We start from the raw sequence: 57,671 nt of genomic DNA, 5'->3' as shown, positions 1-57,671 counted from the left end.
ATGTGGAGAAGGCCGGAAACGGGGCAATCTGTGTGAATGAGCGGATGGAGACGAGTATCCCGGACGTTTACGCGGCAGGCGACTGCAGCATTATGAAGTCCGCAGTCACCGGCGACTATCTGTATGCGCCTTTAGGAACCAATGCCAACAAACAGGGCAGAATCATCGGCGACATTTTAGGCGGTGTGCAGCCGAAGCCATTTAAGCTGATCGGAAGCTCCGCGCTGCGGCTGTTCGGCATCGATGCGGCCAAGGTCGGTTTATCCGAGAAGGAGGCGAAGGCAAGAGGGCTTCATTACAAGGCCCATATGATTACGGGCAACAGTTACGCTTCCTATTACGGCACGGAGAAGCTGAATATCAAGCTGATCTACGACGCCGATACGAGAAAGATCCTGGGGGCGGAGACGTACGGACAGGGAATCGTGGTTCCAAGGGCCAATTATTACGCCATCGCCATCTACGCCGGACTGACCGTGGATGAGATGGGATTTATGGATTTGTGTTATTCCCCGCCGTTTTCCGGTGTGTGGGATGCCGCGCTGATCGCGTCAAATACTGCGAAATAGGCAGTAAATAATATAATGTATAAAGGAGAAAGTATGAAAAACACAACCAAGACAAAAAAACGTTCCTGGATCCTGCGCTTTCTGGATAAGATCGAAGCCGCAGGGAACAAACTCCCGACACCGCTCACCATATTCTTTTACCTGGCAGTGGCAGTAGTCATCGTCTCCGGTATCGGTTCAGCCCTTGGGTGGAGCGCCGCAGGCGATATGTACAATTCAGGCAGCGGCACGGTGGAGGAGGCCACAGTATCCATCGTCAGCCTGTTCAGCGTTAAGGGGCTTCAGTATATGCTGACCTCCGCGGTAACCAACTTTACCAGCTATGCGCCGCTGGGCTTTACCATCGTTATCATGCTGGGAATCGGTGTGGCGGAAAGCTCCGGCTATTTAAACGGCCTGATCCGCAAGGTAGTCAAGGTGACACCGGCCGCGCTGGTGACTCCGATGGTCGTCTTTATCGGCGTTATGACAAATGTGGCCGAAAATGCCGGTTACGTTGTCTTTATCCCGTTGGCAGCCATGATTTTCAAGGCATACAAAAAGCACCCTCTGGCAGGTATCGCAGCCGGATTTGCCGGTGTATCCGGCGGCTTCTCCGCAAACTTACTGATCGGTTCCGCGGATGCCACATTATCCGGTTTCTCCACTGCGGCGGCTCAGACACTGGATCCGTCCTATACGGTTACACCACTGGGCAACTGGTTCTTTATGATTGTATCGACCATCCTGATTACCATTGTGGGAACCTATATCACCGAGCGTGTGATTATCCCGCGCCTTGGGCCGTATAAGGAAAATGGAGACGGAACGCTGATCGAGGCGTCCGACAGCATATCCGCGAAGGAAGAGAAGGCGCTTAAGGTGGCCAACTGGGTATTTTTAGGAATCGCGGCATTCTACATCATCTGCTGTATTCCGAAAAATTCCTTTATGAGAAACCCGGAGACCGGCAGCTTAATCGACGGTTCCACCCTGATGAACGCGATCATTCCGCTGTTCACCCTGCTGTTTTTCATTCCTTCTTTTGTATATGGAAAACTGTGCGGTACCTTCAAATCCGATAAGGATGTGGTGTCTTCCTTTAATAAGGCCATCGCTTCCATATCCGGTTTTGTGGCCATGGCGTTTGTAGCGGCCCAGTTTACCAATTACTTCAGCTATACCAATATCGGCCGTGTTCTGTCCTTCAAGGGCGCGGAACTGTTAAAGAGCTTAAACGTCAACTCCGTAGTTCTTGTGGTCTGCTTTATCCTGGTTGCGGGCTTTGTGAACCTGTTTATGGCTTCCGCTTCCGCGAAATATGCGATCTTTGCCCCGGTATTCGTGCCGATGTTTATGAAGATGGGATTATCTCCGGAGCTGACTCAGGTGGCTTACCGGATCGGTGACAGCACAACCAATATCATCGCCCCGGTTATCGCATGGATTCCGTATATCCTGACGATTATGAAGAAATACGACAAGGATACCGGGTGGGGAACGCTGGTTTCCTCCATGCTTCCGTACTCTATGGCATTCTTATTCTTCTGGTCGCTGCTTTTAGCTGTCTGGATGATCATCGGTCTGCCGTTAGGACCAGGAGCGCCTGTATTCTACGGAGTTTAAGGGAACAAAGGAGGCAGGAATATGTTTGAAGAGAGAGTAAGCCGCGTCTTACATAATATGGAAGAGATGGGGCTGGAGCAGATGATTATCAGCGATCCGCCGTCGGTCTTTTATCTGACCGGCAGATGGATTCTGCCCAATGAACGTTTGCTGGCATTGTATTTAAATAAAAATGGAAACAATAAGCTGTTTATCAATAAACTGTTTACCGTGGACGGTGATATTGGAATCGAAAAGGTGTGGTTTTCCGATACGGACCCGGCCTGCCGGATGATAGCGGACTGTACAGACCATGAGAAGCCGCTGGGGATCGATAAGAAGATGGCGGCCAGATTCCTTCTGGAGCTGATGGAACTGGGAGCCGGTTCCTCCTATAAAAATGCCTCAGAATGTGTGGACGGAGCCCGCCGGATCAAGGACGGGGGAGAGAAAGAAAAGATGATTCTGGCCTCCCGGTTAAATGACGAGGCCATGGGCCGTTTCCGCGATCTCATAAAGGAGGGAGTGACGGAGCTGGAGGTTGCTGCCGGAATGTGCGCGATCTACAAGGAGCTGGGGACAGAAGGGCCTTCCTTCGGCCCGCTGGTAAGCTTTGGGGCCAATGCCGCCATCGGCCATCATAAGCCGGATGGAACCGTTTTAAAAGACGGCGACTGCGTGCTTTTCGATGTGGGATGCAAGAAGAACAGCTACTGCTCCGACATGACCAGAACGTTTTTCTATAAGAGCGCCAGTGAAAAGGGCAGGGAAGTGTACGAGATCGTCAAGAAGGCTAATTTAGCCGCACAGGCGGCCATGAAGCCGGGCATGAAGTTCTGTGAGATCGATAAGGTGGCAAGGGACATCATCACGGAGGCAGGGTACGGCCCGTACTTTACACACCGTCTCGGCCACTGCATCGGAATCGAGGTGCATGACGCAGGAGATGTCTCTTCCGCGAACCAGGACGTTGTGCAGGAGGGCATGATCTTTTCCTGTGAACCGGGAATCTATCTTCCGGGCGAGCTGGGGGTAAGGATCGAGGATCTGATGCTGATTACAGCGGACGGCGCCGTAAGCTTGAATCGGGATTCCAAGGAGATGGAGATCATCGGATGATTCCCCGGTTGCAGAGAATGGAAATAAGATAAAAATCACAGTACCGCAGCAGGGAAGCGACTGGCCGAAACGGTTGGAAGCGTAGAACTGCTGCGGTATTCTTTTTTGTTGCAATCATGCGTGTTCTCCGCTATGATAATCGTATGAAGAGGAAAGGGGCTTTCGCGATGAGGGAAATGACAGAGAGAGATAAGAAGCTGCGTCTGCTGTACGGAGCTGCGTTTCTGGTGCTGATGGCGGTGGAAACGCTGATTGCCCTGTATGTTCACGACAGAGTGATACGACCCTATGTGGGGGACATGCTGGTGGTTCTTGTGGTATACTGTTTCGTCAGGATCTTTGTACCGGTAAAGGTACGGCTGATGCCGTTTTACGTATTTTTATTCGCGGCATGCGTGGAGGTGCTTCAGTATTTTGACCTTGTGACGCTGTTGGGGCTGTCCGGCAGCAGATTCGCCAGAATCGTGCTCGGTTCGGTGTTTGACGTGAAGGATCTGGCCTGTTATGCAGTCGGCTGCCTGTTTTTGTGTGTCTGGGAGCGGGCGGTTCGAAGAAAAATATGCAAATAGACTGGACAGGAGCAGTAGATTTGTGGTAAATTGTCATGGCGCCGTTTTTTATATATGAAGCGAGGCGCAGGACTCTTTATTTAAAGCAGGAGGAAATTTTCATGGGAGCTTATCAGTTCAAGATTGTTATAAAAGGGAGTAAACCACCAATCTGGAGAAGGGTTCTGGTTCCTCAGGGGATATCGTTTGAGCAGCTGCACCAGATTATTCAGGCCGTGTTTTGCTGGTCGGATTACCATCTCTATGAGTTTGAGTTCCGTACAATGGGAATTCGGGTGAGAGATGACAGGATGGAGGAAGACTTTGACATGCCCGGAACCATCTCCAGCGGTACGGTTATCGATGAACTGGTGGCTGATACGAAGAAATTTACATATACATACGATCTGGGAGATAACTGGGAACATACCGTCGAGGTGGAAAAGTTTCTGGAGGAAGATACGGAGCCGTATGCACGGGTGACGAAGTATAAGGGCGACGTCATACCGGAGGACTGCGGCGGAATCTGCGGATACTATCAGCTTCTGGATACGCTGGCGGACCCGCAGAGGCTGGCCGCGTATAACGAAGAAAACGGATTTGATTATAAAGAGTGGGCCGAGAGCCAGGGAATGCGCGAGTATGATGCGGATCTGGTCAATGAAGCGCTTAAACAGCTGGCTTTCCCTGATGGCGGCATGCCAGAGCAGGAAGGTGTAACGCTGGCCGACATCTTCCGGTTTTACGACAAGGAGACCATCACAGAGCTGGCAAAGCGCCACGGCTTAAGCGGATATTCGAAGCTTAAAAAGGAAGAACTGATCCGTAAGACGGCGGAATATATGCTCTGTCCGGAGGTGATGAGCGACTACTTTGTCTGTGCGAGAGATGCAGAGATCAGGCTGTTTGAACAGGTTCTGCAGGGAGAAGGCCATATTTCCTATTTTGAACAGGAAAATATGGATTATCTCTATGCCGGGGGCTATGTGACAATGGAGATGAGCCCTGAACTCTATACGGTGGCCGACGATGTGAAGCAGGCGTATGAAGCCATCAATACGGAAGCGTTTCAGACGGTAAGGGGGCGGATCAGCCGCATCGGAGATTATCTGTGCGCCGCTAACGCGCTGTACGCGGTGACTCCGGTCTCCCTGGTTCTGGAGATATTCAATAAGTATGAAGCGAAAAAACTGACAGAAGAGGAACTGACAGACGCGTACAGGATACTGTATGCAGCCCGTCCCGAGGTGGAGCTGATCGAAGGCCGGTTCGTGGACTGTGTGCTGGCCGAGCAGAAGTCGTATGACGAACTGTACAGCAGACAGCGGAACGTCCCTTACTACATTCCGAATCTGCGGGAAATCGAGTGGATGGCGGATAACGGCGGATTCCTGATGAGCAGGGAGCTGCAGCAATTTGGAGAATTCTTAACAAAAGGATTGGGCGTGGGAGACGAGCGGATTCCGTATATTTTACGGGATGTCCAGTCTGCAATCAGTGTCGGCTCCGATTTACAGACCGTGGTAGACGAGCTTGAGACATATGGAGTCATATTCCGCGGGCAGGAGGAACTGGAGAAGTTCACCAGCCAGATCATGGACGTGTGGAACAGTACGCGTATGGTGCTGAACCGTGGGTATACGCCTCATGAGATGGTGACCAGAGGCTTCAACCAGGCCGCGGAACCGCGCAGGAACGTTCAGAAAATCTATCCTAATGATCCGTGTCCGTGCGGAAGCGGGAAGAAATATAAGAAGTGCTGTGGGAAGAAGCGGTAGGAAATAGTATTGAGATGTGATTGGAAAAACAGAAGGTAATGTGTGAAAAAGCGGAAGCGGCCGGATTGAAGAAGGCGGTTTCCGCTTTTTTAGAAAATTAGGAAAATAATCCTTGAATGGAATGAAAAGGAGAAAAGTTAGGAATTAAATCCTAACTTTTGTTGATGCTGCCTCTTTCCTTTTCTGAATTCTGTGGTGCGCTGACCGAGACCGGCCTTTCCATGCAGCAGAAGTTTGCCAGGTATCTGGAATTTAGTTCATTTCCGTATGTTACGAGGCTGGGACTGGAACAAAGGGATGCAAAAGAGTATCTGATGGATATCTATCACACAGTTCTCTTGAAAGATGTGGTCGCCAGGCTTAATATATCCGATGTTACCAGTTTGGAAAATGTAGCAAAATTTATGCTGCATAACATTGGGAATCTGGTATCTCCCACAAAGATAGCCAATACGCTGAAATCGCAGGGGACAAAAGTGGATCAGAAAACTGTGGACAAATATCTTCGCGGTCTGACCGACAGCCTGCTTTTATACGAAGCGGGGCGTTACAATATAAAGGGGAAGCAGTATTTAATACAGCAAAGCAAATACTATACGGTCGATATCGGTCTGCGAAATGTCCTTGTGCGGGGAAAGGACAGCGACGTGGGGCATATCCTGGAAAATATTGTTTATCTGGAGCTGCTGCGCCGCGGGTACCGGGTTTATGTCGGACAGCTGAGTGACGGCGAAGTGGATTTTGTGGCGATAAGTCCGGAGGAAACCATCTATTATCAGGTGGCGGCGACCACATTGGAGGAATCGACTCTGGAAAGGAAACTTGCACCCCTCAGAAAAATCCAGGACAATTATTCCAAGTATCTCTTAACGTTGGATGAATTGTTCAACAATGTGGATTATGAAGGAATTAAAAAAAGAAATGTGCTTGAATGGCTCTTGAAGAAAAGTGAATAGATATGGCTGCAAAGTACCCGATGGTTCCTGGATATGGAAAAATCGGGTATTTTTAAACGCTTGTTGGCATTTTTCCGGGGAGCAGTTATACTATAAGTATTATATTTGCAGGAAAGGGGGAACCCCCATGAGTGAAACAGAGCAGCATTTAACACAGCAGCTTCTGACACAACCGCAGTACGGCTTTTTGAAAACGGATCCCCATCTGGGAAAACATATTATCCTGCTGGGGCTGGCGGGCAGTTATGCATATGGGACGAATCAGGAAAACAGTGATATTGATGTCCGGGGAGTGACATTAAACAGGAGGTCCGATTTGATTGGAATGACCTCTTATGACCAGTATACAGATAAGAATACGGACACGGTAATCTATGCGTTTAACAAGATCATACGGCTTTTGCTGGAGTGCAATCCCAACACCTGTGAGCTGCTGGGGCTGAATGAAGAGCACTACTTATACCTGTCTCCCATCGGGAGGGAGCTTCTGGAAAACCGCCGTTTGTTCCTTTCAAGGAGGGCGATCCAGTCCTTCGGGGGATACGCGGACCAGCAGCTGAGACGGCTTCAGAACGCGCTGGCGCGGGACCGGATGGCTTCGGAGGAACGGGAAAGACACATCTACAATTCCGTGAAGAACGCCATGTATGAGTTTAAGGAACGATACCGGATTACCGATTACGGATCTCTGAACATTTATATCGATGAGGCGGAAAATCCAGAGATGGACACGGAGATATTTCTGGATGCTTTCGTTTCTCACTATCCGCTTCGGGATTACCGGAACATATGGGGTGAGATGAATAACATCGTAAAAGAGTATGATAAGATTGGAAAACGGAACCGGAAGAAGGATGACAACCATTTAAACAAGCATGCCATGCATTTGATCCGCCTGTTTATGATGGCGATTGATATTCTGGAGAAGGAAGATATTATTACGTATCGGAAGGACGAGCATGAGCTTCTGATGAAAATCCGGCGGGGAGAATTTCAGAAGGAGGACGGCACCTACCGGACGGAATTTTATGAGATCCTGGCAGACTACGAAAAGCGGCTGCATGAGGCTGCTGCCAACACATCACTTCCGGAAGAACCGGATTATGAGCGCGTGCAGGAGTTCGTCATGAGCGTCAACGAAAGGGTGGTAAGAGATGAGATATAAGGATTTTGAGGGAACGCTGGAGGAACTGGTGGAACAGAAGCTTCAGGAGATAGAGGAAAAGGAACACGTGCGGATTCTTCACGCGGTGGAATCCGGAAGCCGTTCCTGGGGATTTGCATCCCCGGACAGCGATTACGACGTTCGGTTTATCTATGTGCGCCGTCCGCAGGATTACTTAAAGCTGGAACCCGCCCGCGACGTGATCGAGTGGGAGCTGGACGAAACGCTCGATATCAATGGCTGGGATTTGCAGAAGGCACTGCGCCAGTATCATCGATCGAATTCCACACTGTTTGAATGGGCGAACTCGCCGGTTGTCTACCGCACGACAGAGGAATGGCGGCAGATACACCAGGCGGCGTCCGTGTACTTTTCCGAAAAGGCGGCCATGTACCATTATTACGGAACGGCGAAGAGCAACTTCCTGGAGTTTCTGCAGGGGGACACTGTGAAATATAAGAAATATTTCTATGTGATCCGTCCGGTCCTGGCGTGTAAGTGGATTGAGGAACACGCGTGCCCGCCGCCGGTGCTTTTTTCGGAGCTGATGGAAGCGGTCCGCGGCTGCGGTGACCTGGCAAAAGTCCTGGCAGCCATTGAGAAGCTGCTGGAGATCAAGGCGCTGACGCCGGAAAGCGGAGCAGGAGAACGGATCGAAGTTTTGAACCATTTTATTGAAGGACAGCTGGACTACTATAAAACGCTGCTGGACAAAAAGACGGACGACAGGAGAGAGAGCTGGGACGTGCTGGACCGGCTGTTCCTGGAAAGTCTGAAGGTGTGATAACCGGAAAGGAGATTCCTATGAAAATGACGATAGACAGGACTGCACTGGAGAAAAAGCCGCTTCGCTTTGTGGTGATCGGTTCCGGCTGGCGTTCTCTGTTTTATTGGAGAATTGCCTGTGCGTATCCGGAGCTGTTTACCATGGAGGCGATGCTCTGCAGGACGGAGGAGAAGGCCGGGCACATGAGAAAACAGTACGGTGTTCCAGCCGTGACATCGGAGGCCGTCTGTGAGGCCATGAAGCCGGATTTCGTGGTGGTGGCGGTGAACAAGACGTCGATCTTTCCGGTAACGAAGCAATGGGCCGGGAAGGGCTTTCCGGTGCTCTGCGAGACCCCGGCGGCGCTGGAACTGGATGAGCTTAAGGAACTCTGGCGTATGAAGATGGAGGAAGGCGCAAAAATACAGGTGGCGGAGCAGTATTTTCTCTATCCTTCCTTTGCCGCTGCTGCGGAAGTGGTCAGGCGCGGATTTTTAGGAGAGGCCTCTATGATGACGCTGTCAGCCGCTCACGACTACCATGGCGCCAGTATCATCCGACGTATGCTGGGGACGGGACTTCAGAATATGACCATTTACGGGAAGGAATACCCGTTTACGCTGATGGAAACAGACTCCAGAGATGGGGCCATCACAGACGGCCATATGTCGGAGCGGGCGAGAAGGCGGATTACATTTGAATTTGAAGACGGGAAAACGGCTTTTTACGATTTCAGCAGTGTGCAGTACCATTCTTATATCCGGAGCAGACATTTGAACGTCCAGGGTAAGACGGGGGAATTAAATGACTGGACAGTGCGGTATGTGAAGGAAGAGGTACAGCCTTCGGGAAGGCGCTTCCTGCCGATGGAACAGACGATGAGCGTGGAACGGAACGCGTCCGGCAGCGGCATCATCCGGATTTCTCTGGGAGAGGAGCAACTTTATGTAAACCCATTTGTACATATGGGGCTGAAACAGGTTCTGCCTCAGGACGAGACCGCCATCGCTGTTCTCATGATGGGAATGAGACGGTATATAGAAGAAGGGCTGGAGTGCTATCCTCTGGCGGAAGGGCTTCAGGACGCCTATGCGCTGATTCTGATCAATGAAGCGCTGAAAAGTCCGGGGCGTCCGGTCCGGTCCGAGACCCAGATATGGGCAGGAATATAGAATCAGGGCAGCAGTAGGGAAGAAAGTTTCAGACAGAGAGAAAACGGGGTAGAGATACAGTATGATACAGATTAAGGCAATCAGAGCGGAAGCCAGTCCTCAGTCATTTACGAAAGGAAATCAGTTGTACCAAAGAGGAATGGTGGAAGATCTGGATTTTCAGATAACCGATGGTAAGCTGGAGGCAAGTGCATGGGTAGAGGGATCTTATGATAACCGCTACCAGGTGGAAATGACATACAGTCTGAAGAGCCATACATTTACACAGTACTACTGTGAATGTCCGGCCTACCAGTCTTATGACGGGATGTGCAAGCACTGTGTCGCAGTCGCGCTGGAGATGATGGAACGTGATGAGGGGGGAGAGGAAGCAACCGAGGCAGCAGACAGAGCATCTGGGGCAGCAGACACAGACAGAGCACCGGCCGCCGCCAGACTGAAGCAGCCGCCGACAGATACCGCGGTTAAAAAACTGATATTTGCCAGCACTATTCGGGAAAATGCCTGCTATTTCCAGCCGGAGGTAAATGGAAATATAAGGCTGGTTCCTATTCTGCACCGGGATGCAGAGGGCTGGATGGTTGAGTTTAAAATCGGTTCCGATCATCTGTATGTATTAAAGGATATTACCGCTATGGTAAACGCTCTGAAAGAAGAAAAGTATGTACACTATGGACAGAAACTGGCATTTTACCATGTAAAAAGCGCATTTACAGAGGAGAGCCGCAGACTGGTGGACTTTCTGGAAGACTGTGTGAATCAGGAGCAGGACTTTATTACAGAATTGTATGTGATGCGGCGCAGTTACCTGCCCACAGCAGCTTCTGCACGGAATATGGTTCTGTCAGGTGATAAGATGGTGCGCTTTTTGCAGGCAGTGGGTCCGGGAGTCATTGCGCTTCAATCCAGATTCTCCAATCTGACCCGGATACAGATAGTGGAAAAGGATCCTGTACTTGGATTTTCTGTTGCGGAACGGAGCAGTGGCGGCTGTCTTCTTTCCGTTCCCAGAGGGGAAGCGTTTGTAAGTAAAAGCGGGCTGTGTGTTCTTACAGAAGATACCATATATTTATGCAGTGAGGAGTTCGGAACGCATATGGGCGGTATCTGCGGCTTGATGGAGCCGTATAAAAAACAGGAATATTATGTAAATGAAGAAGATATGCCGGTGCTCTGTACCTCGGTACTGCCTTCGCTGGAGGAGTATTCAGTCCTTAAAAAGCCGGATTCCCTGGAACGTTATATGCCTAAGCCGTGTGAAATACTCCTATATCTGGATTATGTGGAACGGACTCTGATTGCTTCTGTTTACAGCCAGTATGGAGAGGCGCGTTATAATCTGATTGAGGGACTGGAGGTCAAGGATTTATATCGTGATATGAAAAAGGAGCAGTATGCGGCAAAACTGGCAGGCAGTTATTTCCAATATGCAGACAAGGAGAAAAATCTGCTGTATATTCCGGAAGAGAACGAAGAGGCGCAGTATCGTCTGCTCAGCACTGGAATTGCACAGTTTCAGCAGATAGCTGAGGTATATATTTCTGAGTCCTTAAAAAGGCTGAGGGTCTTAAAGTCACCTAAAATAACCATGGGAATTACCAGGAACAGCGGACTGCTGGATATTACACTCCAGACTGAGCGGTTAGAGCCGGGAGAGTTGGAGGGACTGCTGTCAAGCTACCGGAGGAGGAGAAAATATTACCGCTTAAAGAATGGGGATTTTCTGGAACTGGAGGATAATGGACTGTCGGCAGTGGCAGAACTGGCCGAAGGGCTGGAACTGAGTGTGGAGGAACTGGAGGAAGGCCATATCCGGGTACCGGAATACCGATCCTTCTATTTGGACCAGGTTCTGCGGGAGAATGAAGGGATCGTAGAAGTTAAGCGCAGTTCATCCTATAAGGCCTTTCTGCGGTCCATGAAAAATGTGGAGGACAGCGACTACGAGGTCCCCGCCGGATTGAATGCGGAGCTAAGACCGTATCAGAAGTTTGGATTCCGATGGCTCATGACTCTGGGGGCGATGGGATTCGGCGGAATTCTGGCCGACGACATGGGGCTTGGGAAGACTGTACAGGCGATCGCGTATCTGGTGGCGGTGAAGGAAAATTATGAGGGGGATACTCCACGACGCAGTCTCATCATCTGCCCGGCTTCCCTTGTCTATAACTGGGAGAGTGAGATACACCGGTTCGCGCCCGGACTGACCGTGGAGACGGTTGTGGGAGGGGCCGGGAGCAGGAAGGAAAAGATACGGAAGAGCAGGGCGGATATTCTGCTTACATCTTATGATTTATTAAAACGGGATGTGGAGGCGTATCAGGAGGCTCTGTTTGATACTGTTTTCGTCGATGAGGCGCAGAATATTAAGAATCATGGAACACAGACAGCGAAAGCGGTGAAGGCCCTTGGCTGTGCCCGGAGGTTTGCGCTGACCGGGACGCCTATAGAAAATTCACTGAGTGAGCTGTGGAGTATCTTTGATTTTCTGATGCCCGGATTTTTAGGGGGCTATAAGCATTTTAAGGAGAAGTATGAGCAGCCCGTGGCAGCGAGACAGGATGAGGTGGCTGCGGAACGGCTGCGGCGGATGATAAGGCCGTTTATCCTGAGGCGTCTGAAGAAAGAGGTCTTAAAGGAACTGCCGGACAAGCTGGAAGAGGTGGTGTATTCCCGCATGGAGACGGCGCAGAGGGAGATCTATGAGGCCAGAGTGCAGAAGCTGCTGGATTCCCTTTCGAGGCAGAGCCAGGAGGAGTACCGGGTCGGAAAGCTGCAGATATTGGCGGAGCTGACTCATTTGCGCCAGCTGTGCTGTGATCCGTCGCTGGTGTATGAGAACTATAACGGCGGAGCGGCCAAGGTGGACACCTGTGTGGAGCTGGTGAATAATGCGGTGGAAGCAGGAAACAAGGTTCTTCTGTTTTCTCAGTTTACGTCCATGCTGGATATTATCCGGAGACGGCTCGATGAAGCCGGGATCGGTTATTACATCCTGACGGGATCGACCTCCAAGGAGAAGCGGAATGAACTGGTGAAGTCCTTTAACGGGGATGGACCGCCTGTCTTTTTAATCTCCTTAAAGGCTGGAGGAACGGGGCTTAACTTAACTGCCGCCAGTATTGTGATTCATTTCGATCCGTGGTGGAACCAGGCGGCCCAGAACCAGGCCACAGACCGCGCCCACAGAATCGGGCAGCAGCAGGTGGTTACGGTGTATAAGCTGATTATGAAGGACACTCTGGAGGAGAAGATCCTGGAAATGCAGGAGAGAAAGGCGGGGCTGTCTGAGGAGATTATGGCGGATGGAAGCATCAGCGAGGTGATTGGGGCGAAGGAGGAGTTTATGGAGATTCTGAGAGGGGCGGCGAAAGAATCGGCGGGCAGTCAGTAAATGGCGGCAGGACGGAATAAAACCAGCAGATGAGAGATACGGGGGATGAAGAAATACATGCTTAAAGTATTAATTGCAGACGATGAATATAAGGTAGGCTTTTTAGTTAAAAAGTTAATTGATTGGGATAAGCTGAATCTGGAGTTTGCCGGGCTTGTGCAGGATGGGATGACCGCATATGAGAAGATATGTGAGTGTGCCCCGGATATTGTGATTACGGATATCCGTATGCCGGTTTTAAGCGGCCTGGAACTGATAAAGAAGGTGATTGATGAGGGACGCAGTGTCCATTTTATTGTAATCAGCGGATATAAATACTTCGAATACGCTCAGCAGGCTATAAAATATGGTGTGGAAGACTATCTTTTGAAGCCGATTGACGAGGTGGAGCTGAACCAGATCTTGAAGAAGATTGCGGACACGGAGACAAACAGGGAGAAAGAGAGCCGCAGCGTGGATACGATGGTAAAAAAACTTCACGACAGCCGTTATATCCTTCACAGAGAGTTTTTAAATTCCATATCCGGGGACGGGGAGATGAATCTGGAGGAGGTCAATAAGAATTACGGCCTGAATTTCGGGGACGGTCTGTTTCGGGTTATCTGCTGTAAACTGGACGGCGACAACCGTGTGGAGAAGAATGAGCAGCAGATAAACCTGATCTTAAAAAAGACGGGAGTACTGGTGGAACAGGCGTTTCAGGGGTGTGTCCGCGATATTGCCATTACCTATCAGAAAAATTCTGCCGTTACGGCTGTCATCAATTATACGGCTGAATGCAGAGACGAGGTGGAACAGCGGATTGACAGACTGTTTCAGTCACAGATGGACTACTTAAGCGGATTTGAACACTACGAGCTGACGATGGGACTGAGCATGGAATGTGGGGATTTCGGCAGACTTCACGTGGCAGTGGAGACAGCCAGGGAAGCCGTGGCGTGCCGGATTCTGGGCGGAGCCGGGAGACAGATTGACGAGCGGTCCATAGAACGGGATTCCACAGTCTGTGCGGAGGAGATCTGCGGAGAGCTGGAGGAGAAGCTGGCCGGAGCCGTGGAAACCGCAAGATACGACGAGGTGAAGTATATGATCGGGCTGGCGTTCCACGAGGCCAGAAAGCGCAGGGCGTTTGCAAGTGAGTATTATCAACTGGCGGGGCTCCTGTTTCAGTGCTATCTGGAGCTTAATCCATTTAAAAGTCCGGCAGATAATGGGGAACTGAAGGAACGTTGGAAAGAGGGCGCTGAAAACTGTGATTCTGTACCGGCCTTAACGGAATATGTGGCAGAACAGATAACCGCCGATCTTATGGCGTGCGTGGAGGCAAGCCGTGAGAAAGAGCGGAGACCAGTCTTAACCGCGGCAGAGTATATCAAAAAGAATTACAGCCAGAAGCTTTCTCTGGAAGAAATTGCAGAGCAGGGTGGGTTCAATATGAATTACTTCTCCGAACTGTTTAAGAAAGAGACGGGAAAGACATTTACCGCCTATGTGACGGATGTCCGGATGGAGGAGGCTAAAAAGCTTCTTAGGGATACGAATATGCCTGTTTACGAGGTGGCGGAGGCCGTGGGTTATAAGGATTCAAAATTTTTCAGCCAGCAGTTTGTGAAGACAGTCGGAATCAAGCCTATGGAATACCGTAAGCTTTATTATTAAGAGATGGAGAAGCAGGATGAAGATTGCCGTGACGACGGCAGTGCTGGCGTCAGCAGCCTGTATGCTGCTGGGGCTGTACTGCCTTTATTTAAAAAACAGGATAAAAAAGGTGGAAGCTGAACGGGAACGCCAGTTGTCTGAGCTGGAGGAAAAACTTCAGGATGAATATTCGGTCCGCATGGTGGACAAGCAGGCTAAGCTTTCCGCGCTCCAGAGTCAGATCAACCCCCATTTTTTGTATAATACGCTGGAGTGCATCCGGAGTGAGGCACTTCTCTATGACTGTGACAGTATTGCCAGAATGGCCAAGGCACTGGCATCCTTTTTCCGCTATAGTATCAGCAAGAAGGAGAATATTGTGACACTCCGGGAGGAATTCAATAATATCGAAAACTATTTTTTGATTCAGAGCTATCGGTTTGATGATAAATTCTCTTTTGAGATTTTGGCCGCGCCGGAGGACAGAGAGGCATATTCCTGCCTGATTCCCAAACTGTCCCTGCAGCCGATTGTGGAGAATGCTATTTTCCATGGGCTGGAGACGAAACCGGATAAGGGAAAGGTTACGATCCGGGTAGAGATGACGGAAAAGAATGTGATTATTATTGTATCGGATGATGGAGTGGGAATCGGGAGAGAGGAACTGGAGCGGATGCGGGATTCACTTAAAAACTCCAGGAAAGAAACGGATCAGGAGGGTAAATCTCCGGGAGAACGGGGCAATGGAATCGCGCTTACCAATGTCAGCCAGAGAATTAAGCTGATTTTCGGGGAGGATTATGGGCTGAATCTATACAGTACGAAAGGAATAGGCACGGATGTGGAAATCATTCTGCCGATTATGACGGATAAGTCTTTGATATGAAGAGAGAACTGTTGTTATTAAAAAAAGTGACTGTCGAGGGGGCAGACAGCAGTAACAGGCTGTATGATGTGGATTTGATCCTGCGGGAATCAGAGTGCTTCTGCCTTGTCAGTGCGGTGCATCAGAAGGAAGTCCTTGTGGAGTTTTTGCAGGGATTGGGAAAACAGATTTCCGGAAGCATTAGGATTAAGGGAACGGAACTGAACCAGGCAGACCGGAAAACACTGGAGAAAAATAAGGTATTTGTGATCAGCAGGATTACACCGTATATGAATACTTTAAATATTGGTGAAAATATCTTTCTCCTCAGAAGGAACAGCTTAAAAAAGGTTGTAATCAATGAGTGTGCGATCCGAAGCCAGACGGAATACTATTTTGAAAAATATAATATAGAGCTTGATCCGGACGCGGCTCCGGAGACCTTAAGCAATGCAGATAAGATTATCATCGGAATAATCAGAAGCGTGTCTCAGGGGGGGAGGCTGCTTGTGCTTTCCGATACGTCGGGGGCATTTTCCCAAAAAGAGATGGTGCGTCTCACTTCTCTGATTGAAAGACTTAAGAAGGAAGGCATCGGAATTCTGATTTCAGATAATAATCCCGAGGCGTTTTACTGTGTGGCAGACCGCCTTGTTATTTTCAAACACAGGAAGATCACAAAGAAGATTTACGATCCAGAGCAGTTTCCGCAGGCATCGGATATCATTCTCCGCGGAACAAATGCCGGGGAGGGAAGCCAGAAGGAGAAGACGAAAGGTGTAGCTTCCATACGTATTAACGGATTGAAGGCAGGAGAACGCACGGTTTCCATAGAGGCCTGTAAGGGAGAGATTGTATTGGTTTCCCGTGAGGCCGCGCCTATAGACAACCTTTGGGATCAGTGCCAGCGGTCTTCAGACAGCGGTTTGGAGTTCATTATTGACGGAAAAAAGGTTTCGTCCCGTACAATGGCTGATCTGGTCAAAAACAGAGTGGGAATGATAAGCTGTGAGATATCCCGCATGGGAGTAATGAGAAATCTGACCAAAGAGGACAACATCCTGATGCCTTCTTACCGGAAGATCAGCGGCAGGCTGGGATTTTACCGCAAAGCTTCCTCGTATATCTTAAGAGATAACTTTCTGTTTGAGGATGGAGAAGCCTTAGATGATATTGATCTTGAAAAAAATGGGTGGAAGCTGGTTTTTTACCGGTGGAAGCTTTTTAATCCGCGTGTTTTGATCGTTCATAACTGTATTACGGCAGCGGATCTATGGGAGCGGGACTGGATTAAAAAGCGGCTGATCGAGGTGGCGGAGAGGGGGACTGCCGTGATACTGCTGGAAAATGAGGCGGCATTCTGTTCCGGATTTTCCGACAGAGTATGGACGGTGGATAAGGTATGAAGATACGAAAGGTTATACGGGTGAATGTTCTGAATATCGTGGTATGGGCCGTGTTTTTTATTATGTGGGCGGCCGGTATGTCCAGTAATGTGTACTGGTCCGTCACACGGCAGCTTTTGACCATGATTTTCATGACATTTGGCCTTATGATTCAGATGATAAGCGGCGTGCTGGATTTGTCATTTGCCGCTGAAATATCGGCATCGACCTGTATCGGTGCCTGTTTGCTGCGCACAGGGATGCCTCTCGCGCCGGCGATGGCTGCGGTGCTCGTGTTCCATCTGGGACTGGGAGCTTTAAAAGGATTTCTGGTAGCCGGTCTGCGCGTCAATCCGGTCATCATCACCCTGGCACTTCAGATCATAGTGAGTAATTTATCAGGTCTGTTTACCGGTGACCACATGGTTATTTTCAACCGAAAGGATGTGTATGCGAGCCATGCCTTCTGGCTGTCTCTCTCTGTTCTGTCCGCGGTTTCCAGTCTTTTTTTGTGTTTTTTTCTCAAACGGACCTATTATGGAAAATATCTTCGGATGCTGGGAGAAAATCCGGCAGCTGTCAGGGAGAGCGGACTGAATCATACGGCTATCCGGATGATAATCAGTATGGCGGCCTCGGTTTTTTATGGAATTGCGGCTATGATTCTGCTGTTTATCACTTCATCGGGCAGCTCATCTAACGGCAGTCATTATCTCTATCCGGTCATCGCGGCAGCCTGTATGGGAGGAATCAGCTTTTTAAATGGCAGAGGAAAGGTATTTGGTGCGTGGTTGGGAACTCTGAGCGCCGTCATGTTCATGCATATTATCGTGATTCTGGGAATCCAGAGCAGCTTTGAGACGATTCTGGAGGGCCTGATTATCATCATTTCTATTCTATTGGTAGTAAAAACTGCAAACAACTGAAAATAGTCCCCTTAAATCTGAAAATCCCCTCATTGAGAGTTTGGGTACGGCAGGGTATCATTAAGACATCAAAAATCTCAGGGAGGAAGCAAAAATGAAAAAACAGTTAGCAGCATTACTTTGTGGTACCATGCTTTTAACGGCAGCGCTCAGCGGCTGTACCATGAATTCACCGGTTGAGGGAAAAGCGGAGACAACCACCGCGGCAAAGACGACCGATGCGGGAACGAGCGGAGCGAATGGCATGGAAAGTGAAGGCTCAAAGGCCGTGTCAGAGAAGGCTAAAATTGGTCTTCTGGCGCCAACTCTTCAGACCGAATTTTTTATTAACATAGACGACGGTTTAAAGAAGGAATGCGAGGCCAGAGGCTGGGACTATGTAGCGGTCAGCTTTGACAATGATTCTGCGACAGCAGTTACTTCTATTGAAAATATGGTCACCGGAAAGTGTGATGTGATTGTCGCCATGGTATCCGATGAATCGTGTGACGATGCTTTAAGAAAGGCACAGGAGGCCGGAGTAAAAATCATTGAATGCGGTGTGCAGACGGAAGTATTTGACGTTTGTTTGAATACGGACCAATATACGATCGGCAAAGAGATCGGAACTATGGCTGGGGAATGGATCAACAGCACACTGGATGGAAAAGGAAAAGTAGTCGTTTATACCACCTTCCAGAACACGGATATGCAGAATCGCGGAAACGGGATTCAGGACGGGCTAAAGGCCGCCGCCCCCGATGCAGAGATTCTGGAGGTTGTTGACATCGGAAAAGACGTGGTTGGCTCCGGCACCACGACGACGGAGACCATGCTTCAGAAATATCCGGAACTCAACTGTATCGCTGCCTATGGCGACGCGGCGGCGGTGGAGTCCTCGGAGGCTGCTAAAGCAGCTGGTAAGAGCGGGGACAACTTCGGTATTTTCTCCTGTGATGGAACAAATCAGGCGTTAAAGGGAATTGCAGAAAACGATCCGATGCATGGAACCATTAAATTCGAGGAAATGGGGCCGATCATGGCTGAATACAGCGAGAAGCTGCTGGCAGGCGAGACATTCCCTGATCCTATTGATTTCCCAACACAGCAGATCACTTCTTCCAACGTTTCAGAATTTTACACAGCGGAGTAGGAGACGTAAGGAGTTCTGGAAACGGAACTCCTTTGTAATTACTGAAAGAGCGATTGTGGCAGAGGAAGAGAGGAGTGGTCAAATGCCGGAGAATACTATATTAAGCGTCAGAAACATCGTAAAGACTTATCCTGGTGTGATTGCGATTAACCATTTTTCCATGGATGTAAGAGAGGGCGAGGTTCATGCTCTGATCGGAGAAAATGGAGCAGGAAAATCCACGCTGATCAAGACCCTGTCGGGGGCCATCACCCCGGATGAGGGAAGTGTCTGTGTATGCGGAAAAGAGTTTGCTTCCATGACTCCAAAGCTTGCAAAGGAGCAGGGAATCGAGGTTATCTACCAGGAATTCACACTGGTTCCAGGAATCAGCGCGGCGGAGAACGTATTTCTCGGTGAGAAGACAAAGCCGGGATTATTCGTAGATATTAAAGATAGGGAGAAGAGGGCCAGGGAACTGTTTGACCGGTTAAATGTGGACATTGATGTCTCAAAACCGGTGAAAAATCTGTCCCCGGCCCACCAGCAGCTGGTGGAGATCGCGAAGGCCGTCAGCAAACAGGTAAAGATTCTGATTATGGACGAACCCACAGCGCCTCTTACAGTCAGCGAGGTGGAGACGCTGTTCCGCATCATTAAGGACTTAAAGAGCCAGGGAGTTACCGTTATTTACATCTCTCACCGGCTGGAAGAACTCTTTGAGATCGCGGATCGTGTCACGGTCATGAGGGATGGCTGTTTTGTGGATACAAAGGACATCGCGGGGATCGACAGGAAGCAGCTGATTTCCATGATGGCAGGCAGGGAGCTGAACGAGAGTTATCCTGATAAGAAATGTGAAATTGGGGAAGAAGTACTGCGGGTGGAGCATTTGACCGGAAACGGGGACACAGATATATCCTTTAGCCTTAGGAGAGGGGAAATTCTGGGGTTTGCCGGTCTGGTAGGTGCAGGGCGGACGGAGCTTATGAGAGTCATCTACGGGGCAAATCCGAAAGAGGAGGGCCGTATCATTGTCAATGGAAAGGAAGAAAAGATAAAATCCTGCCAGGATGCGATACGGTGTGGAATCGGTTATATCCCAGAGGACCGGAAGAATCACGGCGTATTTTTAAGAATGTCAATCAAATGGAATACGGTGGCCAACAATTTAAAGGGGTATTCCAATGGCCTTTTTATAGATAAGAAGCGTGAGGCTAAGGCAGCGGAGGAATATCAGGATAAATTCAAGATCAAGACTCCAAATCTGGATCAGCTGGTCGGCAACTTATCGGGAGGAAACCAGCAGAAGGTGGTTATTGCGAAGACACTGGCAGGGGGCAGTAAGATTATTATTTTCGATGAACCGACGAGGGGAATCGACGTGGGAGCCAAGCATGAGATTTACAAGCTGATGAACGAGCTGGCGGAAGCCGGACACTCTATCATTATGGTATCTTCCGATATGCCGGAGCTTCTCGGTATGTCCGACCGGATCGTGGTCATCTACGAGGGCCGTAAGACGGGTGAATTGCCGAAAGAGAAATTTGACCAGAATTATATATTGGATTTAGCTTCAGGAGGAGAAGAAAATGGAAAAAACTAAGACAAGCTGGATAGATTTATATAAGAAATACGGCATCTATATCTTTTTGGTGGTGGTATGCGCCTTCTTTTCTGTGGCAGCTCCCAATTTTCTGTCAGCGTCCAATTTAATTAATATTCTGCGTCAGGTATCCATGTTTGGAATCGTGGTAATTGGCGTCACCATGGTTATGATCGGCGGTGGAATGGATTTATCGGTTGGCGGACAGATGGCAGTCGTGGGGATGGTAGTAGGGTTTCTGTTGGTTAAATTAAAACTGCCGATTCCGGTGACAGCGCTGATCGGGATACTGACTGGAATTGCGTTTGGTACGGTTAATGGAATTGTAGCCATTAAGTTAAAAATTATGCCAATTATTGTTACGCTTTCCACGATGCTGATTCTGCAGGGGGTTGCCTATCTGATCACGGGCGGCTATCCGATTACCGGTATGCCGAAGCCGTTTTTGATGCTGGGCCAGGGATATATAGGGCCGATTCCAATTCCTGTTATCATATTTGTGCTGTTTATTCTTTTTGGCTGGATTGTGATGAATAAGACGTATCTGGGCCGTATGATCTACGCACTGGGAGGGAATAAAGAGGCGGCCAGACTGGCGGGGATTAATGTGGATAAGCTGACTATTATGGTATATGCGTTTGCAGGATTTGCGGCAAGTATTGCGGCACTTATTATGGTAGCCAGAACCAATGCTTCACAGCCCGGAGCCGGAAGCTCCTATCCATTTGACTGTATGACCGCAGCCTGTCTGGGCGGAATCAGTATTGCAGGCGGCGAGGGTAAAATATCAGGAGCGGTCATTGGTGTTATTATTATCGGTGTGCTGGATAACGGGCTGGTACTGATGGGTGTTAATTCTAATTTCCAGAGTGTGGTAAAGGGAATTATACTTCTGCTGGCAGTGGCGATTGACTGTTATGAGGCAAAGAGTAAGAAAAAGGCGTGAGAGAAGGGTGTGAAGGAAAGGGGTGGTTTTATATGTTAAGCAGAAAGCTTCCATTTTATGAGATAGAGGATGGGATTTACGAGATCGACGAGTTTGACTGTGTGAGTGTATTTGTTATTGTGGGGGAAAAGAGGGCTCTCGTTGTGGATACAGGGACTGGAATTGGGGACCTGAAGTGGATAATTGAAGAGAAAATCACGGATAAACCGTATGATGTGGTACTGACTCACAATCATGGGGATCATACAGGCGGAGCCGGATTCTTTGATGAGGTGTGGATTCATGTAGCCGATATGGACTGGAGCGGCCAGGCGGCGCCGAGTGTGGAGTTTCGAAAGGATTATGCGGGAACGATCAGGCGGAGAGAGAATAAGAATTACGATTATGATGTGGAGACGGATATCCGGCCGTGGGAGAAGATGCCAAAGCTAAATGAAATGACTGATGGCCAGGTGTTTGATCTCGGCGGACGCAGGGTGACTGCTTATCACTGCCCAGGCCATACGGCAGGAGAGATGGTTTTTATTGATGACCTGACGAAGACGCTGTTGCTGGGGGATGCGTGCAACTGTAATCTTCTTATGGGCCGTGGATTTGGACAAGATCCACGAGATGAGATCCGAACAGCCAAGGCAGGACTTGAGCGCCTGATCTCCATGAAGGGGAAGTATGAGCATTTCTACAATGCCCACCATGATTTCAGAGGCTTTGGACAGACTTTGTACGCGGATGCGCTGGAGGACGCTGTAAATTGTTTTGAGGGTATACTGGATGGAACCGCGAAATTTGTGGAAGTGCCGGACAGTCTGTTTCTGGATAATCCGCCAAAGGTGGCGGCGGAGTATGGGAAGGTACAGGTTTCTTATATGGATGGGAGGATTGATGAGGTTTAGGTTCGAACAAATCTGCTAATTTGTTTGTGTTTAATTGAAGGAAGGCATACAAGACATTCTGATTCTTTCGGTGTATGAAAGATAGGGGTGTCTTTTTTCTGTCTGAATGGATTTGGTAACTTGGATGCAGCGGTATGAAGCGGGCAATATAGGAGCGAGAACTGTGAAATTGACCGTTGGAGGCAAGTGTGATACGATTGGATTAATAAAAATTTATTTACGGCTGAGGAGTTTGGAAAAGTGGTTTTGACATAGGATTGATGCAGATTGGAAGGAATCACATAAGGATGACTGGTGAGTACAAATGGGAAGAATATAAAGCAGAGATGGGAGGGAAAAACGGGGATGATATATGTAACTGGAGACTGTCATGGTGATTACCGCCGTTTTCGTGCGGATATCTTTCCTGAGCAGAAGGCAATGACGAAAGATGATTTTGTGATTATCTGCGTTGATTTTGGATTCTGGGATGAATCGGGGGAACAGAAATACTGGAGAAAGTGGCTGTCTCACAAATCGTTTACAACCCTGTGGGTGGATGGGAACCATGAAAATTATGATCTTTTAGAGACTTATCCGGTGGAACAGTGGAAGGGTGGAAACGTGCAGTTTATTGCACCTGATATCATACATCTGATGCGGGGGCAAATATTTGAAATTGAAGGGCTGCGTTTCTTTACATTCGGAGGCGCCAGGAGCCATGATATCTCTGGCGGCATTTTAGAACTCAATGATCCGGAGTTTAAACGGAAGAAAAAGGAACTGGATCACGGCTGGGAACCGTATCGCATTAACCACCTGTCCTGGTGGAAGGAGGAGATGCCGGATAAAAATGAATTCGAGGAAGGAGTTCAAAGTATGAATCGGTGCGGCTGGAACGTGGATATTATTGTAAGTCATTGCTGTGCATCCTCGATTCAACGGGAGGTCTGTGGTGACAGATGTGAGAAGGATGAACTGACAGAGTATTTTGAGATGATAATGGGGCGGTGTAAGTTTGGAAAATGGTTTTTTGGACATTATCATGAGAATCGGAATGTGGGGAAGAGGTTTGCAGTGTTGTATGAGCAGATTGTGAGGGTTGTGTGAGGTGATAAGTGGATTATACAGATAAAGCGATTTGTTTAATCATGGTAGAACAGGAGGAAAAATTTCAGAAGAGGAAATAGAAAATCTGTAAAAGTGGCTCCTGAGGTGCTTTTATTGGAGGAATGAAGATAAGCTGATACTGAAGACCAAGAAGTTAGAGCGTGCTTGATGTTTAGAGATCATGTAGTAGATAGAGGCATTGATGAAGAGCATGCAGGAATGAAAATAGATAAGTTGTAAAAATAAAGATTAATAAATTATAATAAAAAATGTAAAGGGGTATAGAATATGCAGACATTATGGGATGAGTGTAAGAACTGTTTTAATGAAGGGTCGGATTTATGGAATTACTATAACATTAGTTTTGGAAATCCATTTGGTAATAATCAGGCATCTATTAATTTTATTAAGGATTTTTTTAAGGCAGGAGGTAAAGAAATAGCAATTGAAATGGATTGGATGGATACAGAGGTTAAAAGACGAAGCACTCATTCAATCTATGTGTATTTTTTAGGATTATTATTATATAGAGCAATTGGAGAGAAGCTTGAAATAAAGTCTGAGTATGGAGCAAATTACGATTTTTCTTATTTGTGGTATATTGTTTGTTTAGCCCATGACTATGGTTATGAATATGAAGTTAAACAAATTAGTGAGATAGAACTTGATAGCTGGTGCAGGTATTACTTAAACTACTTGGAAAATAATATTAAGTCTGCTAATTGCGAACTTAAAAGATTTGGATTGTTTAGACCTAACAGAGATCTTTTTTATAAATTTATGGGGTTTGATATTACAGGATATGATACATGTGAGACAACTCGAATGTTAATGATGAATGGTGGAAATCAGTATACAAGAAAACAATTAGGGCTTAGTGAATATATAGAATATACAAATGGGTTAAAGGTTAGATCTAGTATCTATACAAAAGAAATAAAAAATCAATATTTTCAATACAGATTATATCGTTTTAACTGTATTGATCATGGCATAATCGGAGCAGATAAACTGTATAATGGATTGGTTAAAAATTACTGCAGTAAGTTTAAACAATGTCAGGAACCTGTTGATTTTAATAATTTTGTATTTAATAATTTGCATTTTTGCGTAGAACAGTTTAAAATTTTTCGTTATATAAGTGACTGTATTGCTTCTCATAATATATGGTATGCTTCGGATATATCAAGTAAAAGGTTTTATATTAATTTTGGATTAAATTCTCTTTTATATAAAAAAAATAGAAAAATATCATATGAAAAAAATCCTCTGTTTTTTTTATTATGCCTGGCAGACTCGTTAGAGCCTGTAAAGCGTGGAAATGAATCAGATGCTCAACAGATTCTTGAACAAATTAAAATAGATTACTGCCAAATTAGTAAGATTGTAAAAATAATAATAAGAAGTAATTGGTCCAATAGTGAATGCGGAAAGCAATATATCAGAAATGTAAAAGGTCTGACAACTTGGCTGGATATTAAAATAGAGTGTATAAATTGGGAGACAGGAGCTGTGATTTAAAAAAATGAAAAATATAATTAAATTATAAGATTTATAAGGTGAGTTTTTATAACAATACATACTATATAATTAATATTTGGTATTTAAAATTAATGCAAGAAAGTGGTATAATAAAAATAGTAATGATCTCAGTATATTTTAGTTATCAATTAAACCAGAAATGCGCATGAATACAGGATTTTCTGGAATATAGACATACGAACAAGATAGTAAAATGGTGCCCAATTGGTGCCCAAATAAAATAACAGCTTGCGAGAAGTTTTGAAACGATATCTCTACATTTGACAGAATCGTATTGAAATCGTAGAATGAAACAAGTGGTAAGGCGTTCATGCGCCTTTGGCAAATAAGGCGTAATAAATAGCATGGATTATAAGGAGGTGCTAGATGATGCGGGAATATTTCCTTAGAACACAACGGGTTGGTTTTTCAGTGTGGAATAAAAACGATATAGAATTGGCAAATCAGTTATGGGGTGAAGCGGACGTTACACGTTTTATCTGCGCCACAGGGAAGTTTACTAAACAGGACGTAATAAAGCGTTTGGAGATAGAAATTCAGAATGAAAAACTATATCATATACAATACTGGCCTATATTTGAACTCGCTACAAATGAGTTAATTGGCTGTTGCGGTATGCGGCCTTTTAAAACCGAAATACATACTTATGAAATTGGATTTCATCTGTGCAAACAATTTTGGGGAAAGGGGTATGCGTCCGAAGCCGCCAACACGGTAATCAATGATAGCTTTGAGATTCTAAATGCGACCAAGCTATTTGCAGGACATCACCCACAAAATACAGCGTCAAAAAAACTTTTAGAGAAGCTGGGATTTCGATTTATTGGTGCGAATTTTTATGAACCAACAGGGCTATACCATCCGTCTTACGAGTTAAATTCAGGAGAATATAAGCGTTTCACTTAGAATGCCTTATTGGTATAATACGCACGTTGCATTTTGCCGTTTTCAATAGTGGCAAGCAGGGTATGAGTGTACACACTCATACGATTTTCCCAATTTGTGTACCACTCAAATTGAGAAAATCTGCTTGTTGGTGGTCGGGCCCCCAATCCCCTGTGAACGCCCTTGACAGGGCGGCTACGCTCCTTACGGAGCTATGAATATAGGGCGACCCTATTGTGAACCTTGATGCCGATATTTAGACTGCCCAAAATGGAATGTGTATCCCTGTTCCAGCGGTCAGAAGATGACCGATAAGGCAACTGTATCTGTACCCTTAAAAAAGAATTTCTATTGTTCCGCATATGTGCCCTTTTACCAACTGGAAAGAAAGGCTTGTGGTGCCCAAATGGTGCTCAACTGTACAAAACCACCTGTTGAAAAGTAGTGCTATGAAAAACCGACATATGAGGAAATCCCCATTTTATACGGCTTTCGAGGTTATGCTTTGAGAAGTTATGCCAACTTATGCGGCATTATTTTGGTTTTGGGTAATAAAAAAACTATAATTTCATTTCTGTCAATTAGTAAAAGTTTGGTGAGGTTGAAGATGAAAATTTTGTATAGTAATATACTGCCTTTGGGATTAAAAAGAGGCCAAGAAACAATTGAAGAATGCATAAAGAGACAAATAGAAAATGCAGATAAAATAGAAATAGCAGTTGGTTATGTATCAAAGGCCTCTTTAGAGGAATTAGATAGTTTAGTTGATATGCATCAAATATCAAATATCTGTTTAAATATTGGCATGTATTATGTTGAGGGTATGCCGGAGGGTACATATCATACTGCAATAAAATGTGATAATAGATGGAAAGAAAAGAATATTGGCGAAGTACGCATGATCAATACGTTTAAGTATCATGGGAAAATCTTCTGCTTTTTCAAGAATAACGAAGTATTTTCTGCTGTTATAGGTTCTGCCAATTTAGGTGTTTTAAAATTGGAGGCCAATAATAGAAGGCAGTATGAATCATCTATTATAACTGAAGATGCAGAAGAGTGCAGAGAGCTTGCATTATTACTTGAAAGGTTAAAATCTCCTGTTTGTTCTGCAAACATTCAAGAAATAGATGTCCCAATAATTAGAGAAGAAAATACCTCTTTGAATAGCATTGAATCTGTAGAGCAAATACCACAAAAGGAAATAGATTTGTATAAAATACATAAAACTAATATTTCGTTTACGCTGCCTCTTAAAGTTCCAGCCAGTGCAGAGCGGCATATGGATGATGGTAAACATTACACTAAGTCGAATCTTAATGTTTGCTATGCGGCTCCAAGAAATTTGCGTAAATCGAGAGATTGGTTTGAAACACAATTAACTGTGAGCAAAGAGATTACAAGAATGGAAGGATATCCAGAAAAGAATACTCCTTTTTTTGTGATAACTGATGATGGTTATTGGTTTAAAGTTCATACCACAAGTGATGGTAATAAACAGTTCAGTGCAGTAGGAAATGAGCTTATAATGGGGAGATGGATTAAAGGGCGTCTTGCAGCTGCGGGATTGGTTACTCCAGTAAATAATACAGGAATAGATACAGAAAGAACAGGTATGATAACAAAGGAAATGTTAGCGGCGTATGGCTGCGATAAATTAGTCTTAACTAAGACTACGCAGAAAGCAGCTGACGAGTATGGAAATGAATTAGATGTATGGTTTTTTTCATTTGAAGCATCTGAATAAAGGAGCTGAATATGAATTATCTTAAAAAATATTTAAAAACCATTTCCGATAGAGGGAATATTAAACTTTCAGAATCTATTTTAAAAACTTCAGACGATATAGGAGAAAAATATATTCGTAGTTTTCCATATACCGGTCATGAAATAGGGCTGTTATTTGGAAATGTACAGTCAGGAAAGACTGGACAAATGTTTGGAATTATATGTAAAGCAGCGGATCTTGGTTTTCCTGTTTTTGTACTTCTAACAACTGATAATATTGTTCTGCAGCAGCAGACATTAGAGCGGGTAAAGGAAGATTTAGATGGATTTTGTATTTGCGGAGAAAATGACGGCGGATTATTTCTTGCTAACAATTTACTGCAGCCAGTAATCATTGTACTGAAAAAAAACGTTCGTATTCTAAAACTTTGGTCTAATATTTTAAATTCCACTGGTTTTATGAGGGGGAATCCTTTATTTATTATTGATGATGAAGCAGATGCAGCATCTCTTAATAATTTAATTAATCGAGACAAGAAATCTTCTGTTAATCGTTATCTAGAATCAATAAAAGATGGAGCTTCCAGCAGTCTGTATCTGCAGGTTACTGGTACTCCACAGGCAATATTACTTCAAACATTAGCCTCTGGCTGGCGTCCATTTTTTACTTATTATTTTGAACCAGGAAATGAATATTTAGGCGGAAACTATTTCTTTCCTCCTAATCGTAAGTCTGATGCAGTTATATACTTAGAAGATATAAATAATCCAACTAGAGCTGTAATAATTCGTCATCTTGTAGTATCAGGTCAAATTATTAAGACGGGAGGAAAAGTATCAAATTGTCTTTTCCATCCGAGTGTCAGACAGAATATTCATAATCGATATGCTGAAGAAGTTAATAAAGAACTTAAATGGTGTTTAAAGTTTATAGATACTGATTTTAAAGAAGAATTTAAAAAAGAATATGGATTTATAACTCCTCAAAAGACAAAAAAAGTGCCTTTTGAGGAGTTATATGAAACGGTTGTCAATTTGCTTCAAAAGGATCAGGTCAAAGTTTTAATTATGAACGGGAAAAGTGAAGTTTCCAGTTCTGACTATGCAGAAGGAGTTAACATAATTATTGGAGGAAACACTCTTGGAAGAGGTGTCACTTTTCCAAGCCTGCATACAATTTATTATACTAGAACAAGTAAGAAGCCTCAGGCGGATACTATGTGGCAGCATAGCCGTATGTTTGGATATGACAGAGATCCCGGTATGATGAAGATTTTTATTGATGAATGTCTTTATAAATTATTTTCAGATATTAATGCTACTAATAATTCTATTATATCGCAGATAGAAAATGGAAGCGAACGAATTAATATCTATTATCCTAAAGGGATAAGCCCAACTAGGATATCTGTATTAGATAAAGATAAAGTAAATCTTATAACAGGAGGCAGAAATTACTATCCATTTAATCCAGATAATAACACAATTGAAAAATTAGATCAATTATTGGAACCTTTCGATCATAATGAATCATTTTATCAAGTAAATATACGATTAATGCTTGAAATTTTTAAACATATAAAATCGGATAAAGATTTTAAAATTTCAGCTTTTAATGGTGCTTTATTAGCAATACTGGCAAATAACCCTACTGCGCAGGGCATATTAATTGTTCGAAGAAATAGAGATATTGCAAAAGGTACCGGAGCAATGCTGTCACCAAATGACTGGTCTTTAGGTGCTTCACAATCAGATAAGACTGTGTTGACAATGTATAAAGTAACAGGAAATAAAGGGTGGTTCGGAAAAAAGCTTTGGATTCCTAATATAAAACTACCGGAATCGATGGTTTATTATGATGTTGAGGAAGAGTTAGTATAGTATTTTATCATTTGCTGCGTCAGGCATTTGGAGGATAAATATGTCAGATAATCATACAAAAGAAATACGAAGTAAGAATATGTCTCATATTAGAAGTACAAATTCAAAACCAGAAGAAATTGTTAGAAAATACCTGTTTTCTAAAGGACTGCGTTATCGTAAAAATGTTAGAAATTTACCGGGGTGTCCAGATATTGTACTTTCTAAATACAGAGTGATAATTTTTGTTAACGGTTGTTTTTGGCATCATCACAATTGTCCGCGATTTGTATGGCCCTCTTCAAATGTAGAATATTGGAAAAATAAAATAGATCATAACGTTGAACGAGATAAAAAAAATAAAGAACTTTTACTGGCACAGGGATGGAGGGTTATTACAATTTGGGAATGTGAATTAAAGAAAAAAGTAAGAGAGCAGTGCCTGGAGAAACTTTATCAAGAAATTGTTGAACTAAATTGATAGAAAAAGCAAAGCACATATAACTTGTACTTTGCTTATGAATTATTCGTTTATATTGGCATCAATAGATTCGTAGGGGATACCAGCAAAGCTGTTTAATACTGCTTCAAATATAATTTTTGCGCCTTGACAGGGAACCGCCATACCTATTTGTTTGCGGACGCTTTCTTTATTACCAATAAATTTATAAGTGTCAGGAAAAGTCTGCAGTCGTGCGCGTTCACGATTTGTTAATGCTCTGGGTTCTGACCAGTGATATATGTGAGTGCCGCCGCCGCCGCTTCCGGTAACAGTATAGGCAGGTTTTTTTGGATCCAGTCGTTTATAAATTTGACTAATTTTAGCTCCTGATACATGTAATTGAAGTTCCTCAGGTATATTGGCAGTAAATGCATTTTCACCAGGTTTTATGCATTTAAGACGTTCGATAACAGTTTTAGACTGTTTGGTTGGCTCATTATTCATAGCGTCAACAGGAATGGGGATTTTTTCAAGTGCAGTTTTACAAGTATTGTCTACATCTTCATATGGCTTGGGAGATGGTACACGGAATGTAATGTTGAGATCATTTCGAATTCCAATAATAATAATACGATGGCGCGCTTGAGGAATGCCGTATTGCTCAAACTTATATAAGTGAGGTGTTAAGGTGTAACCAGCATCACCCATCTCTTTAAGAATTTTTGTAAACGCTTTGCCAGAATTGGCATTACGCAGACCACCTACATTTTCTGCTAAAAACCACATGGGAGTGTACTGCTTAAGAACTTTAATACCATATGAATAAAGCGGGCCATATGTTCCGTTCATGCCTTTTTGCTCACCTACTACGCTATAATCGTTGCAGGGAAAACCAAATGCCAGCGCATCGATAGGAGCAAGTCCAGTTAGATTAAACGTTCGAATATCTGCATGATATACAGTAGATGGCTGATTTGGACATATATTATATCGATATGTTTCACACGTGTTTTCATCATAATCATTAGACCATTGATGAACGATTTTAAAATTGGGATCTGCAATCCCTGCATTAATAGCGCCCCAGGCAAGTCCACCAGGTCCACAAAATAATTCGCCTAGTCTAAAAATCATATTATGTTTCACCTCGTTTTTTTATAAACAGATTAATGGTATTCTGAATACAATCCTTTTCTTCAGGATTTAATTTGTCTGCGTTTTTAAATATATATTGATGATTAGAAAGATCTTTGTCATCTAAAAAGTTGCACATCTTATATAGTGAGATCAAATCTACATTGTATAAGATAGAAAGCTGCTTTAATATTTCGGGGCTTGGTGTTTGCCCATGTTCTATTCTGCTCAATATTGAGTTAGTTATATTTGTAGCTTTTTGAACGTCAGACTGGCTTAAGTTAGAGCATTTACGTAAATTTTTTAAATATATTCCTATATTATTCATATCATCACCTTGATAAAGGATATCATATTTGCTGCGATAATGCAATAGAAATATAAAAAATACTTTATTAACGCAGCAAATATCAAAATCAAATAGAATAATAGAACGTATGTTTGCTGTATTATAACAAACATTTCTGTTTTAGTCAATATAAAATAAATTTTTATTAAAGAATAAAGAGGCAGAGTCATTCTATAGAGAGTAACTCGCTTCTATTATAGGGAGGTACATAACATTGATAATAGGGGTCTATTATATTCAGTTAAAAGATGCGCACATTAATTGGGGTAAACATAGGAAAACCAATACAAGAAAATTACGTGATGAAGAAGCTTATATTGCGATACCAGCAGAATATGCTTACGCATATAATTTAAAAAAGGGGGATATTTATTTATGCGTACTTGAAAATGGAAAATCTATTGAATTAAAAGCATCTGGTTCACAAAGTAGGAAGGAATACGCTAAACAATTTGAAGGTAATGGAAATCTAAAAATTATATATGATTGGTATAAATCTAAAAATGCAGTTGAAGGGGATTATGTGGTAGTAACCATATATGATAATAAAACTATTGATTTAGAATTTATTTCTGCTACCGATCATATGCAGCTATTAAACTTAAATATATTTGGAAAAAAGGGAAAAATATCTAAGCTAGATGAACGCGTAGATGTAGGATTTCGTTTAATAAGCCTTAAGTTAAAAAATAGAGAATCAGAATATTATAATATTAGATTTTTTCCAGATGATTTAAAGAGCAAAAGTGAAAGGCCTATTACCACATTAATTATTGGTGCCAATGGAGCTGGAAAAAGTTTTATTTTAATGATACTTTCAGATATCTTTAATGCAGTTCAAAATGCTAATTCAGTATCACAGCTGAAATACACTTATTATGGGTTAAAATATATATTAAATGGTGATTTAATTGAAATAGAAATAATTAATCGAGCTGTAATTATACATAAAAATGATGTATTGTTGGATAAGGGAAATTATGCTTTACCTAAGAAAGTACTTGCGGTTGCGTTTATGCTTAATGATAAGTTCCATTTTAAACAAAATACTGCTTTAAATGAAAATAACATTTATGAATATTTAGGAGTAAGAGTAACGTCAAATGCTTCATGGACAAGCAGCATAGGTAATAAAATTGCTGAATGTTTAGTTAATCTTGCATCAAATGAAAGACTGCAGGACTTTATAGAACGCTTATCGAAATATCTTGAATTAGATTCTAAAATATCAATAGGATGTGAAATTTCTGAGGGAGATTTTAGGTGTGATGATTTAAAAACATTTTTAATAAAATGCGGACAAAAAATAACAGATCAAGAGGAATTTAGACGTGATGCTGTAAAAAGGATTTCAGAAGAAGATTACGAAATATTAGCAGAATATGTATCAGAGATTAGAAAGAATAATCTGTATATACAAGAAGGAAACAAAATTCAATTTGGTATAGTTTTTAGTACAGATAATACCCGAGATGAGATACTAAAAGTTAAAAATGACTATAAATTAATTAGAGATTTGTGCAATCTTAAGATAATTAAAAATTTGAGTTTGTATTTATATAAAAAGGGTGAAAAATATTCTTTTGATGATGCGAGTTCTGGAGAAAAGCATATTTTGTATTCGTTTGCAAATATTTTTAATACTATAGAAAAAAATTCACTGGTTCTTATCGACGAACCTGAGATTAGTCTGCATCCAAATTGGCAGATTAAATATATTAGCTTTTTGAAAGATGTGTTTAAGGACTATAGTTCATGCCATTTTGTAATTGCCACTCATTCTCATTACTTAGTGTCTGATTTGGATCCAGAAAGTTCATCTTTGATTACTATGGAGAATGGTCAGAATAATGAGAAAATAGTGAACACAATTAATTATAGTACTTATGCCTGGTCGGCTGAAAACATATTATATAATCTCTTTGGTGTTAGAATGACAAGAAACTATTATTTTGATAGTGATGTAAGACAGTTGCTCTATTTGATTAGTCATCAAAAAAAGGAAGAGCTGTTTAACATTAAAAAATTGTACTGTAAACTTAGAAAATATGTTTTGGATGAAAACGATCCTTTAAAATACGTTTTAGATGAAGCAAAGGAGTATATTAATAATGTTGAATGTAGCGAATCCAGTTAAATATTCCAAAGGCCAAAAACAATATATTAAAAAATTAGGTACCCCTCGATATGAGGATTGGTCAGTAAATAATAAAATTAATAACAAAATAAAAAAAGCAATTAGGTATCAATTGTTGATACAACAAAATAATCGCTGTGCTTATTGTGGGTTGAAATTATTTGAAACATCCAGACCTGAGATAGAGCATATTGCGCCAAGAAGAATTCATCCGGAATTCGAATACATAAATAAAAATTTGGTCATAGCCTGTCAGTATTGCAATAGTTCTTCAAAAAAAGGATGTAATGATACAATTGCAGTTAAGACGGATTATTATAATACCTGTCAGTTTAACATAGTACACCCATATTATGATGATACGGCTGAGTACTTTGATGAAGAAACATTTATAATTAAAATAAAATCTGGTCTTCCTGAAAATATGAGAAAAAAGGCGGAAAAGACTTTCGAAATTTTTAAAATAAATAATCCTCTGCAAGTAGAAGCAAGAGCAAAGCAGGTGATTTATGACTATTGCAAACAGAATTATTCACTTAGTGAATTATCTGAAAAATTATTGAATAAAATCAGTACTTATAAATAGATATTTTATAGCCGATCAGTGTTTGTGATATTATAAGGGATTCTAATAGTAACTGTTCATTTATATGTATCTTGTATAATATGTAGTCACGAGGCCGTTAATGATTTTATATATTTACGGCCTCCGTTTTACTGCTGAAATTGTAATAGCTCCTTTATAGTTTACAAATGCAATCATATCTAAATTTCTAAAAAAATTTTATAAGCTCTTATTTTTGTTATAGCTAATCAATCCTACACCAAATACAACTCAATCCCCACCCCCCGAATATACTCCTGCCATTCCTCCCCCAGATAATGATCCGTCACAATAATATCAATACATTCCAGCGAGGCAAAATACGCTGGCCGGATCTGGTCAAATTTGCTGGAATCGGCCAGCAGGATCTTGGTGACAGAGGATTTAATAACTGCCTGCATTGTAGATATCTCATAGTTATGCATACATGTAATACCGAGTTCCCGGTGAATGCCTGCGGCGGAGAGGAATACCTTATTGGCGCGGATCTGATTGATCAGCTCGATTCCCTGCTGGGATTCGAACATCTGGGCGTTGGGGTGGTAGAAGCCGCCGGGAAAGATCAGGCTGATGTCTTCTTTGGTGATCAGCTCGTTTAAGATATTCATGCTGTAGCACAGGGCTGTCATGGGCATGCCGCCCGGAATGTAATGGGCCAGATGCTCGGTGGTGGAGCCGCTGTCTATGATGACAGTGTCATTGGGTTCTACCAGAGTCGCCGCAAATTTGCCAATCAGCTCTTTTTGCAGGTTGCGTTTTTCTTTTTCTGATTCCAGAGAATAGGAAGGGGAAGCCTCCGACAGACTGCTCTGGGGATTAAACATGATTTTTCCGTTCTCAAAATTAATTGTATGGTCTGCTGTCAGTTCTTTGATATCCCGGCGAACAGTCATTTCGGATACATTTAGATGATTCGCCATCTCCTTTACGGTGATGCTGTTTCTTATCTTTAAAAAGTGTATGAAATTATTTAAACGGGTCTCTTTTTTATTCATGATTGACCTCCCTTATTTTGCCGATTCTAATTTTTACCAATTCTAATCTTTACAAATTCTAATCTTTACCAATTCAAACCTTGCCAATTCCAACTTCAACGACTCTAACTTCGCCAAATTTAATATTTTTAACTCTAACATTTCTTAACTCGATATTAACATTTTTGTATCGAAATGTAAACGAATTCCCTACAAAACCCTATTTATCCTACCAAAAACGTCAAAATTAACAATTATACAGTAACAAAATGTGAGTATTCACAAACATTTTTTCGAATATTGACTTTAAATGTAAAAAAAGTTATCATAAAACTAACCAAAAGGCAGAAAATGTTAAAAAATAATAACATTATTAGGGAGGACGACGTGGAGGAGCTTTTAAAATTACAAAATATAACCAAAAAGTTCGGAAATGTAGTCGCAAATGATCATATCAACTTAAGCGTGGGCAAGGGTGAGATCCGGGCTCTGCTGGGGGAGAACGGAGCCGGCAAATCGACTCTGATGAATATCATTTACGGCCTGTATCAGCCCACTTCAGGGGAAATCTTCTTCGACGGCAGGCAGGTGGAAATCCATTCTCCGAAGGAAGCGATTCATCTCGGCATCGGCATGGTTCACCAGCATTTTATGCTGATACCGGAGCTGAGCGTTGTGGAGAATCTGGTTCTGGGGAGACGTTCACGGCGAGAGCCGTTTCTCGATCTGGAAGAAGCGTCGGAGGAAATCCGCAGATTATCCGAAACGTACGGACTGAATGTGGATCCAAAGGCAAAGGTGTGCGACCTTCCGGTTGGAAGCCAGCAGAGGGTGGAGATCATCAAGGCACTGTACCGCGGGGCCAATGTCCTGATTCTGGATGAACCGACCGCCGTACTTGCCCCGCAGGAAGCAGAGCATCTGGGGACTGTCATCAGGACACTGGCGGAACAGGGAAAAACGGTTATTTTTATCACGCATAAGCTGATGGAGGCCAGGGATCTGGCCCACAATATCACGATTTTAAGAAACGGAAAGACAATTGTGACTGTACCGGCCAGGGATAAGAGCAATGAGGAGCTGGCACAGCTCATGGTGGGGCATCCGATTGCCGTCGACCTCCCGAGAAAGAAATACGCACCCGGAAGAGAAGCATTGAAGATCAGCGGCCTTTCCATGACGGCAAAGGATGGAAAACGTCTTTTGGACAAGATTAACCTGACTGTACACGAAGGAGAAATCGTTGCAGTTGCCGGGGTGGATGGGAACGGTCAGTCTGAGGTAGTCGAAGCGGTGACCGGACTTCGTAAAATTACGGAGGGGAAGGTGGAGTTCTTTAACCGGGATATGAGCCGGACTTCCGTCCGGGATCGAATCCGTGAGGGCATGGGCCATATTCCCCAGGACCGCCACAAGGAGGGAATGGCGCTGGATATGAGCCTTTCTGACAACATGATTCTGGAGACCCATGGAGATAAGAAGTTCAGCAGGTGCGGATGGATCGATTACGATAAGGTCAATCAATATACCGGGGAAATGATTGAAAAATACAATGTGAAGGCCACCGGCTATGCCGCGCCGGCGGGGAGTCTCTCCGGCGGCAACCAGCAGAAGGTGGTGCTGGCCAGAGAGGTATCGAGAGAGCCGAAGATCCTGATTGCCGCACAGCCTACCAGAGGCCTTGACATTTCGGCAGTCGAATTTGTTCACAGGAAGCTGCTGGAATCGAGGGATTCCGGTGTTGCCATCCTGATGATTTCCACGGAACTGGAGGAATGTCTTTCACTCAGCGACAGGCTGGCAGTCATGCATCAGGGCAGAATCATGGGAGTGATGAATCGTGAGGAATACGATGTGGAGAAAATTGGCCTGATGATTGCCGGTGTACATGATGGAGAACGGAAAAATGAAGATAAAACAGAACGATAAGAGAAAAATTTTGGCGCAGTTACTGAAACCGGTGGCAGCGATTGCGGCGGCACTGCTGGTTGGTGCAGTTTTGATTCTGTATGCAGGGGCAAATCCTGTCATGGCATATAAATCGCTTCTGACCGGGGCATTTGGAAGCTTTTATAATTTTACGGAGGTGCTGGTGAAAGCGTCTCCATTGTGGCTGGCAGGTCTTGGTGTGGCGCTGTCGTTTAAAGCGGGGATTTTTAATGTGGGTGCGGAAGGACAGATCATGATGGGGGCACTGGCCACCGCGTGGATCGGCGTCGTGCTGGGGAATCTTCCTATGATCATTCTGCTTCCTGTTACCATGCTTGCCTCGGTTTTAGCAGGCGGTATCTGGGCCAGCATCCCGGGCATGATGAAGGCGAAGCTGGGAGTCGACGAAATCATTACCACAATTATGTTTAATTACATAGCAACCTGGGTGGTCAGCTATTTTGTGACAGGGCCGTTAAAGGATCCGGCGGGGGTCAATCCGCAGACGGCGGAGCTGGGAGCAGGAGCGCAGCTTCCGATTCTGGTGAAGGCGACCAGGCTGCATGCGGGCCTGATCCTTACGCTCATACTGATTGTCATCATGTATTTTGTTATTCAAAAGAGTACATTTGGTTATAAGGTGAGACTGCTGGGGAGCAGCTTAACCGTGGCAAGGGCATCGGGGGTCAATGTTCCCCTGACACTGATCACTACGATGATCATCAGCGGTGGTCTGTCCGGTTTGGCCGGGATGATGGAGATATCTGGGCTGCACCACAGGCTTTTAAATTCATTTTCTCCGGGCTATGGTTTTACGGCGGTTGTTGTGGCTCTGCTCGGCAATCTGAATCCGCTGGCTGTATTCGTGTCGGGATTCTTCTTTGCAGCAATGACGGTGGGGGCTAATGAGATGCAGAGAAGCGCTGCCATTCCAACCTCTTTAATCAGTGTGATTCAGGGATTGATCGTGTTCTTCGTTCTGATCAGCGAAGTGAAACACGTTCCGATACCCCGTATTTTCACATCGAAAAAGGAAGACAGGGGGGTGACAGAATGAATATCTTAAGCATGACATTTATTGTGGGGCTCCTGACTGCCACGGTCCGCATGATGGTCCCGATTCTTCTGTCGGCGCTGGGGGAGACGTATTCGGAACGTGCGGGCATCTTAAACATCGGGCTGGAGGGGATTATGCTGATCAGCGCATTCTGTGCTTTTCTGGGCTCCTACTATTTTAACAGCGCGGCTTTGGGCGTCCTGTTTGGAGCGGCTTCCGGCCTGCTTGTCGGCCTGGTCGCGGCATTCTTGAGCGTTACCCTGCAGATTAACCAGATGATCAGCGGAATCGCCTTAAATATGGCAGCCGCGGGGCTTACCAGCTTCTTTTACCGGGTTATGTTCGGTGTGCTTCCGATTCCGCCCCAGGCAAAGAGCCTGCCGGTGCTGGAGATTCCGGTGCTGAAAAATATTCCATTTCTGGGGGAGATCCTGTTTCGGCACAATATTCTGGTATATGCGGCATTTATTCTTGTACCGGTGTCTTCTATTATACTGTATAAGACCAGCTTTGGCCTGAAGATCCGGGCGGTGGGGGAGAACCCGAAGGCAGTGGATACCGTGGGCGTCAGCGTGAACGGCGTGCGGTATTCTGCGGTGTGCATCTGTGGGCTGCTGACCGGACTGGCCGGGACGTGTCTGACCATCGGACAGCTCAATATGTTTATGGACAATATTTCCGCAGGTAGAGGTTTTATCGCTTTGGCGGCCGTTATCTTCGGTAAATGGAATCCGAAGGGAGTCCTGTTTGCTTCCGTTATCTTTGCATTTGCGGATGCTCTTCAGCTGAGGCTCCAGTCACTTGGCTTCCAGATTCCGTATCAGTTCCTGGTCATGCTTCCCTATGTGCTGACCGTGGTGGCACTGGCCGGAGTCGTGGGTAGGAGCAAAGGACCAGCCGCATTGGGAAAAGCATACAGCAAGGAAGGATGACGGAACAAGTCAATTAACAAAACCTATTAACAAAACTTATCAGAAAAAACTATCAGCGAATCGCTGAAAGTATAAATGTCTTTCTAACTACAAGGAGGAGAAGAAATGAAAAGGAAACTGAGTTTGGTAATGGCAGCGGCACTGACAGCAGCGCTCCTGGGGGGATGCGCAGGCGGAAATGCAAAACAGCCGGCAGGCGATACAACGGCGGCACAGACGGCGGCACAGACGACGGCACAGGCGGAAGCTGGCGAGAAGGAAGCGGAAAAGAAGGAAGCGGATAAGACAGAGACAGAGAACGGAGACTCCACGAAGACGGACGACGCAAAAGCTGGGGACAGCGCCAAAACCGGGGACGGACAATTCAAAGCGGCTCTCATTGTAACCGGATCGGTCAATGACGCCGGATGGAACGCGGCTGCCTATAATGGCATGAAAACAATTGAAAGTGAAATGGGAGCGGAGATTAATTTCTCAGAAAATGTGTCTCTTCCCGATGCGGAACCGGCATTGCGGGATTTTTCCAACAAGGGGTACAACCTAATCTTTGCACACAGCATGGAGTACGGTGAGTCTGTGACAAAGATTGCGGGGGATTATCCGGATACAAAATACGCGGTCTATACAGGAACTGTGGAAGCGGACAACGTGGCGTCCATCTCCTTGAATGAGCACGAGACGGGATATCTGGCCGGTATGCTGGCAGCGTCCATGTCAAAGACGGGCAAGATCGGAGTCATCATCGGTTCTGACTTACCTCCGATGATCCGAATCGCGGAGGCGTACAAACTGGGCGCGAAGGAGGTAAATCCGGATATTCAGGTGTTTGACGTATTTGCAGGCAGCTGGGATGATATAGCAAAAGGAAAAGAAGCGGCTCTGGGACAGATTGAAAACGGCGCCGACGTCATCTTCCATGTTGCGGATAAGACCGGGCTTGGAGCGATTCAGGCGGCACAGGAAAAGGGCGTGTATGCAATCGGTTCTTCCGTGGATCAGAGTGCAGTGGCACCCGGAACCGTTTTGTCCAGTGCCTTAGACCATGCGGACAAGGCCTATTTAGCGGCGGCGAAGAGCGTTTCAGATGGCACCTTTAAGGGCGGAATCATGAGAATGGGACTGAAGGAAGAGGCGATTGGCATGGCACCATACGATGCGGCCGTTCCGGAAGATGTAATTAAGAAAATTGAAGATAAGACCGCGCAGATCGTGAACGGGGAATTCGAAGTTCCGGAGATTCTGGAGAGAACGACGAAGTAAACTTTGAGTAAAGGAAACGAAGATGAACGATTATTTATTTTACGGAGCGATGACGGAACCCATCGCTCCGATGGACAAAGAGGGAAATATTGACTATAAGCTTTTGAAAGCTCAGGTGCAGTTTCAGCTGGATCATAAGATTCATGCGATTTTTGTGAGCGGGCTGACGGAATGCATGGTGACCAGTGTGGATGAGCAGATTGAAATGCTCCGTGAAACTGTGAAAACCGTGAACGGTCAGGTCCCGGTTATGGGAAATATCTGTCTGAACCGGCCGGAGGACGCTCTGACAGCCATAAAAGCATTTGAGGAGGCGGGAGCGGACGCGGTCAGCATAGCGCAGCCTCATACCTTCACGTATGAGGAAGATGCCATTTACGAGTATTATACGAATCTGATCCGCAGGACAAAACTGCCGGTTTACGTATACAACGCGCCTCAGACCAACAACATTCTTTCACCCAGGCTTGTAAAAAGGCTGGTGGAGGAAAATGAAAATGTGAGAGGCTATAAAAACAGTGTTCAGGACATTCTTCATCTGCAGAGTGTCATGGAGCTGATTCCGAAAGAACGCCATTTTGAATGCATCGCGGGCAGTGATTCGACAATTTTTGCAACACTGGCTCTGGGCGGATGCGGGATTATATCCTGGGTGTCCATCATGTTCCCGGAACTGATCGAGGAGCTGTGCGACGCGTATTTTAAAGGTGATATCGAGGGGGCAAGGGCGCTTCAGTTCCGGGTACAGAAAGTACGGACGATCTTAAAGCACGCTCCGATGGATTCCGGATACCGGTATGCCGGCGAACTGATTGGACTGCCGATGGGATATCCGAGGCAGCCGATGTCGCAGGCCACGGAGGAGCAGAAGAACTATATCAGGGAAGAACTGACAAAAATGGGCATGATTTGACAAAGGAGCGGAAATGAAGCCAAAGAAATTAATAACGCTGGGAAGCTATCATACGGATTATTTTTTGATTGGGGACAGAATTCCGGACAAGGGTGAGACGGTAACGGGAAATTACTATTTTACAGAGGGCGGCGGCAAAGGCTCCAATCACGCCTGCGCCTGCTCGATCCTTGGCGGAAATGTGGTTTTGATTCAGAAGCTGGGCAGGGATGAGGGCGGGGAAACGGCCTGCAGGGAATTCGCAGGGTACGGACTCTCCCTGGATTATGTCCGGATGGTGGACGGAGAGAAGACGGGACTGGCTCCCATCATGATCGATAAGGATGGCAATAACGCCATCATGGTCTTTCCGGGAGCTCACGGCCACTATACGAAGGAAGATATCGATATGGCCGATCAGGAGTTTGACGATGCGTTTATGGCCAGTTTTGTGTTTGAAACGAATCTGGATATGGTGGAGTATGCCATTAAAAAAGCGTATGAAAAGAATACAGCCGTATTTTTAGACCCATCGCCCGTGACGAAGTTTAATCCGGAGCTGTATCCGTATCTGACCTGGATTAAACCCAACGAGCATGAGGCTACCCTTTATACGGGAATCGAAGTGACGGATTATGAGTCCGCCATAGAAGCCGGTAAATGGTTTCTGGCACAGGGCGTCAAAAATGCCCTGATTACTTTGGGGGAGATGGGTTCGGTTCTGGTGACGCCTGACCGGATACAGACATTTCCGGCGCCGAAGGTGACGGTTGTGGACACAACAACGGCGGGGGATGTGTTCGCCGGCGCATTTATCTATGCCCTGTCGGTGGAAATGCCTCTGGACGAGGCCGTGCTGTTTGCCTCCTGCGCGGGCGCTCTGACGGCCACGAAGGCAGGGGCGGTGAAGTCGGCCCCGCATATGGATGAGGTGCAGACGCTTCTGGCGGAATTTAAAAAGACGATTTAGAACCGGGGGACAGAGATGAATCATACGATATTTGCTTTAAAAGGAACGATTGCCTATACGCCGGTACCGGACAAATTCGTATTCGCAGAGAAGAGCTTTCTGGTATGCGAAAATGAAAGGGTGAAAGGGATATGGAAGGAACTGCCGGATGAGCTGAAGGGAATAAGAGTCTGTGATTATACGGGCAAAATCATTTTCCCGGGAATGTGCGATCTGCACATGCATGCGCCTCAGTACGCGTTTCGGGGAATCGGGATGAATCTGGAAAATCCGGACTGGGATATGTGGTTCGAGAAGTACGCCTTTCCGGATGAGAAACGGTATGAGGACTGCGAATATGCAAAGAAAGCGTATGAGCGTCTGACCGATGACCTTTTAAAAACCACGACGACCCGGTGCGTTATGTTCGGGACTCTTCACCGGCAGAGCACGGAGATCCTGATGGATCTGCTGGAGGAAAAGGGAATCGCCGCTTATGTGGGCAAGGTAAATATGGACCGGAATTCGATTCCCGGCCTGCTGGAGACCACGGGGGAGAGCCTGGAAGAGACGAAACGGTGGCTGAGTGACTGTGCGGAAAAGAAGCAGTATAAGAAATGCCGTCCCATGATTACACCCCGCTATATTCCGACGTGTACGGATGAACTACTGAGCGGACTGGGAGAACTGGCTGTGGAGAAGGGGATTCCGGTTCAGTCTCACCTGTCCGAGGGGCTGGACGAGATGGAATGGGTACGTAAGCTGAAACCGGAGATATCATTTTATGGGGAGGGCTACGACACGTATCATATGTTTGGAGACGCAGTTCCGACGGTAATGGCTCACTGTGTCTATTCTTCAGAGGAGGAGATTGCTCTGATGAAGAAGCGGGAAAAGCTGATTGTCGCTCACTGCCCCCAGTCCAATATCAGCAGCTCCGGAGGGATTGCCCCTGTAAAACGCTATCTGGCGGAGGGCATCCGGGTGGGGCTTGGAAGCGATATGGCGGGCAGTAATACACTTTCTCTGCTGCGTGCGATTACCGATGCCATTCACGTGTCGAAGGCACGGTGGGCATTTACGGAGCGGGGAAACGATCCTCATGCAAAGAAGAATGTCCTGTCACTGGCTGAAGCATTTTTCCTGGCCACCCATGGGGGAGAGGGCCTGTGGGACAGAGTAGGAAGCTTCGAAGAAGGATACTGCTTTGATGCTGTGGTCATGGATGATTCCAGGATCCGTGACTACTGTGAGAGAAGCAGCTATGAGAGGACCGAGCGGTTGATCCTGATGTCGGATGACAGGGATATAGAGGCGAAGTTTATCGACGGACGAATGGTATATCAGCGGGCTGAAAAGGAGAGGACTGAAACGTGAAAACGGTGGTAATTGAGGATATCAGGGCGGATAATGATTATGGTCTGATTGTGCAGATGCCGGAAGAGGGAAGCGTATATCAGGAAGACTATTTTTACTGGAAGGGAAGTTCGATTCCGGCCTGCTTTCAGACGAACCGGATTACGACCGGGACAATGAAGACGTGGCACCGGGATCCGGTGTTTCAGAAGCTGGAATACCATGATGACTATGAAAAATTCGTATTTCTCTCCGGGAACGCCCTGTTTCCTGTGGCAGATACGAGGGATGGCGCTGTCTGTGCCGGGAGTTTCCGGGTACTTAGGGTAACTCCCGGTACAGAGGTGCTTGTGCCGCCTGGAAAAGCACATTTTATGCCGGTCGCTGAGGGGGATGAGCCGGTCTGTATTACAGTAGTATGCCCGGAAATGCCGTTTTACCATGTGTATCTGGACGAAGAGACGCGGGCTGTGACAAAGGAGTGAGAGGCATTGGAGAATGTATGCTTAAGGCGGTGTTCCTGCCGGTGCTTTTTGAAGAAAGAAGTGCCGGAGGAGGCGCTGCTTGTGCTTTTTCAGGCGGCCATGCAGGCGCCGTCGGCGCGGAATGAACAGCCCTGGGAATTTATTCTGATCCGGGACCCTTTGGTGAAGGAGCAGATCGCACGGATCAATCCCTATTACCGGCCGGCAGACGGTGCGGACTGCCTGCTGCTGCTCCTTGCGGATTTAACACGAGTGGGGAGCGACAGTCCCTGGTGGATACAGGATATGAGCGCCTGTGCAGAAAATATCCTGCTGCAGGCCGTGGAATCAGGACTCGGCGCCGTATGGCTGGGCGTCTATCCGAGGGATGAGCGGATGCGCGCATTAAGAGAAATTGCATGTATTCCGGAGAGCGTGGTTCCGTTTGCGGTGATTGCTGTCGGATATCCGGCCAATGCGCTGCAGGCAGTGCCCCGGTTTGAGAGAAAACGGATTTTTAAGGATAAGTATGGAATAGAGGCAGGAGATCAGTATGAACAACAGTGAAATATACTCTCACGTAGATCATACGCTGTTAAAAGCGTACGCATCCTGGGAGGAGATCAAGAAATTATGCGATGAGGCCGTACAGTACCGGACGGCTTCCGTGTGTATTCCGCCGTCCTATATAAGGCGGGTCAGGGAAAGCTATGGAAAAGACTTCAGAATTTGTACGGTAATTGGGTTTCCACTGGGGTACAGCACGAAGGAAGTGAAGGTGAGCGAGACGCTTCTGGCTGTTAAGGATGGCGCGGACGAGATTGATACGGTAATCAATCTGGGAGACGTAAAAAACAAAGAGTATGGCCAGATACTCGCTGAACTGAAAGCCATACGGACAGCGTCGGAGGGCCGGATTCTGAAGGTCATTATTGAGACCTGTTATTTGACGGAAGAGGAGAAGCGGGAACTGTGCCGCGTGGTCACCGAGTCGGGAGCCGATTACATTAAGACTTCTACTGGATTTGGAACGGAAGGGGCGGTGCTGGCGGATATTTTCCTGTTTAAGGAGGAAATCGGACCGGACGTAAAGATCAAGGCAGCGGGGGGAATGCACAGCCGCCAGGATTTCATTGATTTTTTAAACGCCGGGTGCGACAGACTGGGAACGAGCTCCGCGGTGAAAGTGCTGGAGCCGCCGGTATAAGAAAGAGAAAGCCTCAGGCAGAATTAAGGATAGCGTTATATAAAGAAAGAGTACGTGTAAATAGTTTTTTAAATTTACGCATACTCTTTTTGCCTTATTAGGCAAGAAAATGTATAATTTAAGAACAGACAGGTTTTGTAAACAGCCAGCATGACGAACTGCCGGAATATTTAAAGTAAAAGTACAAAGAAGATTTTATGAGAAAAGAAGCCAGCCTTGACCAGTGGAAAGAGTTATACGATGTAACCTTGAATTTAAAAGAGTTAGAGCCATGGAAGTATTTGGACAGCGCTGATCTGATTGCCATAAAGCTGCAGGGAATAGAAAAACCTGTGTTTATGAGCGTTATGGGCAGATTGGGGAGTTGTTACGGTGTGAGTATGTACGAGGGGATGGACGGACTGGCTGATTTTGACATGGTGGCAAAAGCGGACGGAAAAGATGGCCCTTCGATTTATGATACCATGATGGATCAGTCCTGTATTACGTGGTATGCCGGTGATCGGGATGAGGTGCCGGAAGCGCAGAAAAAGGTAATAAAGGAGTTGGAACTTAAATTCAGGGGAAAAGGACAGCCTCCGTGTGAACGGGAATATCCGGAGATAGAACTGGAAGATCAGGAGTTAAGGCAGAAATTGAAAGAACAACGTCAGACAAACCAGGAACTGGCAATTGAACTGGCCTATCTTCAGACGGAGGTAAGGGATCAGGAGTATGACCGCCCTCTCTGCCCGCGCGTTCTGATTGTCATGGATTGGAAACGGGATATGATACTTAACATGGACCTGTTGAGACCAGAAGATTATGAGATTGATGTTATTCTGAATTTTTTTATTCCGTATGTGCTGTCAAATGGTCGTATGAAGAAAATTAGAGCCAGAAATCCATGGGTATTTGCAGCTTTAATTGATATTTGTGAATACTGTGGAATTGAACTGAAGAAGACCGGCCTTTGAAAAGTGGACAACATGCTGATGGATATGATGGGCAGGATGGGATAATGGAAATAAACTCTGTTTCAGGAAATTGCTGCAGTTAGCATACATGAATTGATTTCTTCCGAAAAGTCCTGTAAAATGGTGTTCAGGCGGAAGCACTGGGGCCAGATGCCCGTCGTACAGCGCCAATTGTACAGCGCCAATCGTACAGTGCAAATCATGCCGTGACAATATCATAAAACAACAGAGAGGACTATATATATGAATTTTATACAAAAAGTAACTGCGCCAATTCTGCCAATCGGCGACGTCTCCTCCTTCTCCCTGATCGGTGATCCGGGCTGCGAGGGGCTGGGAACCACGATGATGCGTGTCTATGTCAACGCGCTGGAACTGGCTTCCCGGGATGATTTTATTCTGATTGCCGGCGATATGGTACCGACTGGGAAAAGGCGGTTTTATGAGACGATTTCTGAAATCACCAATTCTGTGGCGGGAAAGGACACGTATATTTTAAGAGGGAACCACGACACCGGAGTGTATACCGAATATTTTGGACTGCAGAATTATGCGTTGATTGGCGATTCTTTTACCGTGGTGGTGCTGGACAATGCCATGCGCACCTTCGAGGCTGAGGGGCTGGAACTGCTTGGACGGGTGCTGGCTATGGAAGAGTGCAGGAACGTGGTGATCGCATTTCATATACCGCTGCCCAACCATTTTATCCGAAATTCTGTCTCCGAGGCGGAGTTTGAACGGCTGAGAGCCGTGTATGCACCTTACAGGGAAAAGGTGAAGTACTTTGCCTGCGGCCATGTGCATTCCAGATTCGAGGATGTGGTGGACGGGATTCCATTGATCTGCAGCGGTGGCGGCGGAGCGATGATCGAGGATGTCTCAGAGGAAATCAAGGCTTCGGATGTGGATTACCACATCGTGAGGTTTTTCATGGAGGAAGGCCGTCTCTGCCATAGAATTGTGGATTTGACGGAGATGTATTATAAAAGAGAGCAGCAGGAGCCGGTTCTGAAAGAAAAGCTGGAGGAGGCGGTGAAGGGGGAGCTGTATGCTCATCTGCGGTATTTGACATTTGCGGACCGCGCGCAGAAACGCGGGTACGAAAAGGTGGCGAATCTGATGAGGGCTCTGGCTGATTCGGAGTATCGCCATGCACGCAGCTTTTTTGCCATTCTCGAGCAGCCGGTGCCGTTTATGGAGGCGCTGAACGGATTTAGAAAGAGCGAGAATTTTGAGTTTGAGAGATTGTATCCTATGGTATCGGATTACGCGGCGGGAATCGGCGGAATGCTGGCCAGGCAGGCGTTTGCTGACGCTGCAAAGATGGAACGCTCCCATGCGGAACTGATTGCAAAGGCGGAGAAGCTGGAGGAGTTTTCCATGGATACGCTGTATGTATGCCCGGTATGCGGGTGTGTAATGACAGCGGTTGACGAGATAGACCGGTGTCCGGTGTGCGGAGCGCCGAAAAGGCAGTTCCGGGAATTTACGGTAAAAGAATAGGATTAAAAATAGGAATAAAATAAAAACAAGAAAAGAATAAAGAAAAGCACCAGATGGATTCGCCTGGAACAGGGCGGTCTGTCTGGTGCTTTTTAGTTTTGTAGAAAATTATTTTTATTATTATATTATGATTCCGTATTTGTCACTCGATAATGTCCGGGCGATACCTGGGCGTATTTTTTAAAGGTACGGATAAAGTTGGAGTAGTCATGAAAACCGGATAATTCACAGGTGTCAGTGACACTTTTTCCCTGCTTTAGAAGCGTTTTGGCGAGGGAAATCCGTTTTAGAATCAGGTATTCCTGTATGGAACAGCCCGCCTGTTCCCGGAATTTGCGGCTCATATGGGAGCGGTTCATGTAAAGGTGGTCCGCCAGAGCCTGGATGGATAAGTCTTCTGTCAGATGCTCGTCGATGTATCTCATGATCTGGCTGGAAAGCTGGGGCATGATGTTTTCGGGAATCAATGTGGACTCGTAAAAGCAGGTGTTGGCCAGGACCAGGAGCTGCAGGAGATAGGTGGAGGCCAGGACATCATGGCCGAAGCTTGCAGAGGCCACGGCGGTGTGCAGGTGATCCGTCAGATAGAGATAGCGTTCGAGGGACTGGGGCGGCAGGGAGAGTAAATTTCTGTCCGCATTTTTCCGCTTCTCAAAACAGGAGAGCAGATCGGTCTGCTTCGTGCAGTAATTCCGAACCAGCTCAGGAGAAAAATGGGTAGCAATCCGCTCATAGGGGGTGCCCTCATAGGAGACAGCGCGGTGAATCTCCTGGCTGTTGATGATCAGCAAATCCCCACGCTGTAACCGATACCGGTGGTGCTCGATGTAGCAGTCCGTACAGCCGCCTAAAAACAGCAGCAATTCGTAGGAATCGTGCATGTGGTAGACGTCATTGATTGGCTTCGCGGAGATCATATGGTGGCTCCGGATAATCTCTGGAAAATGAATCCGGCGGCAGCCATCGTTTTTCAATGTACCACATTCTGGTGATAATGGTATGGATTTATTTCGATTCGTGTCCTGTTCTGTAAAAAATGTCATAGCTTTCCAGCCTCCAATCCTGCGCCTGCGGCGCGCCAAGTGCTCGCAGCGATAAAAAATCACATAGCGCAATAAAAAGACAAAAATGAGCAAAGAACCTGCATGATATTTATTATATGATAAGGAATAAAAAAAGCAAGCAGTACTAGTACAGGAGGTAACATTTATGAAATTTGAAGTAAAAAATCCTGATTACGGGAAAAGCCCGTATACAGGCATGACGAAGGAACACTGGCTGGAAGCGTGCGAGTTTCTTCTGGAAGGGATTTTTTCCGGAATTGAAAGTATGGAGGGACAGCCGGTAAGCCGAAGAGTGGAATTTGAGGTGAGTTATCCGAATAAGAACAGTTCGCCGACAAAGGCCAGTGCGGAACGGTTTGAGGGGCTTGCCAGGAGCTTTCTGATCGCGGCGCCGCTGCTGCATAACCGGCCGGAGGCTGTAATTTGCGGCGTATCGGTGAGAGAGTATTATAAAACGCGGATACTGGAGGCGGTGACGCCTGGGAATCCCAATTATCTGTACGGTTTACAGGAACTTCTCTCCATGGCAAGGGAGGGGGAGGACACCTTTCAGCATACCTGCGAATGTGCCTCACTCGTAATCGGGCTGGATCAGTGCAAGGGGGTCATCTGGGATACATATACGGCGGAGGAGAAAGACAGAATTGCGTCCTATATTCGGGAATTTGCATATGGGAAGACGGGGGCGCATAACTGGCGGCTTTTCAACATGCTCATTCTGGGATTTCTGCATCAGGAGGGATATGAGATCGACCGAGGCGTGATGAGAGACCATGCGCAGACGATTCTGTCGTACTATGCCGGAGACGGCTGGTATCGCGACGGCCATCGCTTTGATTACTATACTCCCTGGGCATTCCAGGTGTATGGGCCGATCTGGAACCGTTGGTATGGATATGCAGAAGAGCCGTGGATCGCAGGGAAAATAGAGCAGTATGCCAATGCGCTTACGGATTCATTTCTGTCCATGTTCGATAAAGAAGGTCATGTGACGCTTTGGGCGAGAAGCGGCCTTTACCGCAATGCGGCTTCTTCCCCTTTTGCCTCCGCGTATCTTCTCAATCATACCAACGTCAATCCGGGACTGGCAAGAAGAATCAATTCCGGCGCGCTGCTTCAGTTTATTACAAGGGAGGATGTATTTGTAAATGGAGTGCCGTCGCTGGGATTTTACGGACAGTTTCTCCCTATGGTACAGGATTACAGCTGCGCGGAAAGTCCGTTTTGGATTGCAAATCCATTTGTGGCGCTGACGTATCCGGAGGAGCATCCGTTCTGGTCCGCAGTCGAGGAAAATGGGGATTGGGAGCAGCTGGGAGATGCAACCGGTTATGCAGAAACGGTCATGAATGGCCCGGGAATTGTCTCTGCGCATCTGGGCGGGAACGGGGCCTGTGAGTTTCGGACAGCGAAGGGGCTTTTTAAACCTGGAGATGAGTACATCAGATATTACATACGCCTCGCATTTCACAGCCATTATCCGTGGGAGGCTTTTGACGGCCAGGGGGCGGAGGCCATGCAGTACAGCCTCTTTTATGATGGGGCAAAGGAGGCGCTGGTGCCGAATATCATCATGTACGGCGGTGTAAATGACGGGGTTCTCTACCGGAAACAGTACTTTGATTTTTACCATAACTTTCAGGGCGGCACCTCCATCGATCTGGCGGATTTTCCGGTGGCATACGGCCACATCCGTGTGGACAAAATGCGCATCCCCAACAAACCATTTACACTGACCATGGGGGCCTACGGTTTCCCGGAATACCAGGATGGAGAGAAAACACAGGTGATCAGGCGCTCCTGCGATGGCGCGGAGGCGGTGATTCTAAAACAGGATGGCCGGCAGCTTGCGCTGGTTGCCTACACGGCATGGGAATCGGTTGAGATAAAGGAGAGAAGAGGCGTTAATCCGGCCGCGGAGAACAGCATTTTGGCTTATGGAAAGCTGCGCAGAGAAAAAATGTATGGGTACGAGCCTTATGTGATGATCAGCGCCGTGCTAAGCAGGACTGATGACAGAGAATGGGCGGAGGATGAACTGTTTCCGATCAGAACAATCACCTTTACCGATGAGGAACAGTGCGGAGGCTACGGCCCGGTTACACTCCTGATGAAGGACGGGCGCACGGTTGCCGTGGATTATGAGGGGCTGGAAGGCCATCTGATGATTTAATGATAAAAACCTTAAGATAGTGCAAAAATATGAAAATAATACAAATATCCCTGGTTACGATCTGAAGATTTTGTAAAAAGGCAGTATGAAACTTTATTTGCTTTTCAGATTCCCGATGTTATATTGAAACCATCATAATAACAAGGAAATATGCGGGAAGACCAGGGATATTGCTGAGCGGATAAATGCGCCTGCCGCCGGTTTTCCAGCAGAAAATGGAGGAGACATTATGAAAAAAAACTGGAAAAGGGGACTGGCGCTTTATCTGTCATTTGTTATGGCAGCAGGCAATTTTGGAAGCGGTATTTCTTACAGCTTCGCTGCCGTAAATGGCGGCGGAGGAACCGGGACAGGAAAGGCCACATCTTCCAATGCGGCCGGATCGGGAAGCGGCCATATGCATACATCTAAGGCTACTTCATCCAATGCGGATTCCGGGAGTTCAGACCGGGAACCAGATAAAAAGGCGACGGAGTCAAATGCAACAATGTCAAATGCCCTGAAGCTTCTGCTTGAGAAAACGGAATTTTCGCTGTCAGATGATTTCAGCAATACGCAGGGACCGGTCTGGTACTACAAGTATGGAGACAAGGACAGCGGGGAAATATCAGAACTTCAGAAGTATGACGCAGCTACACCGCGGTGGATGGATAATAAGGAGAAGTGGCTGAGAATATTTAATGATGGTATGATGCCGGGAAATAAGGGGGACGACGCGATTCTGGAATGGAAAGCGCCTGCGGACGGCCTCGTTCAAATCTCTGAGGATGACGGCTCTATATCCATGGAAACAGACCGGAATGACAGAGATGGAGTTCTGTTGTCCATACAGCAGAACGGAAAATTAATCTGGCCGGATACAGGGACGATATCGACGGAGTACAATAAGAAGGATGTCAATTTCCAGCCGTTTTATTTACAGGTCAGGGAAGGCGATGCCATCCATTTCCGGGCTAATGGAAATAAAGAGTTCAACAATGACCGTGTAAAATGGTGTCCGGTTATCAAGTATCTGGAAGAAGAGGATGTCGCAATGATATCCGACATTACCATGACAGGAAGAGATTCCCTCGAATTTACAGCGGCGTCGAAAGAACTGTCCGGTGATATCCGGGATCGGATTTCTTTAAGTGCAGTTGTAAACGGAAAGAAGGAAGAGACGGTAACCGTCCGTTCCGCTGAGGCAAAAGACGGCAAAGCTGTGGTTGCCTTTGAAGAGGTTGAGGCGGCTGATAAAGATCAGATACAGTTACTGGTCGGCCTTGATGAGGACCATCGGTTTGTTACATACAGCCCTCAGGATTTTGCAGTAATTTCCGGGCTGACCTATTATGTAGATGCTGTAAATGGAAATGACAGTAATAACGGACTTACAGAGGAGAGCGCATGGAAGAGTCTCGATCAGGTCAACAATACCACATTTCTCCCTGGAGACTCCGTTCTGTTAAAGGCTGGATGTATCTGGAACGGCTATCTGTATCCGAAGGGAGAGGGAAGCGAGAACGCTCCAGTGACACTGGGTAAGTATGGCGGCGACGGATATCCGATTATTAACGGCGACGGATCGGTTCCTTATGATTCACAGTATAAAGTCAGAAAAGACTTTGTGTATAGTCCAACCGTCCTGTTGAGTGATCAAAGCAACTGGGTGATTGATGGAATAGAAGTGACAAACAGCGCTGACGATAGTTACAATCATGTTGGAATCCTGGTGTTTACCACAGGGCAGACCGGCGTGGTGTCGAATGTGACGGTTCAGAACTGCTACGTTCACGATGTGACAGCAGAAGTAGCCAACTCCAAAATGACCGGCGGAATTCTCGTAATCGGCGCCGACGTCTGGATTGATGGTCAGAAGCCGGAAGGTGAGATGGCTTCCGATATCGGATTTGACGAGGTTTTGATTGAAAATAACTATGTAAAAAATGTAGCCAAGGAAGGAATTCGTTCCAGCGGCCAGAATACAGGCGCGGAGGGCGTAGGATTCCGCAATACAAAGACATTCCGCAATATTACCTTCCGTGGTAACTACATCGAAGAGATTTTCGGTGACGGCATCGTACTCGCAGAGGTTGGCGAAAACGGTATGGTAGAGAACAACGTGGTGAAAAACCATTGCAACTACGATACCGCTAACTATGCAGGCGCGTGGCTGTGGCAGTGTGACGATTCCATTTTCCGCTATAATGAAGTATTCGGCGGAGAGTACGGCTATAACGATGGTGAGGCGTTTGACTATGATATCGGATGTAAGGATATTATCTACGAATATAATTACAGTCACCATAACAAGGGCGGCCTGCTTCTGACCATGTATGACAATGCTTCCTATCATTTCCGATATAATATCAGCGCCAACGATGGAAAGCCCAGCCAGGAACTGTTCCACTGTCAGACCGGTAAGACGAAGGTCTATAACAATACCATGTACATTGGAAAAGGGACCACAACCTCCATTTTCCAGACCGGATCAGTGGGTTACTTTAAAAATAATATTATTATGGCTCACGGCAGCGTTCCGAAGTTCGGTACCAGCTCCATAAGTGTGTCAAAGGGCGCTATGACCAATAATATTATCTATCCAGCTTCTATTACAAGCGTAAATGGTCCTTCTGACGCAGTTCTGGAAGATAACCTGTTTGTGAACCCGAGACTTTCTTCTCCTCAGCTGAGTACGAAATACAGCAGTGAAGAGTATGGGCTCACTTATGAGAATATGGGGCAGGGCGATGATTTTATTGCCGGGCTCAGGGAACGTATGGCGATCTTTAAACTGCAGGAAAATTCACCGGCAGTAGATGCAGGCGTGGTAATACCGGAATCAGATGCGACAGAGGATATTTTCGGTAATAAAATCATGGATTTACCGGATATTGGCGCTCACGAATTTAATAATGATCCGGGGCCTGTGGATGAGGATGGAAATAAAGCAGAAAAAGTAATTCTGGATAAGACAGAGCTTTATATGGTTACAGAAGACATCGCTCAGTTAAATGCATCCGTATTGCCGGAAGATGTTCTTGACGACAGCATTGGCTGGTCCGTGGCCGACCCTGAGGTAGTAAGCGTGTCAGCGGCGGGTAAGGTAACAGCCCTGGCAATGGGAGATACAGTTGTTACCGCAGTCAGCTTAAATAATCCGGAGGCGAAGGCAGAGTGTACCATTCATGTATATGAAAAGAATGCTAAGTCCGTTATCGCGGATAAAGATGCCAGAGTGCGGGATGATGGTACTCACAGCGGAACGGAAGAATCCATGACTGTGAAGCTGGACAGCAGCGGGTACAGCAGAAATGTATTGATGTCCTTTGATTTGACTTCTGTACCGGAGAATTACAAGAAGATTCTCTTAAAATTCCATATTGATAGTACAGAGGCGAACAACGTGCCCTTTACCGTATCCCGGATAGGTGATGATTGGGAAGAGGAGGAAGTAACGTGGAATACCATGCCTGATAAAGGCGAAAAGATTCTGGATTTCACTTCCAGTATCGCGGATGGAGGAAGCTGGAAGGAACTGGACATCACGGATTATATGGAAACATTACTGGAATCCGGAACTCAGAGACTTTCGATCATCTTTGAAGGCGTAGAAATAGGATCAAAGAATTATACAAACATTCACTCCAGAGAAACGGATTATAAACCACAGCTTGTATTCGACAATGAATCTGTAAAATCGGTGGAAAGTGTCTTTGTCAAAGTTCCAGTGGGAACAGCACCTGTTTTACCAGAAACTGTGAACGTGACCTACAGTGATGATACGACTGCCAAAGCGGCGGTGGCATGGGATGAGATTCCGGCCGGGAATTATCAGAAAGATGGCCAGTTTACCGTGTGCGGTTATATCGAGGGAAGAAACCTGCCGGTTATCGCATATGTGACCGTATCGGATACAATTATTACAGCGGCATTCGCAGAGGATGTCACGACCCAGGCAGGGGTAGCACCGGTTCTGCCGGAAACTGTAAAGGTGACTTATATTAACAGTTCTGAGGCACAGGTTCCCGTTTCATGGGAGTCCGTGAATGAAAGTCAGTATGCGAAACCGGGAACCTTTACCGTGAAAGGAAAAGTAAGTGGATTTGAGGCAGGATGCAGTATCAGGGTTATCGTAACCGGCGCCGGAGTGGTTGATGCCGAGGCGGCCCGCATAACCGGATATGTGGGATTTATGCCGGTACTTCCTGAGAGCATTACGGTCAGCTATACAGACGGCAGCAAGGGAACGGCCAGAGTCGAATGGGAAGAGACAGAGGAAGAAAAGTACCAGAAAGCTGGATCGTTCACTGTTTATGGAACCTGCGAGGGGCTGGAGCAGAAAGCCGCCGCAAATGTGACAATTATCGAAGCCGCTGCAAAGCCGGCTGAAATGAAGAGTCCGGCGGGCAAATATCCGGCGCTTCCATATACTATAAAGCTGGAGGGAAGCAGAAGCTACAGCCGAGCAGCAAATGCAGCGGAGGCGCCTGTGGTATGGGAGACTGTCAGCAGGGAACTGTATCAGGGCAGCGATCCATATGTGGTAAAGGGTTATATTGCAGGAACGACGATCCCGGCTTCCATAACGATTACGCCGGCAGATCCACTGGAATATATGGACGGCGTGATTGATACAAACGGCGATACTTATATTCAGGTAAGCCCGTCAGACAGCAAATTCGGTGATAATGAAGTGATTCGTATTAAGAACTATACAGGGTCTTTTAAACGCATCGGAGTGGTACAGTTTGATTTTGGATCCATAGAGACTTCAGACTTAACGGAGATGACGCTGAAATTGTATTTTAATAAGATGGATGATAAAGCAGAGGTTACAGAAACCTATTTAAACATCTATACCAACGCTCCAGGCTGGGTTGAAGATACGGCAACGTATGATTCCATCACACAGGCCAGCGGATATAAGGCGGAACTGGTAAAAGAACATGTCATAATAAAACGTGACCAGGTAGGAAGCTACATTACGATTGACGTATCCGATGCGATTGATTTTATGGAAGGCGGAAAGATTTCCTTTATTCTTGATATTGAAGAGAATCCGGAGGCTGATGCCAATGGCTCTAACTCCGGTCTGGAATTTGCCAGTAAAGAGGCCGGAAAAGAAAAGGCACCGAAGCTTTACGTATCAAACCAGTATGTGACAGAGCTGGAAACGGTAAATTTAGATGCCGCTGTAGGAGAAACACTGGATCTTCCGGATACGATTACGATTCACTATGCGGATGGGACGGAGGCGCAGGCACCGGTTGTTTGGGAAGCTGTCAGCCCGACGCTGCTGGGCAGAAAAGGGAGGTTCCTGGTAAGGGGACATGTGGAAGGGCTGTACTGCAGCGTTTCAGCAGGCGTTACCATGAAAGCAGATGACCCGGATAACCCGGATAACCCGGACAATCCGGACAACCCAGACAACCCGGATAATCCGGACAACCCAGACAACCCGGTTAATCCGGATAATCCAGACAACCCGGATAACCCGGACAACCCAGACAACCCGGATAATCCGGATACCCCGGATACCCCAGATACCCCAGATACCCCCGATAAGCCACACAAAAATTCTTCGTCTGCTTCCGGCCAGGCAGTTACAGTAAACAGCTGGGTTCAGGGAATTGGCTATAGAAAATGCATTCTGGGCAACGGAGATTATGCAAAAAATGGATGGTATTATCTCGAATGTAATGGTAGTATGAACTGGTATCGTTTTGATGAGAACGGAAATCTGATCACTGGATTTTTCTCAGATCAGGATGGAAAACTCTATTATCTTGACAAAGATGGAATTATGGTGACCGGCTGGCAGCTGATTGACAGTAAATGGTATTTCTTTAATCCTGTTTCCGATGGGACCAAAGGCTCGTTATATCAAAATACTACAACTCCTGATGGTTATCGTGTAGGACCGGATGGGGTATGGGAAAGTTAATATGAGGTGAACCGTGAAAAAGAAAGCAGCATTGTTGTTTTTCATATGGTTCCTGATTTTGGAATGTCTTGCCGGCTGCGCCCGGCAAGGCTATTCCTGCTTTATGGAAGCAGGGGACTATGAGATATCGAAGGAAGAGTACGCTCTGCTGGCTTACGACAATATTGCCAGAACAGCCAGAGAATATGGGGTGAAAGAAGGTATCGATGTAAATGCTCCCGGCTTTTGGGAGAAGAAGACGGACGGCGTCTCCCCGATGGACCGGGTACGGGAGCTTACAGACGGGGAAGCCGTTCATCATAAGGGAATTCAGATTCTGGCAAAGGAAAACGGCATAATCGATGAGATCGTATACGAAGCATTTTTGAAACAGTATCAGGAGGAAAATGAACAGCGAAAGCAGATAAAGGAAGAGGGAAAGGTTCTGTATGGGCCGCTGGAGTTGACCATCAGCCAGTACTATTCCTATCGCCAGAGCCAGCTGGAGCAGGCCCTGGAGGAATTCGTAGAGCAGAAGATCGTTATAATCGGGGAAGAAGAACTAAAAGAATATTATCCTGTTGTGAAACAAATGGAAGAAAAAAAGAATTTTAGAGCTCAACTCAGCCTGGTGATCTTTGAAGACACCGGTGAGGAGCAGAAATCGGCAGTGGAGCAGTGGATTGCGGTTCATGGGATTACAGACGGTCTGCCGGTACTTCTGGCTGAGGATACCGGAGTTTCTGCAAATATGGAGAAGCTGGCTGTGGATACCCTCGAACTGGGCAAAGAAAATCTGCTTCTGGACCGGGTGGTGCAGGCTGTGAAAGAAGTGGAAGCGGGAGAGGTTACACCGCCC

45 protein-coding genes (2 of these 45 only partly in view) are annotated in these 57,671 nt (G+C 46.0%); 41 read left to right on the top strand and 4 right to left on the bottom strand.

Annotated features, from left to right (window positions below; translation table 11 throughout):
- The 24 genes from H8S75_RS17040 to H8S75_RS16925 form a co-directional block, all read left to right on the top strand.
- Positions 1–569, top strand: the 3' portion of a protein-coding gene (locus H8S75_RS17040) for a CoA-disulfide reductase (protein WP_187022671.1). It extends 772 nt beyond the left edge of the window; 569 of the gene's 1,341 nt are visible here — the last part of the coding sequence; its start codon lies beyond the left edge, outside the window; its stop codon occupies positions 567–569.
- A 33-nt stretch (positions 570–602) separates the two neighbouring features.
- The gene (locus H8S75_RS17035) at positions 603–2,174 is read left to right on the top strand and encodes an AbgT family transporter (protein ID WP_187022670.1); all 1,572 of its coding nucleotides are present in this window, start codon (positions 603–605) and stop codon (positions 2,172–2,174) included.
- A gap of 21 nt (positions 2,175–2,195) precedes the next feature.
- Entirely contained in the window at positions 2,196–3,272 is a 1,077-nt protein-coding gene (locus tag H8S75_RS17030; RefSeq protein ID WP_187022669.1) for a M24 family metallopeptidase, read from the top strand.
- Between the two features lie 167 nt (positions 3,273–3,439).
- Positions 3,440–3,841: a ribosomal maturation YjgA family protein gene (locus tag H8S75_RS17025; RefSeq protein WP_187022668.1), complete on the top strand. Its 402-nt coding sequence runs from the start codon at positions 3,440–3,442 to the stop codon at positions 3,839–3,841.
- Positions 3,842–3,942: 101 nt separating this feature from the next.
- Positions 3,943–5,598 carry an IS1096 element passenger TnpR family protein gene (locus tag H8S75_RS17020; RefSeq protein ID WP_187022667.1) on the top strand — a complete coding sequence of 552 codons (1,656 nt, stop codon included), beginning with the start codon at positions 3,943–3,945 and terminating at the stop codon, positions 5,596–5,598.
- Between the two features lie 164 nt (positions 5,599–5,762).
- Positions 5,763–6,554, top strand: coding sequence for an ATP-binding protein (locus H8S75_RS17015; RefSeq protein ID WP_243270306.1), 792 nt, complete (start codon positions 5,763–5,765; stop codon positions 6,552–6,554).
- Between the two features lie 127 nt (positions 6,555–6,681).
- A complete protein-coding gene (locus tag H8S75_RS17010; protein ID WP_187022666.1) occupies positions 6,682–7,719 on the top strand; it encodes a nucleotidyltransferase domain-containing protein in 1,038 nt (345 codons plus the stop codon).
- Positions 7,709–8,503, top strand: coding sequence for a nucleotidyltransferase domain-containing protein (locus H8S75_RS17005; RefSeq protein ID WP_187022665.1), 795 nt, complete (start codon positions 7,709–7,711; stop codon positions 8,501–8,503). Before H8S75_RS17010 ends, H8S75_RS17005 begins: the two co-directional genes overlap by 11 nt.
- A 20-nt stretch (positions 8,504–8,523) precedes the next feature.
- A complete protein-coding gene (locus H8S75_RS17000; protein ID WP_187022664.1) occupies positions 8,524–9,657 on the top strand; it encodes a Gfo/Idh/MocA family protein in 1,134 nt (377 codons plus the stop codon).
- A 61-nt stretch (positions 9,658–9,718) separates the two neighbouring features.
- Positions 9,719–13,051, top strand: a complete 3,333-nt coding sequence (locus H8S75_RS16995; RefSeq protein WP_187022663.1) for a DEAD/DEAH box helicase — start codon at positions 9,719–9,721, stop codon at positions 13,049–13,051.
- A gap of 57 nt (positions 13,052–13,108) precedes the next feature.
- Positions 13,109–14,710, top strand: a complete 1,602-nt coding sequence (locus H8S75_RS16990; RefSeq protein ID WP_243270301.1) for a response regulator transcription factor — start codon at positions 13,109–13,111, stop codon at positions 14,708–14,710.
- Between the two features lie 16 nt (positions 14,711–14,726).
- Complete coding sequence (locus H8S75_RS16985) at positions 14,727–15,575, top strand: sensor histidine kinase (RefSeq protein ID WP_187022661.1); 849 nt, start codon at positions 14,727–14,729, stop codon at positions 15,573–15,575.
- Positions 15,576–15,586: 11 nt separating this feature from the next.
- Positions 15,587–16,960, top strand: coding sequence for a sugar ABC transporter ATP-binding protein (locus H8S75_RS16980; RefSeq protein WP_243270300.1), 1,374 nt, complete (start codon positions 15,587–15,589; stop codon positions 16,958–16,960).
- Positions 16,957–17,865, top strand: coding sequence for an ABC transporter permease subunit (locus H8S75_RS16975; protein WP_187022659.1), 909 nt, complete (start codon positions 16,957–16,959; stop codon positions 17,863–17,865). The genes H8S75_RS16980 and H8S75_RS16975 overlap by 4 nt, the downstream gene beginning before the upstream one ends.
- A 94-nt stretch (positions 17,866–17,959) precedes the next feature.
- Complete coding sequence (locus H8S75_RS16970) at positions 17,960–18,997, top strand: sugar ABC transporter substrate-binding protein (protein ID WP_187022658.1); 1,038 nt, start codon at positions 17,960–17,962, stop codon at positions 18,995–18,997.
- Positions 18,998–19,079: 82 nt separating this feature from the next.
- The gene (locus H8S75_RS16965) at positions 19,080–20,582 is read left to right on the top strand and encodes a sugar ABC transporter ATP-binding protein (RefSeq protein WP_187022657.1); all 1,503 of its coding nucleotides are present in this window, start codon (positions 19,080–19,082) and stop codon (positions 20,580–20,582) included.
- Complete coding sequence (locus tag H8S75_RS16960; protein WP_187022656.1) at positions 20,569–21,528, top strand: ABC transporter permease; 960 nt, start codon at positions 20,569–20,571, stop codon at positions 21,526–21,528. The genes H8S75_RS16965 and H8S75_RS16960 overlap by 14 nt, the downstream gene beginning before the upstream one ends.
- Positions 21,529–21,560: 32 nt before the next feature.
- Positions 21,561–22,421, top strand: a complete 861-nt coding sequence (locus H8S75_RS16955) for an MBL fold metallo-hydrolase (protein WP_187022655.1) — start codon at positions 21,561–21,563, stop codon at positions 22,419–22,421.
- Between the two features lie 345 nt (positions 22,422–22,766).
- Entirely contained in the window at positions 22,767–23,510 is a 744-nt protein-coding gene (locus H8S75_RS16950; RefSeq protein ID WP_187022654.1) for a metallophosphoesterase family protein, read from the top strand.
- A 288-nt stretch (positions 23,511–23,798) separates the two neighbouring features.
- Entirely contained in the window at positions 23,799–25,031 is a 1,233-nt protein-coding gene (locus H8S75_RS16945) for a hypothetical protein (RefSeq protein WP_187022653.1), read from the top strand.
- Between the two features lie 387 nt (positions 25,032–25,418).
- Positions 25,419–25,958, top strand: a complete 540-nt coding sequence (locus tag H8S75_RS16940; RefSeq protein WP_349768937.1) for a GNAT family N-acetyltransferase — start codon at positions 25,419–25,421, stop codon at positions 25,956–25,958.
- 586 nt (positions 25,959–26,544) lie between these two features.
- Positions 26,545–27,684 carry a restriction endonuclease PLD domain-containing protein gene (locus H8S75_RS16935; protein ID WP_187022652.1) on the top strand — a complete coding sequence of 380 codons (1,140 nt, stop codon included), beginning with the start codon at positions 26,545–26,547 and terminating at the stop codon, positions 27,682–27,684.
- An 11-nt stretch (positions 27,685–27,695) separates the two neighbouring features.
- Entirely contained in the window at positions 27,696–29,546 is a 1,851-nt protein-coding gene (locus H8S75_RS16930; protein WP_187022651.1) for a Z1 domain-containing protein, read from the top strand.
- 40 nt (positions 29,547–29,586) lie between these two features.
- Entirely contained in the window at positions 29,587–30,006 is a 420-nt protein-coding gene (locus tag H8S75_RS16925; protein ID WP_187022650.1) for a very short patch repair endonuclease, read from the top strand.
- Positions 30,007–30,048: 42 nt separating this feature from the next.
- Here H8S75_RS16925 and H8S75_RS16920 read toward each other — a convergent pair whose 3' ends face one another.
- Complete coding sequence (locus H8S75_RS16920; RefSeq protein WP_187022649.1) at positions 30,049–31,101, bottom strand: DNA cytosine methyltransferase; 1,053 nt, start codon at positions 31,099–31,101, stop codon at positions 30,049–30,051.
- 1 nt (position 31,102) lies between these two features.
- Complete coding sequence (locus H8S75_RS16915; protein WP_187022648.1) at positions 31,103–31,429, bottom strand: helix-turn-helix domain-containing protein; 327 nt, start codon at positions 31,427–31,429, stop codon at positions 31,103–31,105.
- Between the two features lie 235 nt (positions 31,430–31,664).
- On the opposite strand from H8S75_RS16915, the gene H8S75_RS16910 reads away from it, so the two are divergent.
- Together H8S75_RS16910 and H8S75_RS16905 are read left to right on the top strand one after the other, a co-directional pair.
- Positions 31,665–33,587 (top strand): AAA family ATPase, encoded by a 1,923-nt coding sequence (locus H8S75_RS16910; RefSeq protein ID WP_187022647.1) that lies wholly within the window; start codon positions 31,665–31,667, stop codon positions 33,585–33,587.
- Positions 33,562–34,173 (top strand): retron system putative HNH endonuclease, encoded by a 612-nt coding sequence (locus H8S75_RS16905; protein WP_187022646.1) that lies wholly within the window; start codon positions 33,562–33,564, stop codon positions 34,171–34,173. The genes H8S75_RS16910 and H8S75_RS16905 overlap by 26 nt, the downstream gene beginning before the upstream one ends.
- A 233-nt stretch (positions 34,174–34,406) precedes the next feature.
- On the opposite strand, the gene H8S75_RS16900 is transcribed toward H8S75_RS16905, so the two are convergent.
- The gene (locus tag H8S75_RS16900; protein WP_187022645.1) at positions 34,407–35,186 is read right to left on the bottom strand and encodes a DeoR/GlpR family DNA-binding transcription regulator; all 780 of its coding nucleotides are present in this window, start codon (positions 35,184–35,186) and stop codon (positions 34,407–34,409) included.
- A gap of 330 nt (positions 35,187–35,516) precedes the next feature.
- On the opposite strand from H8S75_RS16900, the gene H8S75_RS16895 reads away from it, so the two are divergent.
- From H8S75_RS16895 to H8S75_RS16840, 12 genes are all read left to right on the top strand, one after another.
- A complete protein-coding gene (locus tag H8S75_RS16895; protein ID WP_187022644.1) occupies positions 35,517–37,094 on the top strand; it encodes an ABC transporter ATP-binding protein in 1,578 nt (525 codons plus the stop codon).
- On the top strand, positions 37,072–38,151 hold the full coding sequence (locus H8S75_RS16890) for an ABC transporter permease (protein ID WP_243270299.1): 1,080 nt from the start codon (positions 37,072–37,074) through the stop codon (positions 38,149–38,151). The genes H8S75_RS16895 and H8S75_RS16890 overlap by 23 nt, the downstream gene beginning before the upstream one ends.
- Entirely contained in the window at positions 38,148–39,083 is a 936-nt protein-coding gene (locus H8S75_RS16885; protein ID WP_187022642.1) for an ABC transporter permease, read from the top strand. Before H8S75_RS16890 ends, H8S75_RS16885 begins: the two co-directional genes overlap by 4 nt.
- A 105-nt stretch (positions 39,084–39,188) precedes the next feature.
- Positions 39,189–40,343 (top strand): BMP family protein, encoded by a 1,155-nt coding sequence (locus H8S75_RS16880; protein WP_187022641.1) that lies wholly within the window; start codon positions 39,189–39,191, stop codon positions 40,341–40,343.
- A 22-nt stretch (positions 40,344–40,365) separates the two neighbouring features.
- A complete protein-coding gene (locus H8S75_RS16875; protein WP_187022640.1) occupies positions 40,366–41,256 on the top strand; it encodes a dihydrodipicolinate synthase family protein in 891 nt (296 codons plus the stop codon).
- A gap of 13 nt (positions 41,257–41,269) precedes the next feature.
- Positions 41,270–42,205 (top strand): ribokinase, encoded by a 936-nt coding sequence (locus tag H8S75_RS16870; protein WP_187022639.1) that lies wholly within the window; start codon positions 41,270–41,272, stop codon positions 42,203–42,205.
- A 15-nt stretch (positions 42,206–42,220) separates the two neighbouring features.
- Positions 42,221–43,561, top strand: a complete 1,341-nt coding sequence (locus tag H8S75_RS16865; RefSeq protein ID WP_187022638.1) for an amidohydrolase family protein — start codon at positions 42,221–42,223, stop codon at positions 43,559–43,561.
- Positions 43,558–44,025 (top strand): hypothetical protein, encoded by a 468-nt coding sequence (locus H8S75_RS16860; protein WP_187022637.1) that lies wholly within the window; start codon positions 43,558–43,560, stop codon positions 44,023–44,025. Before H8S75_RS16865 ends, H8S75_RS16860 begins: the two co-directional genes overlap by 4 nt.
- 6 nt (positions 44,026–44,031) lie before the next feature.
- On the top strand, positions 44,032–44,571 hold the full coding sequence (locus H8S75_RS16855; protein WP_187022636.1) for a nitroreductase family protein: 540 nt from the start codon (positions 44,032–44,034) through the stop codon (positions 44,569–44,571).
- Positions 44,558–45,211, top strand: a complete 654-nt coding sequence (deoC, locus tag H8S75_RS16850) for a deoxyribose-phosphate aldolase (protein ID WP_187022635.1) — start codon at positions 44,558–44,560, stop codon at positions 45,209–45,211. Before H8S75_RS16855 ends, deoC begins: the two co-directional genes overlap by 14 nt.
- A gap of 197 nt (positions 45,212–45,408) precedes the next feature.
- Complete coding sequence (locus H8S75_RS16845) at positions 45,409–46,167, top strand: DUF7309 domain-containing protein (RefSeq protein WP_187022634.1); 759 nt, start codon at positions 45,409–45,411, stop codon at positions 46,165–46,167.
- 243 nt (positions 46,168–46,410) lie between these two features.
- A complete protein-coding gene (locus H8S75_RS16840; protein ID WP_187022633.1) occupies positions 46,411–47,670 on the top strand; it encodes a ferritin family protein in 1,260 nt (419 codons plus the stop codon).
- 125 nt (positions 47,671–47,795) lie between these two features.
- Here H8S75_RS16840 and H8S75_RS16835 read toward each other — a convergent pair whose 3' ends face one another.
- Entirely contained in the window at positions 47,796–48,713 is a 918-nt protein-coding gene (locus H8S75_RS16835; protein ID WP_187022632.1) for a helix-turn-helix transcriptional regulator, read from the bottom strand.
- 166 nt (positions 48,714–48,879) lie between these two features.
- Between H8S75_RS16835 and H8S75_RS16830 the strand changes: the two genes are divergently transcribed.
- The 3 genes from H8S75_RS16830 to H8S75_RS16820 form a co-directional block, all read left to right on the top strand.
- Positions 48,880–50,907: a DUF2264 domain-containing protein gene (locus H8S75_RS16830; protein WP_187022631.1), complete on the top strand. Its 2,028-nt coding sequence runs from the start codon at positions 48,880–48,882 to the stop codon at positions 50,905–50,907.
- A gap of 229 nt (positions 50,908–51,136) precedes the next feature.
- On the top strand, positions 51,137–56,833 hold the full coding sequence (locus tag H8S75_RS16825; RefSeq protein ID WP_187022630.1) for an Ig-like domain-containing protein: 5,697 nt from the start codon (positions 51,137–51,139) through the stop codon (positions 56,831–56,833).
- Between the two features lie 13 nt (positions 56,834–56,846).
- Positions 56,847–57,671, top strand: the 5' portion of a protein-coding gene (locus H8S75_RS16820; protein ID WP_187022629.1) for a hypothetical protein. 210 nt of this gene lie beyond the right edge of the window; the window shows 825 of its 1,035 coding nt (coding positions 1–825); it begins with the start codon at positions 56,847–56,849; its stop codon lies beyond the right edge, outside the window.

Origin of the sequence: Hungatella hominis (assembly GCF_014288005.1) — a bacterium.
Classification (GTDB): domain Bacteria; phylum Bacillota; class Clostridia; order Lachnospirales; family Lachnospiraceae; genus Hungatella; species Hungatella effluvii.
The sequence above is the reverse complement of the archived record's forward strand: the minus strand, read 5'-3'. Positions and strand labels throughout refer to the sequence as shown.

Bases quoted from the DNA above. Each gene is read 5' to 3' on its own strand.
- H8S75_RS16900 (WP_187022645.1), bottom strand. From the start codon at position 35,186: ATGAATAAAAAAGAGACCCGTTTAAATAATTTCATACACTTTTTAAAG.
- H8S75_RS16975 (WP_187022659.1), top strand. From the start codon at position 16,957: ATGAAGATACGAAAGGTTATACGGGTGAATGTTCTGAATATCGTGGTA.
- H8S75_RS16940 (WP_349768937.1), top strand. From the start codon at position 25,419: ATGATGCGGGAATATTTCCTTAGAACACAACGGGTTGGTTTTTCAGTG.
- H8S75_RS16945 (WP_187022653.1), top strand. From the start codon at position 23,799: ATGCAGACATTATGGGATGAGTGTAAGAACTGTTTTAATGAAGGGTCG.
- H8S75_RS16925 (WP_187022650.1), top strand. From the start codon at position 29,587: ATGTCAGATAATCATACAAAAGAAATACGAAGTAAGAATATGTCTCAT.
- H8S75_RS16950 (WP_187022654.1), top strand. From the start codon at position 22,767: ATGATATATGTAACTGGAGACTGTCATGGTGATTACCGCCGTTTTCGT.
- H8S75_RS16970 (WP_187022658.1), top strand. From the start codon at position 17,960: ATGAAAAAACAGTTAGCAGCATTACTTTGTGGTACCATGCTTTTAACG.
- H8S75_RS16920 (WP_187022649.1), bottom strand. From the start codon at position 31,101: ATGATTTTTAGACTAGGCGAATTATTTTGTGGACCTGGTGGACTTGCC.
- H8S75_RS16885 (WP_187022642.1), top strand. From the start codon at position 38,148: ATGAATATCTTAAGCATGACATTTATTGTGGGGCTCCTGACTGCCACG.
- H8S75_RS16935 (WP_187022652.1), top strand. From the start codon at position 26,545: ATGAAAATTTTGTATAGTAATATACTGCCTTTGGGATTAAAAAGAGGC.
- H8S75_RS16845 (WP_187022634.1), top strand. From the start codon at position 45,409: ATGAGAAAAGAAGCCAGCCTTGACCAGTGGAAAGAGTTATACGATGTA.
- H8S75_RS16905 (WP_187022646.1), top strand. From the start codon at position 33,562: ATGTTGAATGTAGCGAATCCAGTTAAATATTCCAAAGGCCAAAAACAA.
- H8S75_RS16995 (WP_187022663.1), top strand. From the start codon at position 9,719: ATGATACAGATTAAGGCAATCAGAGCGGAAGCCAGTCCTCAGTCATTT.
- H8S75_RS16955 (WP_187022655.1), top strand. From the start codon at position 21,561: ATGTTAAGCAGAAAGCTTCCATTTTATGAGATAGAGGATGGGATTTAC.
- H8S75_RS17020 (WP_187022667.1), top strand. From the start codon at position 3,943: ATGGGAGCTTATCAGTTCAAGATTGTTATAAAAGGGAGTAAACCACCA.
- H8S75_RS16930 (WP_187022651.1), top strand. From the start codon at position 27,696: ATGAATTATCTTAAAAAATATTTAAAAACCATTTCCGATAGAGGGAAT.
- H8S75_RS16915 (WP_187022648.1), bottom strand. From the start codon at position 31,429: ATGAATAATATAGGAATATATTTAAAAAATTTACGTAAATGCTCTAAC.
- H8S75_RS16990 (WP_243270301.1), top strand. From the start codon at position 13,109: ATGCTTAAAGTATTAATTGCAGACGATGAATATAAGGTAGGCTTTTTA.
- H8S75_RS16840 (WP_187022633.1), top strand. From the start codon at position 46,411: ATGAATTTTATACAAAAAGTAACTGCGCCAATTCTGCCAATCGGCGAC.
- H8S75_RS16875 (WP_187022640.1), top strand. From the start codon at position 40,366: ATGAACGATTATTTATTTTACGGAGCGATGACGGAACCCATCGCTCCG.
- H8S75_RS16890 (WP_243270299.1), top strand. From the start codon at position 37,072: ATGAAGATAAAACAGAACGATAAGAGAAAAATTTTGGCGCAGTTACTG.
- H8S75_RS16865 (WP_187022638.1), top strand. From the start codon at position 42,221: ATGAATCATACGATATTTGCTTTAAAAGGAACGATTGCCTATACGCCG.
- H8S75_RS17025 (WP_187022668.1), top strand. From the start codon at position 3,440: ATGAGGGAAATGACAGAGAGAGATAAGAAGCTGCGTCTGCTGTACGGA.
- H8S75_RS16965 (WP_187022657.1), top strand. From the start codon at position 19,080: ATGCCGGAGAATACTATATTAAGCGTCAGAAACATCGTAAAGACTTAT.
- H8S75_RS16830 (WP_187022631.1), top strand. From the start codon at position 48,880: ATGAAATTTGAAGTAAAAAATCCTGATTACGGGAAAAGCCCGTATACA.
- H8S75_RS16985 (WP_187022661.1), top strand. From the start codon at position 14,727: ATGAAGATTGCCGTGACGACGGCAGTGCTGGCGTCAGCAGCCTGTATG.
- H8S75_RS16880 (WP_187022641.1), top strand. From the start codon at position 39,189: ATGAAAAGGAAACTGAGTTTGGTAATGGCAGCGGCACTGACAGCAGCG.
- H8S75_RS17030 (WP_187022669.1), top strand. From the start codon at position 2,196: ATGTTTGAAGAGAGAGTAAGCCGCGTCTTACATAATATGGAAGAGATG.
- H8S75_RS17035 (WP_187022670.1), top strand. From the start codon at position 603: ATGAAAAACACAACCAAGACAAAAAAACGTTCCTGGATCCTGCGCTTT.
- H8S75_RS16825 (WP_187022630.1), top strand. From the start codon at position 51,137: ATGAAAAAAAACTGGAAAAGGGGACTGGCGCTTTATCTGTCATTTGTT.
- H8S75_RS16960 (WP_187022656.1), top strand. From the start codon at position 20,569: ATGGAAAAAACTAAGACAAGCTGGATAGATTTATATAAGAAATACGGC.
- H8S75_RS17015 (WP_243270306.1), top strand. From the start codon at position 5,763: ATGCTGCCTCTTTCCTTTTCTGAATTCTGTGGTGCGCTGACCGAGACC.
- H8S75_RS17005 (WP_187022665.1), top strand. From the start codon at position 7,709: ATGAGATATAAGGATTTTGAGGGAACGCTGGAGGAACTGGTGGAACAG.
- H8S75_RS16835 (WP_187022632.1), bottom strand. From the start codon at position 48,713: ATGACATTTTTTACAGAACAGGACACGAATCGAAATAAATCCATACCA.
- H8S75_RS17010 (WP_187022666.1), top strand. From the start codon at position 6,682: ATGAGTGAAACAGAGCAGCATTTAACACAGCAGCTTCTGACACAACCG.
- H8S75_RS16895 (WP_187022644.1), top strand. From the start codon at position 35,517: ATGTTAAAAAATAATAACATTATTAGGGAGGACGACGTGGAGGAGCTT.
- H8S75_RS17000 (WP_187022664.1), top strand. From the start codon at position 8,524: ATGAAAATGACGATAGACAGGACTGCACTGGAGAAAAAGCCGCTTCGC.
- H8S75_RS16870 (WP_187022639.1), top strand. From the start codon at position 41,270: ATGAAGCCAAAGAAATTAATAACGCTGGGAAGCTATCATACGGATTAT.
- deoC (WP_187022635.1), top strand. From the start codon at position 44,558: ATGAACAACAGTGAAATATACTCTCACGTAGATCATACGCTGTTAAAA.